The organism is Eubacterium sp. CAG:156 (assembly GCF_000434315.1).
Taxonomy (GTDB): Bacteria; Bacillota; Clostridia; order Lachnospirales; family Lachnospiraceae; genus Eubacterium_U; species Eubacterium_U album.
Genome location: NZ_FR878179.1, coordinates 63757 through 121427, shown reverse-complemented (window position 1 = coordinate 121427; position 57671 = coordinate 63757). Strand labels below are relative to the sequence as shown.

At 30.6% G+C, this 57671-nt stretch carries 59 protein-coding genes and 1 other annotated feature (1 of these 60 running past the window's edge); of the genes, 28 read left to right on the top strand and 31 right to left on the bottom strand.

Annotated elements, in window-relative coordinates; translation table 11 throughout:
• The 18 genes from ABMA45_RS09310 to ABMA45_RS09225 form a co-directional block, all read left to right on the top strand.
• Positions 1-167: part of an NAD(P)/FAD-dependent oxidoreductase coding region (locus tag ABMA45_RS09310; RefSeq protein WP_348030234.1), annotated on the top strand (this coding region is incomplete at its 5' end). The annotated region extends 1231 nt beyond the left edge of the window; the window shows 167 of its 1398 annotated nt.
• A 147-nt stretch (positions 168-314) separates the two neighbouring features.
• A complete protein-coding gene (locus ABMA45_RS09305) occupies positions 315-1502 on the top strand; it encodes a hypothetical protein (RefSeq protein ID WP_022089619.1) in 1188 nt (395 codons plus the stop codon).
• 19 nt (positions 1503-1521) lie between these two features.
• Positions 1522-1728, top strand: a complete 207-nt coding sequence (locus ABMA45_RS09300) for a DUF896 domain-containing protein (protein ID WP_022089618.1) — start codon at positions 1522-1524, stop codon at positions 1726-1728.
• Between the two features lies 1 nt (position 1729).
• Positions 1730-2263, top strand: coding sequence for a 5-formyltetrahydrofolate cyclo-ligase (locus ABMA45_RS09295; protein WP_022089617.1), 534 nt, complete (start codon positions 1730-1732; stop codon positions 2261-2263).
• Positions 2264-2273: 10 nt separating this feature from the next.
• Positions 2274-3680, top strand: a complete 1407-nt coding sequence (gene miaB / locus ABMA45_RS09290) for a tRNA (N6-isopentenyl adenosine(37)-C2)-methylthiotransferase MiaB (RefSeq protein WP_022089616.1) — start codon at positions 2274-2276, stop codon at positions 3678-3680.
• 1 nt (position 3681) lies between these two features.
• Positions 3682-6324, top strand: coding sequence for a DNA mismatch repair protein MutS (gene mutS / locus ABMA45_RS09285; RefSeq protein ID WP_022089615.1), 2643 nt, complete (start codon positions 3682-3684; stop codon positions 6322-6324).
• A complete protein-coding gene (mutL, locus tag ABMA45_RS09280; protein ID WP_022089614.1) occupies positions 6325-8415 on the top strand; it encodes a DNA mismatch repair endonuclease MutL in 2091 nt (696 codons plus the stop codon).
• An 8-nt stretch (positions 8416-8423) separates the two neighbouring features.
• Positions 8424-9371 (top strand): tRNA (adenosine(37)-N6)-dimethylallyltransferase MiaA, encoded by a 948-nt coding sequence (gene miaA, locus ABMA45_RS09275; RefSeq protein ID WP_022089613.1) that lies wholly within the window; start codon positions 8424-8426, stop codon positions 9369-9371.
• Complete coding sequence (locus ABMA45_RS09270; protein WP_022089612.1) at positions 9364-10641, top strand: methionine gamma-lyase family protein; 1278 nt, start codon at positions 9364-9366, stop codon at positions 10639-10641. Before miaA ends, ABMA45_RS09270 begins: the two co-directional genes overlap by 8 nt.
• A gap of 228 nt (positions 10642-10869) precedes the next feature.
• Positions 10870-11553 carry a RadC family protein gene (radC, locus tag ABMA45_RS09265; RefSeq protein ID WP_022089611.1) on the top strand — a complete coding sequence of 228 codons (684 nt, stop codon included), beginning with the start codon at positions 10870-10872 and terminating at the stop codon, positions 11551-11553.
• Between the two features lie 26 nt (positions 11554-11579).
• A complete protein-coding gene (locus tag ABMA45_RS09260) occupies positions 11580-12611 on the top strand; it encodes a rod shape-determining protein (protein WP_022089610.1) in 1032 nt (343 codons plus the stop codon).
• Between the two features lie 17 nt (positions 12612-12628).
• On the top strand, positions 12629-13477 hold the full coding sequence (gene mreC / locus ABMA45_RS09255; RefSeq protein WP_022089609.1) for a rod shape-determining protein MreC: 849 nt from the start codon (positions 12629-12631) through the stop codon (positions 13475-13477).
• A 12-nt stretch (positions 13478-13489) separates the two neighbouring features.
• Positions 13490-14023: a rod shape-determining protein MreD gene (gene mreD / locus ABMA45_RS09250; RefSeq protein ID WP_022089608.1), complete on the top strand. Its 534-nt coding sequence runs from the start codon at positions 13490-13492 to the stop codon at positions 14021-14023.
• Positions 14013-16838, top strand: a complete 2826-nt coding sequence (locus ABMA45_RS09245; protein WP_022089607.1) for a penicillin-binding transpeptidase domain-containing protein — start codon at positions 14013-14015, stop codon at positions 16836-16838. Before mreD ends, ABMA45_RS09245 begins: the two co-directional genes overlap by 11 nt.
• 134 nt (positions 16839-16972) lie before the next feature.
• On the top strand, positions 16973-17770 hold the full coding sequence (minD, locus tag ABMA45_RS09240) for a septum site-determining protein MinD (protein WP_022089606.1): 798 nt from the start codon (positions 16973-16975) through the stop codon (positions 17768-17770).
• Positions 17763-18017: a cell division topological specificity factor MinE gene (minE, locus tag ABMA45_RS09235; RefSeq protein ID WP_022089605.1), complete on the top strand. Its 255-nt coding sequence runs from the start codon at positions 17763-17765 to the stop codon at positions 18015-18017. Before minD ends, minE begins: the two co-directional genes overlap by 8 nt.
• Positions 18018-18070: 53 nt before the next feature.
• The gene (locus ABMA45_RS09230; RefSeq protein WP_022089604.1) at positions 18071-19231 is read left to right on the top strand and encodes an FtsW/RodA/SpoVE family cell cycle protein; all 1161 of its coding nucleotides are present in this window, start codon (positions 18071-18073) and stop codon (positions 19229-19231) included.
• Positions 19232-19244: 13 nt separating this feature from the next.
• A complete protein-coding gene (locus ABMA45_RS09225) occupies positions 19245-19643 on the top strand; it encodes a methylglyoxal synthase (RefSeq protein ID WP_022089603.1) in 399 nt (132 codons plus the stop codon).
• A 133-nt stretch (positions 19644-19776) separates the two neighbouring features.
• Here ABMA45_RS09225 and ABMA45_RS09220 read toward each other — a convergent pair whose 3' ends face one another.
• Positions 19777-19992: a DUF378 domain-containing protein gene (locus ABMA45_RS09220; protein ID WP_022089602.1), complete on the bottom strand. Its 216-nt coding sequence runs from the start codon at positions 19990-19992 to the stop codon at positions 19777-19779.
• A gap of 194 nt (positions 19993-20186) precedes the next feature.
• Between ABMA45_RS09220 and ABMA45_RS09215 the strand changes: the two genes are divergently transcribed.
• The 9 genes from ABMA45_RS09215 to ABMA45_RS09175 all read left to right on the top strand — a co-directional run bounded on the left by ABMA45_RS09215 (position 20187) and on the right by ABMA45_RS09175 (position 28610).
• Positions 20187-21575: an HlyD family efflux transporter periplasmic adaptor subunit gene (locus ABMA45_RS09215; RefSeq protein ID WP_022089601.1), complete on the top strand. Its 1389-nt coding sequence runs from the start codon at positions 20187-20189 to the stop codon at positions 21573-21575.
• A gap of 17 nt (positions 21576-21592) precedes the next feature.
• Positions 21593-22285 carry a YggS family pyridoxal phosphate-dependent enzyme gene (locus ABMA45_RS09210; protein ID WP_022089600.1) on the top strand — a complete coding sequence of 231 codons (693 nt, stop codon included), beginning with the start codon at positions 21593-21595 and terminating at the stop codon, positions 22283-22285.
• A 27-nt stretch (positions 22286-22312) separates the two neighbouring features.
• A complete protein-coding gene (locus ABMA45_RS09205) occupies positions 22313-22891 on the top strand; it encodes a cell division protein SepF (protein ID WP_022089599.1) in 579 nt (192 codons plus the stop codon).
• A gap of 29 nt (positions 22892-22920) precedes the next feature.
• Positions 22921-23676, top strand: a complete 756-nt coding sequence (locus tag ABMA45_RS09200; RefSeq protein WP_022089598.1) for a YlmH family RNA-binding protein — start codon at positions 22921-22923, stop codon at positions 23674-23676.
• Positions 23677-23842: 166 nt separating this feature from the next.
• Complete coding sequence (gene aroB / locus ABMA45_RS09195) at positions 23843-24949, top strand: 3-dehydroquinate synthase (RefSeq protein ID WP_022089597.1); 1107 nt, start codon at positions 23843-23845, stop codon at positions 24947-24949.
• A 21-nt stretch (positions 24950-24970) separates the two neighbouring features.
• Positions 24971-25534: a signal peptidase II gene (lspA, locus tag ABMA45_RS09190; protein ID WP_022089596.1), complete on the top strand. Its 564-nt coding sequence runs from the start codon at positions 24971-24973 to the stop codon at positions 25532-25534.
• A 56-nt stretch (positions 25535-25590) separates the two neighbouring features.
• Complete coding sequence (locus ABMA45_RS09185) at positions 25591-26499, top strand: RluA family pseudouridine synthase (protein ID WP_022089595.1); 909 nt, start codon at positions 25591-25593, stop codon at positions 26497-26499.
• A gap of 252 nt (positions 26500-26751) precedes the next feature.
• Positions 26752-27465, top strand: a complete 714-nt coding sequence (locus ABMA45_RS09180; RefSeq protein ID WP_022089594.1) for a tRNA 2-thiocytidine biosynthesis TtcA family protein — start codon at positions 26752-26754, stop codon at positions 27463-27465.
• An 89-nt stretch (positions 27466-27554) separates the two neighbouring features.
• Positions 27555-28610, top strand: a complete 1056-nt coding sequence (locus tag ABMA45_RS09175; RefSeq protein ID WP_022089593.1) for a tyrosine-type recombinase/integrase — start codon at positions 27555-27557, stop codon at positions 28608-28610.
• 120 nt (positions 28611-28730) lie between these two features.
• On the opposite strand, the gene ABMA45_RS09170 is transcribed toward ABMA45_RS09175, so the two are convergent.
• Complete coding sequence (locus tag ABMA45_RS09170; RefSeq protein WP_022089592.1) at positions 28731-29054, bottom strand: LysM peptidoglycan-binding domain-containing protein; 324 nt, start codon at positions 29052-29054, stop codon at positions 28731-28733.
• Positions 29055-29320: 266 nt separating this feature from the next.
• Between ABMA45_RS09170 and lexA the strand changes: the two genes are divergently transcribed.
• On the top strand, positions 29321-29938 hold the full coding sequence (gene lexA, locus ABMA45_RS09165) for a transcriptional repressor LexA (protein ID WP_022089591.1): 618 nt from the start codon (positions 29321-29323) through the stop codon (positions 29936-29938).
• A 147-nt stretch (positions 29939-30085) separates the two neighbouring features.
• Here lexA and ABMA45_RS09160 read toward each other — a convergent pair whose 3' ends face one another.
• The 29 genes from ABMA45_RS09160 to ABMA45_RS09020 all read right to left on the bottom strand — a co-directional run.
• The gene (locus ABMA45_RS09160; protein WP_022089590.1) at positions 30086-31387 is read right to left on the bottom strand and encodes a GTP-binding protein; all 1302 of its coding nucleotides are present in this window, start codon (positions 31385-31387) and stop codon (positions 30086-30088) included.
• Between the two features lie 272 nt (positions 31388-31659).
• Complete coding sequence (locus ABMA45_RS09155; protein WP_022089589.1) at positions 31660-32964, bottom strand: alpha-amylase family glycosyl hydrolase; 1305 nt, start codon at positions 32962-32964, stop codon at positions 31660-31662.
• A 14-nt stretch (positions 32965-32978) separates the two neighbouring features.
• The gene (gene rsfS / locus ABMA45_RS09150) at positions 32979-33317 is read right to left on the bottom strand and encodes a ribosome silencing factor (RefSeq protein WP_022089588.1); all 339 of its coding nucleotides are present in this window, start codon (positions 33315-33317) and stop codon (positions 32979-32981) included.
• A gap of 102 nt (positions 33318-33419) precedes the next feature.
• Complete coding sequence (nadD, locus tag ABMA45_RS09145) at positions 33420-34610, bottom strand: nicotinate-nucleotide adenylyltransferase (RefSeq protein WP_022089587.1); 1191 nt, start codon at positions 34608-34610, stop codon at positions 33420-33422.
• Positions 34611-34625: 15 nt separating this feature from the next.
• Entirely contained in the window at positions 34626-34919 is a 294-nt protein-coding gene (gene yhbY / locus ABMA45_RS09140) for a ribosome assembly RNA-binding protein YhbY (protein ID WP_022089586.1), read from the bottom strand.
• A gap of 51 nt (positions 34920-34970) precedes the next feature.
• Positions 34971-36254, bottom strand: coding sequence for a GTPase ObgE (gene obgE / locus ABMA45_RS09135; protein WP_022089585.1), 1284 nt, complete (start codon positions 36252-36254; stop codon positions 34971-34973).
• Positions 36255-36355: 101 nt separating this feature from the next.
• The gene (gene rpmA / locus ABMA45_RS09130; protein WP_117909360.1) at positions 36356-36640 is read right to left on the bottom strand and encodes a 50S ribosomal protein L27; all 285 of its coding nucleotides are present in this window, start codon (positions 36638-36640) and stop codon (positions 36356-36358) included.
• Positions 36641-36642: 2 nt separating this feature from the next.
• Positions 36643-36966 carry a ribosomal-processing cysteine protease Prp gene (locus tag ABMA45_RS09125; RefSeq protein ID WP_022089583.1) on the bottom strand — a complete coding sequence of 108 codons (324 nt, stop codon included), beginning with the start codon at positions 36964-36966 and terminating at the stop codon, positions 36643-36645.
• Between the two features lie 30 nt (positions 36967-36996).
• Positions 36997-37305 carry a 50S ribosomal protein L21 gene (gene rplU / locus ABMA45_RS09120; RefSeq protein ID WP_022089582.1) on the bottom strand — a complete coding sequence of 103 codons (309 nt, stop codon included), beginning with the start codon at positions 37303-37305 and terminating at the stop codon, positions 36997-36999.
• 307 nt (positions 37306-37612) lie between these two features.
• A complete protein-coding gene (locus ABMA45_RS09115) occupies positions 37613-38113 on the bottom strand; it encodes a cysteine hydrolase family protein (protein ID WP_022089581.1) in 501 nt (166 codons plus the stop codon).
• Positions 38114-38243: 130 nt separating this feature from the next.
• Positions 38244-39023, bottom strand: a complete 780-nt coding sequence (trpA, locus tag ABMA45_RS09110) for a tryptophan synthase subunit alpha (RefSeq protein ID WP_022089580.1) — start codon at positions 39021-39023, stop codon at positions 38244-38246.
• Positions 39016-40200, bottom strand: coding sequence for a tryptophan synthase subunit beta (gene trpB / locus ABMA45_RS09105; RefSeq protein WP_022089579.1), 1185 nt, complete (start codon positions 40198-40200; stop codon positions 39016-39018). Before trpB ends, trpA begins: the two co-directional genes overlap by 8 nt.
• A gap of 177 nt (positions 40201-40377) precedes the next feature.
• Positions 40378-40632 (bottom strand) — a binding site (T-box leader).
• A gap of 101 nt (positions 40633-40733) precedes the next feature.
• Positions 40734-41429 carry a SanA/YdcF family protein gene (locus ABMA45_RS09100; RefSeq protein WP_022089578.1) on the bottom strand — a complete coding sequence of 232 codons (696 nt, stop codon included), beginning with the start codon at positions 41427-41429 and terminating at the stop codon, positions 40734-40736.
• A gap of 10 nt (positions 41430-41439) precedes the next feature.
• Positions 41440-42885, bottom strand: coding sequence for a response regulator transcription factor (locus ABMA45_RS09095; RefSeq protein WP_022089577.1), 1446 nt, complete (start codon positions 42883-42885; stop codon positions 41440-41442).
• Between the two features lie 3 nt (positions 42886-42888).
• The gene (locus tag ABMA45_RS09090; RefSeq protein WP_022089576.1) at positions 42889-43980 is read right to left on the bottom strand and encodes a sensor histidine kinase; all 1092 of its coding nucleotides are present in this window, start codon (positions 43978-43980) and stop codon (positions 42889-42891) included.
• 17 nt (positions 43981-43997) lie between these two features.
• Entirely contained in the window at positions 43998-45179 is a 1182-nt protein-coding gene (locus ABMA45_RS09085; RefSeq protein ID WP_022089575.1) for a ribonuclease E/G, read from the bottom strand.
• Positions 45172-45849, bottom strand: a complete 678-nt coding sequence (locus ABMA45_RS09080; protein ID WP_022089574.1) for a TIGR03936 family radical SAM-associated protein — start codon at positions 45847-45849, stop codon at positions 45172-45174. The genes ABMA45_RS09085 and ABMA45_RS09080 overlap by 8 nt, the downstream gene beginning before the upstream one ends.
• Positions 45833-47701, bottom strand: a complete 1869-nt coding sequence (locus ABMA45_RS09075) for a TIGR03960 family B12-binding radical SAM protein (protein ID WP_022089573.1) — start codon at positions 47699-47701, stop codon at positions 45833-45835. Before ABMA45_RS09075 ends, ABMA45_RS09080 begins: the two co-directional genes overlap by 17 nt.
• A 9-nt stretch (positions 47702-47710) precedes the next feature.
• Positions 47711-48349 carry an HAD family hydrolase gene (locus ABMA45_RS09070; RefSeq protein WP_022089572.1) on the bottom strand — a complete coding sequence of 213 codons (639 nt, stop codon included), beginning with the start codon at positions 48347-48349 and terminating at the stop codon, positions 47711-47713.
• A 303-nt stretch (positions 48350-48652) separates the two neighbouring features.
• A complete protein-coding gene (hisIE, locus tag ABMA45_RS09065; RefSeq protein ID WP_022089571.1) occupies positions 48653-49921 on the bottom strand; it encodes a bifunctional phosphoribosyl-AMP cyclohydrolase/phosphoribosyl-ATP diphosphatase HisIE in 1269 nt (422 codons plus the stop codon).
• 3 nt (positions 49922-49924) lie between these two features.
• On the bottom strand, positions 49925-50512 hold the full coding sequence (hisB, locus tag ABMA45_RS09060) for an imidazoleglycerol-phosphate dehydratase HisB (RefSeq protein WP_022089570.1): 588 nt from the start codon (positions 50510-50512) through the stop codon (positions 49925-49927).
• Between the two features lie 15 nt (positions 50513-50527).
• Positions 50528-51835 carry a histidinol dehydrogenase gene (gene hisD / locus ABMA45_RS09055; RefSeq protein WP_022089569.1) on the bottom strand — a complete coding sequence of 436 codons (1308 nt, stop codon included), beginning with the start codon at positions 51833-51835 and terminating at the stop codon, positions 50528-50530.
• Positions 51836-51896: 61 nt separating this feature from the next.
• Entirely contained in the window at positions 51897-52535 is a 639-nt protein-coding gene (hisG, locus tag ABMA45_RS09050; protein ID WP_022089568.1) for an ATP phosphoribosyltransferase, read from the bottom strand.
• A gap of 13 nt (positions 52536-52548) precedes the next feature.
• Positions 52549-53754 (bottom strand): ATP phosphoribosyltransferase regulatory subunit, encoded by a 1206-nt coding sequence (gene hisZ / locus ABMA45_RS09045; protein WP_022089567.1) that lies wholly within the window; start codon positions 53752-53754, stop codon positions 52549-52551.
• A 90-nt stretch (positions 53755-53844) separates the two neighbouring features.
• Positions 53845-54381, bottom strand: coding sequence for a Holliday junction resolvase RecU (locus tag ABMA45_RS09040; RefSeq protein WP_022089566.1), 537 nt, complete (start codon positions 54379-54381; stop codon positions 53845-53847).
• A gap of 10 nt (positions 54382-54391) precedes the next feature.
• Complete coding sequence (locus ABMA45_RS09035; protein WP_022089565.1) at positions 54392-55378, bottom strand: RluA family pseudouridine synthase; 987 nt, start codon at positions 55376-55378, stop codon at positions 54392-54394.
• 131 nt (positions 55379-55509) lie between these two features.
• A complete protein-coding gene (locus tag ABMA45_RS09030; RefSeq protein ID WP_022089564.1) occupies positions 55510-56283 on the bottom strand; it encodes an SDR family NAD(P)-dependent oxidoreductase in 774 nt (257 codons plus the stop codon).
• On the bottom strand, positions 56280-56990 hold the full coding sequence (locus ABMA45_RS09025; RefSeq protein WP_022089563.1) for a pseudouridine synthase: 711 nt from the start codon (positions 56988-56990) through the stop codon (positions 56280-56282). The genes ABMA45_RS09030 and ABMA45_RS09025 overlap by 4 nt, the downstream gene beginning before the upstream one ends.
• A 283-nt stretch (positions 56991-57273) precedes the next feature.
• The coding region (locus tag ABMA45_RS09020) for a hypothetical protein (RefSeq protein ID WP_348030205.1) at positions 57274-57671 on the bottom strand (398 nt) is incomplete at its 5' end.

The window sequence follows — 57671 nt, the reverse complement described above, 5'->3', positions numbered from 1 at the left end:
GCAGAACGTCATCACCTGTAAGAATTATAAGAGAAGACGATTTTCAATCAGTATTTAAAGGTGTTTATCCTTGTGGTGAAGGGGCAGGTTATGCCGGAGGCATTACAAGTGCAGCTATTGATGGTATAAAGGTGTTTGAATCGATTATTTCTGAATTCAGACCATAGCATTATTATTTGAACAATTATATTTAGATTAAAGGTTTGCAATTTTGAGTTATACATATCTAAGAATGAAAATATAGACCTTTTTTCAATTTTGTAGTATGATTTAGTTTGTAAAAATTTCGTTATATAAACGCGTGAGGAGTCATAATGAACATTAGATTTTTAGCCCAATCAGAATATTTTAATGGAATTCATTTAAAAGATGATATAATTCTTGAAAAAGAATATGAAGATAGTAAGTTTAGCAATATTAAAAAAGTACACTATTTCGTGTATCATTTAGAAGATAATATAAGAAAAGAAATTCTTCCAAGAAGCGAAAAACTACAGGTTTTTAATATTACAGACTGTCAGTTTCAGTCAGATTATATTTATTTTACTGAATTCGATGATCAATATGATGGAAATTACAATTTAAATATAATTAAATATAATTATATTGATGATACATATTTAAAAATAATTACTTTAAAGGATAATTTAAATCTATATCCTGATAAAAAACAAATAAAAATATATATATTAAATGAATCTAATTTAATAATACAAAGGGCAATTCCAAGAGGAAATTATAAAGATAATTATGCCGGATTTTTTGATTTTTCATCTATTTTATTTAATTTTGTAGATAATAAGCAATATAAAATCAACGATGAAAATTTAATTAACAATGGAATTGAATTTATGATTCCATATAACGAAAATTCATGTATTATGAAAACAGGATACTCTTTATTTGATGAGAATAAGCATGATTTACTCGAAAAAGAAGAAGCAGCTGTTGAAACTTTAATGGTAATAAACATTCAGCAATTTATATCGGATTTATTACTTGAACAGACACATATGGTTATCCCGTCAATAGCCCAGGCATACTATGATACTACATTAGTATTTGCTGAGGTTCAGAATAATTATTTGTTATATTCTACATTCGATTTTAATAAGGATGAAGAAACGATTTGCTTTTATAATCTTGAAAGCAAAGAAGAATATACATGTATTAACAAAACAAAAACCGGAAGTTCAACAAGAGCAAATGCTATATTAATTAACGGAACACCATATGTTAAAATTGACAAAGATTCTAAAAGCCAATTTCTTAATTTAGAGACTAACGAGGTTGATGCAGTTTACAGTAATAAAGAAAAGATAGTTTTCATTAATAATAATCTCATTGCAAGTGTCAATGAGAAAAAGCCTTTATTTGGCAAAGAATATGAATATGTTGCAATTCAGAAATTCCCTTCGACAGAAGTATTGCTTGAAGAAAAAGGGTATTTTATTGGTGCAATCGCGGCAAATAGTGATACTACATATATATTTCTAAAATAAAATAAAAGGAAAAGAAAAAATGGACCAGAAGAAAATAAAGAGAATAAATGAATTGGCAAGAAAATCTAAAGCAGAAGGATTAACTGACAGTGAAAAGAAAGAACAGGAACAGTTGCGTACAGAATATAGAATGGCTGTTATTGGTAATTTAAAAGGTGAATTAAAAAATGTAAAAATTAAAAATCCTGATGGAACAATTGTGGATTTAAAACCTAAAGGACATTAAAATGGATTTAAACATTCTTAGAAAAGAAATAAAGCAAAAAAGATTATCTCTTGATTACCAAAAATTTGAACTTTATAATTTGGAAATCAATAATACAATAATAAATAGCAAAATTTATAATAGCAGTAAAGTTGTTTACTGCTATTGTAGTGTAAATAATGAAGTTGATATGACATTGCTTATGAGTGACTGCTTAAATAAAGGTAAAATTCTTGCACTTCCAAAAGTAATTGGAAACGACATGACATTTTATACAATTACTGATTTTAATCAGTTAAAAAAAGGCTATATGAAAATACCTGAACCTGTCACAGATAATATTGCACCTAAACCGGATATTGTTATAGTTCCGGGACTTGCATTTACTAAAGAAGGAAAGCGAATTGGATATGGCGCAGGCTTTTATGACAGATATTTAAAAAATATAGATACATATAAAATCGGTGTAGGGTTTAATTTCCAAATTGTGGATGAACTTAAGCAGCATGAAAATGATATCAATTTAGATACCATAATAACAAATGAGATAGTTTAGGAGAAATAAAGTGAATTTTGTAAATGAAACAGAAAAGCAGGCTTATTACATAGCTAAATGTAAAGAAATAATTTCTAATAGAGAAAAAGAATTAGGAAGAAAATTAAAGGCATGTGTAGCAACATTTGGATGTCAGATGAATTTCAAAGATTCAGAGAAACTTATAGGTATTCTTAATGAAATCGGATATGAAGAAACAGAAGATGAACATGCTGATTTAGTACTTTATAATACATGTACTGTACGTGAAAATGCTAATTTAAAAATATACGGAAGATTAGGATATTTATCAAAATTAAAAAAAGAAAACGGCAATATGATTATAGGTTTATGCGGATGCATGATGCAGGAAGAACATGTTGTTGAAAAAATCAAAAAGAGTTATAAATTTGTTGACTTAATCTTTGGTACACATAACATTTTTAAGTTAGCAGAATTATTATATGAAAGACTTTCAGGTCAAAAATCTGTAATCGATATATGGCAGGGCACAACAGAAATAGTAGAAGATTTACCTAGTGAAAGAAAATACAGTTTTAAATCAGGAGTTAATATAATGTATGGATGCAACAATTTTTGTAGTTACTGTATTGTACCATATGTTAGAGGAAGGGAAAGAAGCAGAAAACCTGAAGATATAATTAATGAAATCAAGAAATTAGTTAGTGAAGGTGTAGTTGAAATAATGTTGTTAGGTCAAAATGTTAATTCATATGGTAAGACATTAGAAAATCCAATGACATTTGCACAGCTTTTACAGGAAATTGAAAAAATAGACGGTCTAAAGAGAGTTAGATTTATGACGAGTCATCCAAAGGATTTGTCTGATGAATTAATTGATGTAATGGCTCATTCTAAAAAAATTTGCAAGCAGATGCATTTGCCATTACAGTCAGGAAGCGACCGTTTATTAAAAATAATGAACAGGCATTATGACAAACAGCATTATCTTGAAATCGTAGATAAATTAAGAAAAGCAATTCCTGATATTGGAATTTCAACAGATATCATTGTTGGTTTTCCCGGTGAGACAGAAGAAGATTTTAATGAAACACTAGATGTTGTTAAGAAAGTTCAATATGACAGTGCATTTACATTTATTTATTCAAAGCGTTCGGGAACACCTGCTGCAGAAATGGAAAATCAGGTTCCACAGGATGTAGTTAAAGATAGATTTGACAGACTTTTAAAAGTTGTAAATGAAATATCATCAAAGAAAACTGCCAAATATGAAGGAACAACACAATTAGTTATGGCAGAAGAAGTAAACAGCCATGACCCTGAATTAATTACAGGACGATTAAGCAACAACACGGTAGTTCATTTTAAGGGAACTAAGGATTTAATTGGTCAGGAATTAAAAGTTAAATTACTAAAAGCCAAAGGATTTTATTATTTTGGAGAAATAGAGGCATAATATGAGTATTACACCAATGATGCAACAATACTTAGAAACTAAAAAACAATATAAGGATTGCATTATTTTTTACCGTTTAGGTGACTTTTATGAAATGTTTTTTGAAGATGCTATTACAGCATCAAAAGAACTTGAAATCACTTTAACAGGAAAAAACTGCGGCTTAGAAGAAAGGGCGCCAATGTGTGGTGTCCCTTATCACGCTGTAGATTCTTATTTAAACAAACTTGTAACAAAAGGATATAAGGTTGCGATTGTTGAGCAGGTCGAGGATCCTGCAACAGCAAAAGGAATTGTAAAAAGAGAAGTTGTCCGAATTGTTACTCCCGGAACAAATCTAAACACATCTGCATTAGATGAAACTAAAAATAATTATTTAATGTCTATTGTATGTGTGGAAAATTGTTTTGGAATAGCTATTGTAGATATTACAACAGGAGATTTTTTTGTCACTGAAGTTGAAAACAACAGGGCATTACTTGATGAAATCTATAAATTCATGCCAAGTGAAATAATATGCAATGATGCATTTTTACTTACAGGAATTGATATTGACGATTTAAAAAACAGATTAAATATCACATTATTCCAGTTAGAATCATGGTATTTTGATGATGATATGTGTAAAAAAGCATTAACTGATCATTTCAAGGTTTATGATTTATCAGCATTAGGAATTGATAATTATGATGTTGGAACAAATGCTGCCGGTGCTCTAATGCAGTATTTAACAGAAACGCAAAAAAACTCACTATCTCATTTAACTCAGATAATTCCTTATTCAACGAATAAATTTATGATATTAGATACTTCTACCAGAAGAAATTTGGAGTTATGTGAAACATTACGTGAAAAACAAAAACGAGGATCTCTTTTATGGGTGCTCGATAAGACAAAAACGGCTATGGGTGCAAGAATGCTAAGAAGCTATATAGAACAGCCGTTAATTGATAAAGAATCTATTATAAAAAGACAAAAAGCAATCGAGGAATTAAATAAATCTTTAATTACAAGGGATGAATTAAGAGAATATCTTTCTCCAATATACGATTTAGAAAGACTTATAAGTAAAGTAGCATATAAATCAGCTAATCCAAGAGATTTAATAGCTTTGCTTAATTCTTTAAAAATGTTGCCACATATAAAAACGGTAATACAGGATTTTAAGAGTCCTCTTTTTAAAGAAATTACAGAAGAATTAGATGTTTTAGATGATATTACTTCATTGATAGATAATTCAATAAACGAAGATCCACCAATTAATATCAAAGAGGGGGGAATTATTAAAGAAGGATATAATGAAGAGGTTGACAGATTACGAAAAGCTAAAACAGAAGGAAAAACATGGCTTGCAGAACTTGAGACTAAAGAAAAAGAAAAGACAGGTATTAAAGGACTTAAAATAAAATACAATAAAGTATTTGGATATTATCTTGATGTTACAAATTCATATAAGGATTTAGTCCCGGATTATTATGTGAGAAAACAAACATTGACCAATTCAGAACGATACACAACTGATGAATTAAAACAATTAGAAGATGTAATATTAGGTGCAGAAGATAAATTATTTTCATTAGAATATAATATATTTAGTGAAATAAGAGATGAGATATCATCGCAGGTTGTTAGAATACAGACTACTGCAAAAGCATTAGCAAAAATTGATGTATTTGCTTCATTAGCATATGTTGCTGAACATAATAATTATGTTAAACCTAACATAAATGAAAAAGGTATTATAGATATTAAAAACGGCCGACATCCTGTCGTTGAAAAAATGATGCCTGACAGTATGTTTGTAACTAATGATACATATTTAGACATGAATAATAATCGTGTATCAATTATTACAGGCCCAAACATGGCCGGCAAATCAACATATATGAGACAGACAGCACTTATTACTCTTATGGCTCAGATTGGCTCATTTGTTCCGGCAACGAGTGCAAATATAGGCGTGTGCGACAAAATATTTACAAGAGTAGGGGCATCTGACGATTTAGCAAGCGGTCAAAGTACTTTTATGGTTGAAATGACAGAAGTTGCTAATATCCTTAGAAATGCAACACCAAAAAGCTTGTTGATTCTTGATGAAATAGGCCGAGGAACAAGTACTTTTGATGGATTAAGTATTGCATGGGCGGTAGTTGAACATATATGTGATATAAAATTACTTGGTGCAAAAACATTATTCGCAACTCATTATCATGAATTAACTGAACTTGAAGGAACTATGAAAGGTGTAAATAACTATTGCATCAGCGTAAAAGAGCAGGGCGATAATATTGTATTTTTACGTAAAATTGTTAAGGGCGGAGCAGATAAAAGTTATGGTATACAGGTTGCCAAATTAGCCGGTGTTCCTGATAGTGTTATAAATAGAGCAAAAGAACTTGTTGCTGAATTATCAAATGCAGATATAACAGCTAAAGCAAAGGAAATTGCCGCAAATATGACTCCCGGAAATTCCATAAAAGGAGTAAATGATAATGTTGAACTACATCAGATGTCTTTGTTTGATACAGTAAAAGAAGATGATATTATCACTGAAATTGAAGAACTTGATTTAGGAACTATGACACCAATAGATGCTTTAAATCATTTGTATAAAATACAGAACAAATTAAGGAATAGATGGTAAATGAGCAATATTAAATTATTAGATCAAAATACAATTAATCAAATAGCTGCCGGAGAAGTAATTGACAGGCCGGCATCGATTGTAAAAGAGCTTATGGAAAATTCAATTGATGCGGGTGCTGATAAAATTAGTGTTGAAATTAAAGATGGTGGCACTAAACTTATAAGAATTACAGACAACGGATGTGGTATTGATAGAGATGATATTAAAACTGCATTTTTGAGACATGCTACAAGTAAAATTAAATCTGTCGAAGATTTAATGGTCGTTTCTTCTCTTGGTTTTAGAGGTGAAGCCCTTTCAAGTATCGCAGCTGTATGTCAGGTAGAGTTAATTACAAAAACACAAGATTCATTTGTTGGATGTAAATATACTATAGAAGGAGGAAAGGAAAAAGGACTCGAAGAAATAGGTGCTCCTGATGGAACAACATTTCTTGTAAGAAATATTTTTTTCAATACTCCTGCAAGAAGAAAATTTTTAAAAACTCCTCAGACTGAAGCCGGATATATTTCAGAAATTGTTGAAAGGATAGCACTTTCGCATCCTGAAATAGCCATTAATTTCATAAATAATGGACAACCTAAGTTACATACTCCGGGAAACGGTAATTTGAAAGATGTAATTTATAATATATATGGTAGAGAAATAACTAATAATTTAATAGAAATAAATGAAGAATGTGAATTTGCACATCTTAAAGGTTTCATCGGAAAGCCATTAATTTCTAAAGGAAACCGAACATTTGAGAATTATTTTGTAAATGGAAGATATATTAAAAGTACTATTTTAACAAAAGCGATAGAAGAGGCGTTTGCACCTGTTATGATGCAACATAAATATCCTTTTACAGTCTTGCATTTGAAAATTAATTCAGACCTTTTAGATGTAAACGTTCATCCGTCTAAAATGGAACTTAGATTTAGAAATGGAAAAGATTTATATCCATGGATTGTGGAAGTTTTATCTGAAGCAATTATTGAGAAGCCGAAGATTCCACAGGTTAAACTTACAGAAGAAAAAGAGGATATTCCTGTTGCAATAAAGGTGCCTGAGCCATTTGAAACAAAAAGAACAGATGAGATTGAAAGAAAACATGACATTGAATCTGATGTGAATAAATCAGATAATTTTATTTCAGAGGAAGTAAATTACAACAAACAATCCGATATAAAACAATCAGATAGTAATTTTAAATCAGATATTACTAATAATAGCGATAATATAAATGATGTAAACTATAATATTGAAAATAATACTAATGTTATAGTTGAGAATAAAGATTTCCTAAAAAATAATCATAATAACAAAGAAATATCAGTAACTATTAGGAACAAAGAGTCAAATCAAATAACTAAGGAAGATATATCTTTAGATAATACATCTAATATGGAAAACGCATTAATTCCAGAAGAAAAAGCCGTAAATGTTAAAACCAGATTTGATGTTCCAAAAACTTCAAAAGATATGACAATGAATCTTTTTGAAGATAACTTTTTGACAGATACAGCAAGAAAAAAACATAAAATAATAGGGCAGGTATTTGATACATACTGGATTGTTGAGTACGAAGATAAAATGTACATCATTGACCAACATGCGGCTCATGAAAAAGTTATGTTTGAAAAAATTATGGCTGGTTTAAAAAATAAAGAAATTAACACTCAAATGGTTAATCCTCCTATAATTTTAAATCTAAGCATGCTTGAAGCACAACTTTTAGAAAAATTTATAGATAATTTCAGAGAAATAGGTTATGAAATAGAGGAATTTGGTGGTCAGGATTTTGCAGTAAGAGGTATCCCGGCTGATTTATATACATTAGATGCAAGAGAGGTATTGATGAACCTTATTGATAATTTGTCAGAACAGACAACAAAATTAAATTCTGAACTATTAACAGAAAAAATTGCGTCAATGTCATGTAAAGCAGCAGTTAAGGGAAATAACAAATTAAGTTATGCAGAAATGGATTCTTTAATTGACCAATTGTTAAAACTTGAAAATCCATTCAACTGTCCTCATGGAAGACCAACAATCATTTCATTATCAAAATACGAACTTGAAAAGAAGTTTAAACGAATAATTTAGGAGTATATATGAAACCGTTAGTTGTTATAACAGGACCTACAGCAGTAGGTAAAACAGAATTATCCATAAAAATTGCAAAAGCAATTGACGGAGAGATAATCAGTGCTGATTCCATTCAGGTTTATAAACATATGGATATTGGTTCTGCCAAAATAACAAAAGAAGAAATGCAGGGAATAAAGCATTATCTTGTTGATGAATTTGAACCGGATGAAGAATTTAACGTTCATGTATTTAAAGAAAAAACGTTAGAATACATGGACAAAATATATGAAGCAGGAAAAATTCCAATTATCGTAGGCGGTACCGGATTTTATATTCAGTCTGTATTATATGATATTCAGTTTAATGATGAAGAAATAGACAGTGCTTATAGAAAAGAACTTGAAAATATAGCAAAAGAAAAAGGAAATGATTATTTACATAATATGTTAAAAGAAGTAGATGAAGAATCTGCATTAAATATACATAAGAACAATTTAAAGCGTGTAATAAGAGCATTAGAATTTTATAAAAATACAGGTGAAAAAATTTCAACTCATAATGAAGAACAATCTCAAAATATTTCTCCTTATAATTTTGTTTATTTTGTGTTAAATGATAAAAGAGAACTTTTATATGAAAGAATAAATAAAAGAGTTGATATTATGTTTGATAAAGGCCTTGTAAATGAGGTCAAAAACCTTTTGAATATGGGATATACAAAAGATTTGGTTTCCATGAACGGTATAGGATACAAGGAAGTTGTTGATTATATTAATGGTAAATATTCTTTAGATGAAACTAAAGAAATAATAAAAAGAGAAACCAGACATTTTGCAAAACGACAGCTTACATGGTTTAGAAGGGAAAAAGATGTGACCATGGTCAACTATTTTGATTATGATAGTATCGATGATACTTTGAAATATATGATTAATACACTAAGGGAAAAGGATATAATTAAAAATGATTAAGGAAATGTATAAAAATCTGGGAATAGATGAAAATGTATATAATTTTACAAAAAATATTGAAAATGAATTAAAAGATAGATTTGCAAAAATAGATGAAGTAGCTGAATATAATCAATTAAAAGTTATGAAAGCATTTCAGAAGAATCAGGTTTCCGAAGCGCATCTTGGCGTATCTACAGGTTATGGATATAATGACATAGGCAGAGATACTTTAGAAAAAGTATATGCTGATGTATTTGGTACAGAAGATGCACTTGTCCGCCCACAGATTACATGTGGAACTCATGCATTAGGGATCGCATTATCAGCAAATTTACGACCGGGCGACAAAATACTTTATATTTCTGGTAAGCCTTATGATACACTTGAAGAAGTAATCGGAATTAGAGAATCAAAAGGATCTCTTGCAGAATATGGAATTAAATATGGACAGGTAGATTTACTTCCTAATGGTGATTTTGATTTTGATGGCATAAAAAAGGCAATAACTTCTGATGTTAAGATGGTTGGAATCCAAAGATCAAAAGGATATGAGACAAGACCTACTATTTCTGTTGAAAAAACAAGTCAGGTAATTAATTTTGTAAAAGAAATAAATAAAGATATCATTGTAATGGTAGATAATTGCTATGGTGAATTCGTAGATATAGTTGAGCCATCAAACGTAGGTGCTGACATGGTTGTAGGTTCTTTGATTAAAAATCTTGGTGGTGGATTAGCTCCTATTGGAGGATATATATGTGGAACCAAAGAATGTGTTGAAAATTGTGCATATAGACTTACAACTCCGGGACTTGGAAAAGAAGTTGGTGCAAGCCTTGATGTAATTCATACATTTTATCAGGGATTATTTATGGCACCAACAGTTGTTGCTTCTGCATTAAAGGGTGCAATTTTTGCAGCAAATGTATTTGAAAGATTAGGATTTAATGTAATTCCTAATTCGACAGAAGAACGATACGATATCATTCAGGCTGTTACATTTGGCTCTCCTGAAGGAGTAATCGCTTTTTGTAAAGGAATTCAGGCAGCTGCTCCGATTGACAGCCATGTTACACCTGAACCATGGGATATGCCGGGCTATGATTCACAGGTAATTATGGCAGCAGGTGCATTTGTATCCGGTTCATCTATTGAACTTAGTGCTGATGCTCCAATTAAGCCTCCATATGCTGTCTATTTTCAGGGTGGCCTTACATGGCAGCATGCAAAATTTGGAATATTAAAGGCATTACAGCAGTTAGTAGATGAAAATATCGTCACAATATAAAATATTTATTATAAATTTTAGAATTTAAACAATGTAAATATTCACACATTTAGTATCGTGATTTTATAATTTAAACTACTGCATCTTAAAATGTTAAAATTTGGTTAAATTTACTTAAAATATTATTTAATTGTGTACACTAAAAATTTATTGTGATAAAATCTAAAATTAGCAAGTTATTGTTTGATACCTCAATTTGTACTTGGAGAGATGAATGGAGGTATTTATATGAACAAAATTGCAGATATGCCTGTTAATGAAAGACCTTATGAAAAATGCATTGAAAAAGGACCGACCTTTTTAAGTGATGAAGAATTATTAGCTGTTATTCTAAGAACAGGAAACAGAGAATTGAATTCTATGGAACTGGCAAGAACAATAATAACAAAAGAAAATAAGACAGATATTTTATCAATTATGCATTATACATTTGAAGAATTGACAAGCTTTAAGGGAATTGGAACTGTAAAAGCAATTCAGATTATGTGTATAGGAGAACTTTCTAAAAGAATAGCATGTACGAAAGCAATTCATAAGCTTGATTTTTCAAGACCTGACACAATTGCAAGATACTATATGGAAAGCATGCGCCATAAAGAAAAAGAAGAATTAGTCGTTGCATATTTAGACACAAAATGTCAAATGATAAAAGATATGATGATAACATCAGGAACAATAAACCAGTCTCTATTTTCAATAAGGGAAATATTTGTTCAGGCATTAAGATTTAATGCGGTTAATATCGTAATTGTACATAATCATCCAAGCGGGAACAGCGAACCTAGTAAAGATGATATTATTTCTACGAAAAAAATATGTGAAGCCGGACAGTTAATTGGTATAACTGTTCTCGATCATATTATTATAGGAGACAAATCGTTTACCAGCTTAAATGCATTAGGAATTATATAAATCAAATTAATTGGAAGGACAATAAAATGAGTCAGAATGTTTATGGAATTGACATTGGAACAAGTAATTTAAAGATTTTCAATGGACAAACTAAAACTATAATAAATGAAAAAAATATAATAGCAATTCGAAATAAAAAGGACGTTTTTGCAATTGGAAATGGAGCTTTTGAAATGTATGAGAAAGCTCCTGATAATATTGTTGTAAGTTTTCCTATCAAGGATGGAGTAATTGCAGATATTAAAAACATGAAAAGTCTTATAGAAAAGATGTTTATTAAATTAAATTATCCTAAAATTGTAAGAGGTGGACGATTCTGTATTGCAGTTCCTTCTGATATAACTGAAGTTGAAAAAAGAGCTTTTTATGATGTTATTAACGACTCAAGTATTAAAGCAAAAGAAATAAAGATAGTAGAAAAACCTATTGCAGATGCAGTTGGTCTTGGTATTGATATTGACAGTGCTAAAGGGAACATGATTGTAAACATCGGTGCCGATACAACTGAAATTACAGTTACATCACTTGGTGGAATTGTAATTAGCAGAATTGTAAAAATTGGCGGAAACAAACTTGACGAAATAATTTGTAATATTGTAAAAAGAAAATATAATATTATGATTGGCATGAAAACAGCAGAGCAAATAAAAATCAATCTTGCAAATGCAATTTATGATGAAGAATCAGATGATAATTATGAAATGTGTAATGTATTTGGGAGAAACATTATTACAGGACTTCCTTGTGAAAGAACGGTTACATCTGATTTAATATATGAAGCAATAAAAGAAGTATTATCGTCTATTATTGATTCAATAAAACAGTTACTTGAACGTACACCACCTGAATTATCTTCTGATATAATTGACACCGGAATATATCTTACAGGTGGTTCAGCGCAGATTACAAATTTAAGTAAACTAATAGAAATGGAAACAGATTTAAAGGTAAATGTTGTTAGAAACCCCGGTGAATCAGTTGTAAGAGGAATTTCAAAAATTATATCTGATTCAAAATACAGAAAGTTGTTATATACACCAAGCGAAAATAAATACTAAGAGGTAGGTAAAAAGAAATGAAAAGACCTTCTAAGTTTATAAATATAAATACAAAAGTTTTAATATTTGTTCTAACTGTATTTTGCGTGTTTAGCATAATTTTGTCATCTATATTTTCAAATTATTCTAAACCTGCAAAAATAGTTTCCGGTGCAATTGTTGTTCCTCTTCAGGATGGAATGAATGGCATTGGTAAATGGTTTACTAATAAAGCAGATTACTTTAATTCAGTAAAAAAACTTACAAAGAAAAATAAAGAATTAGAAAGTCAGGTTAACGAATTAACAGAAGAAAACAGTTTGTTAGCTCAAAATAAATATGAACTTGAAAGACTTCGTGATTTATATCAGTTAGATCAGGACTATTCAAGTTACGAAAAAATTGCAGCCAATGTAATTGGAAAAGACTCAGGAAACTGGTTTGATATCTTTACAATTAATAAAGGTTCAAAAGACGGAATAAAAAAAGATATGAATGTAATAAGCGGTGGTGGACTTGTTGGAATTGTTACTGACGTCGGTAAAGATTATGCAAAAGTTAGAGCTATAATTGATGATGAAAGTAGTGTAAGTGTTTCGTTTGCCAACACAAGTGATACCGGAATTGTAAGTGGAGATTTAAAGCTTATGGATGATGGTGTTATGAATGTAACAGAAGTACTAAAAGATGCTAAGGTTACAGAAGGCGATATGGTAGTCACATCAAAAATATCAGACAAATTTGTTCCGGGAATATTAGTCGGTTATGTAACAAATATTAAATTAGATTCGAGTGAATTGACACAGTCAGGACAAATAATTCCTGTTGTAGATTTTAAACATATAGACGAAGTATTGGTAATTACTCAGTTAAAGGATGATATGTAAAGGAGAAAAAGCATGAAAGAGAAAATAAGAAATTTCATAATATTTGCGGCAGTGATTCTCGTTGCCTTTTTGCTACAAAACGCATTTTCTCTTGCATTGCCTCAGGAAGTTTCTACACCTAATCTTCTTCTGATAGTTGTATGTTTTTTTGGACTTATGTGTGGAAGCAACAAAGGAATAGCCATTGGATTTGCATGTGGTTTACTTGTTGATGTTTTCTATGGTGACGTAATAGGATTTAACGCTTTAATTTACATGTATTGCGGATTATTTAGTGGAATCTTTAGAAGATGGTTTTATAGTGAAATCATTATTATGCCATTGCTTTTAGTTTTTATAAATGATTTTATGTTTAACACAGTTTACTATGGATTCAGATTGCTTTTAAGAAATAAGTTAGACTATCCATATTATTTTGAAAAGATAATTTTACCTGAAATGATAATTACAACATTTTGTGCTTTAATTGTATATAAATTGTTTTATTTATTAAATGAAAAGGTAATTTCTAAAGAACAAAGGAGTGCATTAAGTTTTGATAAGTGATTTTTTCTACACGATTTATAACATAATAAAATCAAGAATATTTATTGTCGGTGCGGTATTAACAGTTCTTTTTGGAGTTGTTCTTTTTAGATTATTTGATTTACAGATAATTAACGAGAGTTACTATATGAATACTTATGTACAGCAGGCTGAAAAGACGGTTTACACGCCAGGTACAAGAGGTAATATTTATGATACAAATGGTGAATTATTAGCTTATAATGAATTAAGCTATGCCGTTACATTTGAAGATAAAATTGACAGCTCCGATGAAAAAAACGGAATATTAAATGAAATTGTATATAATGCAATAACAATAATTGAAAAATATGGTGATAAAGTATCTTATGATTTCCCAATTGTAATTAACAGCGATGGCAATTATGAGTTTAATTTTACATCAGATGCATCAAGAACCTTATTTATGACTAATTTATTTGGTAAAAAGATGAAAAAAGATAATGTTGACTATTCAAATGCCTCAGCTGCAGAAGTCATGGACTATTGTGTAAATTCCTTCTTTGATTTAGAGGGTGATTACGATATGGAAATGACTTTAAAAATTATTGCAATAAGATATAACATATTCCAAAATTCATACCAGAAGTATGTTGCAACAACTATTGCAACAAATATTTCAAAAGAAACAATGACAGCGATTTATGAAAATGAAGCAATTCTTACAGGTGTATCAGTTGCTGAAACAACAATCAGAAGATATGTTGATAGTGAATATTTTGCTCCACTGATAGGATATACCGGTAAAATTTCCGAAAGCGAATTACAGGAATACAATGACAATGGTGGTGATTATATTTCTAGCGACTATGTTGGTAAATCAGGTATTGAAGCCGCTATGGAAGATACATTGCAGGGTGTACGTGGAGAAAAGAAAATATTCGTAGATTCTACAGGTAAAGTGTTAAGTACAGTTTCATCAACTGATTCTTCTGTTGGAAAAGATGTAACATTAACAATTGATAAGAAATTACAGATTGCCACATATAAAATGCTTGAGAAAAAAATTGCTTCTGTCTTAATTTCTCAGATTGTTAACAGGGATGTTTCAGATAAAGAACAGGAAGATTCCGATGTACATCCTATTGCAGCAAAAACTGTATATTTTCAGTTAATAAATAATAATGTTTTAAGCATAAAAGATTTAAAAAAGAAACGAACAAATAATGAAGCAAAAGTTTATACTAAATATTCTGATGCCCTAAAGGTTGTAAAGAGTCGATTGAAGAAACAATTAGAATCTGATAAGGGTGAAGTATATAATGATTCATCAGACGAATATAAAGAGTATTATGATTATATTTTTGATGAATTAAAATCTGATAATGTATTAATTTCTTCATCTTTAGATAGTTCTGATGCAACTTATAAAAAATATATAGCTGGAGATATCAGTATTAATGAATTTATCAAATATGCTATATCCAAAAGCTGGATTAATATATCAGCATTACAAATTGATAATCAATATATTACTTCAGATGAAACATATAAAGTAATAGTAAATTATATTTTAGATTTCATAGATAATAATGCATCATTTAGTAAATTAATATTCAAATATAAAATTAATGATGGAACAATAAACGGTTGTGAAATATGTATGTTATTATACGATCAGGGCGTATTAGAAAAAGACCGTGATTGGTATAACAAATTATCAACATACACATCAACGGAATCTTATAATTTTATTATTAGTCAGATTAAAAAATTAAATATTACACCGGCACAGATTGCTTTGGATCCATGTTCAGGCTCTGTTGTTGTTACTAATCCAAATAACGGTAAAGTGTTAGCTATGGTAACTTATCCAAGTTATGATAATAATATGCTTTCCGGTTCAGTAGACGCTGATTATTGGGCTAAACTTGTAGATGATTTATCTTCACCGCTTTATAACAGAGCTACTCAGGGGTTATCAGCTCCGGGTTCAACATTTAAGATGGTAACTGCAATGACAGCATTGGAAAATAATACAATAACAAGATATAGAACTATCGTTGATAAAGGTGAGTTTGATAAAATATCGCCACATCCAAAATGTTGGATATATCCTTCAGCACATGGTAGCTTGAATGTAATGCAGGCTATTGCTCAATCATGTAATGGATTTTTCTATGAAGTAGGTTATGAATTGGGAACAACTTCATCAGGTAAATATGATAGTGCTACAGGACTTAAAAAACTTGAAGTATATGCGAAAGAATTAGGTTTAGACATGAAATCAGGTGTAGAAATAACAGAAAGCGACCCTAAATTTTCAACAGAATCAGCTGTCCATTCAGCCATTGGCCAGGGTAGTCATTCATATGCGCCTGTACAACTTGCAAGATATATATCCACATTAGCTAACGGTGGTAAAAATTACGAACTAACTTTAGTTGATAAAATAACTGATTCATCAGGAAATGCAATTAAGAAAAATAAAGCAAAATTATCAAATACTGTAAACGCATCAAGTGAAACATGGGATATTATTCATACCGGAATGCGAATGGTTATTACAGAAGGAACTATAGAAAAATCTTTCAAGGATACAGACATAGCGTTTGCCGGTAAAACAGGTACTGCTGAAGAAAATTCAAAAAGAAACGCACATTCATTGTTTGTAGCATATGCTCCATATAACAAACCTAAAGTGGCAATTTCAGCAGTTATTCCGTTTGGTAACTCTTCACATGATTCTGCTGAAGTAGCAAAGGACGTTGTAAGATATTATCTTGGAGAATTAACGGATGATGATGTAAATAAAGATGTTGAAAGTTCTTCTTCAACAAGTGCCGTTAGAGATTAATTTAGTTAGAAAGCTAATATGGCTTTACTATATATAACAAAAGACTTCTTAATATACAAAAGAGTAATATATACAAAATATTACACTTAACATATGATTACTAAAATAAATATAAGTATATTGAGGAGGATTTTATGGGAGAAGTAATAGTAATAACTTCCGGAAAAGGGGGAGTAGGCAAAACTACCGTTACTGCAAACCTGAGCGTTTCCCTTTCATTATTAGGGAAAAAAGTTATAGCTATAGACACAGATATAGGGCTTAGAAATCTGGATGTAGTAATGGGCTTAGAAAACAGCATTGTTTACAATATTGTTGATGTGATTGAAGGGAACTGTCGCTTGAAGCAGGCTATAATAAGGGATAAAAGATTTAGAAATCTTTATTTGCTTCCAAGCGCTCAGAGCAAGGATAAGTCTTGCATTAACCAATATCAGATGATTAATCTTACAAATGAATTAAAACAAAAGTTTGACTATGTATTAATTGATTGTCCAGCAGGAATTGAGCAGGGATTTAAAAATGCTATTGCAGGTGCTACAAGAGCCATTATTGTGACTACTCCGGAAGTATCAGCAATTAGGGATGCTGACAGAGTGTCCTGTCTCTTAGATAAAGCAGGACTATATCCTATCAATTTAATTGTAAATAAAATACGAAATGATTTAGTGAAAAAAGGCGATATGATGTCAACTGATGATGTCACAGAGATACTTAGTCTTGATTTAATTGGCATGATTCATGATGATACAGATATTGTTATATCGACTAACAGAGGAGAACCTCTTGCAGGGGCAAATTCATATTCATCTAAAATTTTTATGAATATTGCTAAAAGAATAGATGGTGAAGAAGTACCAATGTTGAATCATAAGAATAGAAAATTTAATTTCTTTAAAAAGTATTTAACAGGAGGTTTTCAAAATGTTTAGACTAAATTATTTTAGATTCAGGAAAAGAAAACGTTCAGGAAAAATTGCTCATGACAGACTGAAAATTCTTTTAGTTTCTGACAGGGCGGGATGTTCACCTGAAACAATGGAACTTATTAAAAATGATATTTTAAATGTTATTTCAAAATATGTTGAAATTGATAAAGAAAACTGTAAAATACAAATAGAAAAAGATAAAAAGCCTTATCTTTTTGCAAACATACCTATAAAAGAAGTTAAGGTTTAATATATTTACTTAGTTATGCTCAAAGAAAATGGGCATTAGGAGGCAAAATATCAATGGCAAGAAGAAAGAAAAAAACGCTGTCGAAATTAAAAGAATATAAATTTAGCAATATAAATTTTAGATTACTACTTTATGTAGTATGTCTAACTGTTATTGGAATACTTGCGATAGGTAGTGCTACTAGCGGTGGAACAGAACAGAAAAAACAGATTTTAGGATTTGTAATGGGAATTATTATTTTAATAATTTTAAGTTTAGTAAGTTATAAATTTGTTTTTAAATTTTACTGGCTTGCATACATATTTAACTTGGTATTGCTTGTTTATGTTAAATTAAATGGAGATGTAAATAAAGGTGCAGGACGTTGGATTGATTTAAAGTTTATGCAGTTTCAGCCTTCGGAATTATCAAAGATAATTTTAATATTATTTTTAGCTGCTTATCTTTATAAGCATAGAAATACAATAAATACCTTTAGAACAATAGCTTCTACATGTGCATTAGCAGGATTACCAATAGCTCTCATAGTAGTTCAGCCGGATTTATCAACAACAATAGTTATTTTTATTACATTTTGTGTTATAATGTTTTTATCTGGGATTAGTTACAAGATTGTAACAACTGTGTTAATTATTGCTATACCTTTAGCAAGTGTATTTGTTTACGTGGGGATAAACGATCCTAATAGCGGTATTTTACAAGGATATCAGTTAAAAAGAATTGTTGGTTTTTATAGCAAAGATTCAACTGACCCTGACATTATAGATACAAGACGACAGCAGGAGAACTCATTACTTGCAATTGGTTCCGGCGGTCTTACAGGAAAAGGCCTAAATAACAATACAGTAACCAGTGTAAAGAACGGTAACTTATTATCAGAAAGTCATACTGATTTTATATTTGCAATTATAGGTGAAGAACTGGGATTTGCAGGAAGTGCGGCAGTTGTTATCTTGTTGCTACTTATAGTTGTTGAATGTTTTCTAACGGGAGCCAGGGCGAAAGATTTAAGTGGAAAACTGTTTTGCTTTGGACTTGGCTCGTTGATTGGATTCCAATCGCTTGTTAATTTGTCAGTAGCGACATGTATGTTGCCTAATACCGGCTTAACGTTACCATTCGTTAGTTATGGATTGTCATCCCTAATCAGTATGTATATTGGTATTGGGATTGTAATAAATGTAGGATTACAGCGGAAAAAAGATTTATACTAGGAGGAGTAAATATATGAATATTGGTTTTATAGCACACGATTCAAAAAAACATTTAATGCAGAATTTCTGCATTGCGTACAGGGGTATTCTATCAAAGCATGAACTTTATGCGACAGGTACTACAGGCAGATTAATAGAGGAAGCAGCTAATTTAAATGTTCATAAATTTTTAGCTGGACATTTAGGTGGTGAACAACAGATGTGTGCCATGATTGAGCAGAATCAGATGGACTTAGTTATATTTTTAAGAGATCCATTAAATCCTAAATCTCATGAACCGGATATTCATAAAGCAATACGTTTATGTGATATGCACAATATTCCTCTAGCTTCAAATGTAGCTACTGCCGAATTACTTATAAAATCACTTGAACACGGAGATTTAGAATGGCGTGAAGCTTATAATGCATAAAAAAATACCGGAATATAGTTATACTAATTAGATTAGTTGACTATTTCCGGTATTTTTTATTAATTATTTTATTTCTAAATTAAGAATTACTAAATTGTAAATGCCATAAAAGAATACAATTCAGATAAAGTTTTTAATGGTTTTCACCAAGAGAATAAACTCTTCCATATAGACTGATTAAGTACAAACCACATAATCCGATTATTGCATAAATAATTCTTGAAAGCCAACTCATATCGCCAAATAAAAATGCAACTAAATCAAATTTAAAGAAACCTATAAGTCCCCAGTTTATTGCTCCAATTATAACTAATGTCAGCACTGTATAATCAAATCCTTTTGAATTCATATAATCACCTCCTGTGCTTTATATATGATATTTTTTACAAAAAATGAAATAATATAAATGGTAATTATTTCATTGACTAGAATTGAAAAATGATAGATAATATAAGATAGTGCCTGATAATTTGAATTAGGCAGATTTAACATTTGTTTAATAGATAATTTTAAATTATCTAATACATAATTAAGGTGAATAAGATGGCAAAAAAGCAAAAACGAGTAATAAGATATAAATCTTACACACGTATTAATCCGGGTATTATAATTTTTGGCATTATATTTATATATATAGCAATCAGCTTATTTAAATACATTACAACAGACAGAATTAATTATTATGAAGTAGTCGAGGGAACTTCATCCGATGAAACATATAAATCCTATAAAGGGATTGCACTACGTAAAGAAAGTGTTGTTAATGCTGATTCTTCCGGATATGTTGATTATTATGTTCGTGAAGGTGCACGAATATCTTTAAATACAACTTTATATAGTATGGATGCAGACGGAACAATTAATAAACTGTTATCTGAAATGTCTGAAAAAGATACTACCCTTACAGACGATGATATTACAAAATTAAAAGATAAAATATATACTTTTACAAATAACTATGATGATATGGATTTTAATGAAGTATATAATTTTAAAAATAATGTTCAGGGAACAGTTGCTGACCTGATTAACATGAATGCATTAGATTCATTGATTAAAAATAATTCAGATTCTCAATTTTCGATAAATAAGGCACGTAATACAGGAATTGTACTTTATAGATTTGATGGATATGAAAATAAAAAGGCTAAAGAACTTACAATGGATGACTTTAGAGCTAAAAACTATTCTTCACAGCTTGTTAATTCAGGCGATTATGTTGAAGCAAATGAGCCTATCTATAAATCTATTACTGATGATGAATGGAGTATCGTAGTTCCATTTACCAAAAATGAAGTAAAAAAATATAAAGATACAGTAGGTGTAAAAATTAAATTTAATAAAGATAATATAACCACTACAGCCAATATTAAAATTGTAAAGGGTGCAGATGGTAATAATTACGGAGTAATTACATTAGCAAAGTATGTTGTAAGATATGCAACAGACAGATTTGTAAATATTCAGATTATTGATAATATAACAACAGGATTAAAAATTCCAAAAATATCAATTGCTTCTAAGAATTTATACATAATTCCAAAGGATTATGCCACAAAATCTAATGACGATACAGACATTGGATTTAGAAAACAGGTTGTTAAAGATGGCAAAATTGATAGTGATGTAACATATCCTACTATTTCATATTCAGATGATGATAATTATTATGTATCTACGGATGAATTTGAAAAAGGTGATGTACTCATCAAGGATGATTCTGTTGAGACATATACTATTGGAGCTGAACAGACAAGACAAGGTGTTTACAACATAAACAACGGATACACTGTTTTTGTTCAGGTAACCATATTAGGCGAAACAGATGAATATTACATTGTTGAATCGGGCGAAAAATATGGTTTAAGTGTGTATGACCATATCGTCTTAGATAGTAGCAAAGTAAAAGAAAATCAAATTATATTTCAATAAATAAAGGAGTGATTTTAATGATACAGGAAAATATTAAACTTGTAGAAGAAAACATTAAAAAGGCTTGTGAAAAAGTAGGAAGAGACGTAAATGAAGTAACTTTAATAGCTGTCAGCAAAACTAAACCTTATACTGCAATAGAAGAGGCATTGCCAACAGGTGTTAAAGATTACGGAGAAAATAAAGTTCAGGAACTTTGTGACAAATATGAAATATTGCCAAAAGATATCAAATGGCACATGATTGGTCATTTACAAAGAAATAAAGTTAAATATCTTGTAGGAAAGGCTTCTCTTATCCATTCTGTTGATTCAATAAGATTAGCAGAACAGATTGAAAAAGAATATGCAAAAGCTGATGAAATTGCGAATATATTAATTGAAGTAAATATGGCACAGGAAGAAAGTAAATTCGGAATAACATCTGAAGAAACTGAACAATTAGTTAGAGAAATAGCTAAATTTCCACACATAAGAATTAAAGGATTAATGACAATTGCTCCATATACTGATAATCCTGAATCAAATAGAGTATATTTTAGAAATATGAAGAAATTATCGGTTGACATAGAAAATAAAAACATTGATAATGTTAGTATGAGTGTCTTGTCGATGGGGATGACAGGAGACTATCAGGTAGCCGTTGAAGAAGGTGCAACTCTAGTCAGAGTCGGTACCGGAATATTTGGTGAAAGAAATTATAATATTTAAAATATAAATCAAAGTTAGGAGATTAAAATGAGTTTTATAGATAAAGTGTCGAACATATTAAGAATGGATTATAATCAGGATGATTACGATGATTATGACGAAGATTTCGATGATGATTTCGACGAAGATGAAGAAGAGACAAGACAGCCTGAACGTGTAAGTCGTACATCTTATAGAGACAAATACGAAGATGAAGACGATGAACCTTCATATAGCAAACGTTCAAGCCACGCTAAATCTTCATCCAGAAGTTCATTTATGAGCAAATCATCTAATAAAAACGCAAGAAATGTCGTTCCGATGAGAAGTTCAGGATTAGAAGTTTGCGTAATTAAGCCATCGGGTTATGATGAAACAAAAGAAATAATAGACACATTGCTTCAGGGAAAAGCTGTAATCGTTAATTTAGAAGGCGTTAAATTAGATTTAGCTCAGCGTATTGTTGATACAGTTTATGGTGCAAGCTATTCTATAGGCGGTAAATTACAAAAAATAACAGGATACATTTACATCGTGACACCTTCAAATGTTGATCTTTCAGGTGATTTCCATGATGCAATATCAAGTTCATATAATAACATGAGATCAACTTCAATGTATAAGTAGAATTATATTCGACATTTAAGGACAGACTGATGAACAAAGAAGATAATTATGTTAAAAACCGATTATTAGATCTTGCAGATATTACTTATTCAAAAAATATCTATGCATATTCTGATTTTCTAAATTTAAATGAAATAAATATTTTTAATACAATAACAAATCAATTACCTCCAGTTAATTACTATTTGACTGGAGGCAATGTTTATGCAGAAAGAAAAATTGTAGTCTTTAAACCAATTGAAGTCTATTATGAAGAAGATGTCCCAATCACTCTTTTAAAAATCGAACCACTCAATAAAAAATACGCAGATACATTAAATCATAGAGATTATTTAGGGGCAATATTAAATTTGGGAATTGACAGAAGTAAGATTGGCGATATTTTTATAGGTGAAAATGTAGCATATATATATGTTATTACAGGAATTTCTGACTATATAATCAATAATTTTACAAAAGTAAAACATACTCTTATTTCATGTAAGATTGCTTATGATGAAATTGAAAATGTCAGGCCAAATCTTAAAGAAATAAAAGGAACTATCGGTAACATACGATTAGACAGTATAATTTCTTTAGCATTTAATAAATCAAGAAGCAGTATTGTTTCATATATTGAAGAGAAAAAAGTATTCGTAAACGGAAAAATTATTACTTCAAATGGATATTCAATTAAAGAAAATGATATTATTTCAGTCAGAGGTCTTGGCAGAGTTATTTACAACAGACAGATAAGTGTTACTAAAAAAGGAAAAAATCTAGTATCAGTTTCGATATACTGTTAAATAAACAAGCTACAATCATTATTGTAGATACTGAAAATAAAGATGCTTGTTGTTATATAGTTATTATTTCAACAAGTAATATAGCAGACAAAAAGAAAGGGCACTGTAAATTAAATTAGATTTACGCAAATTAAATAAATATTTATTTAATTATAAGGAGAAAAATATGGAAGTATCAATTAACACAAACGCAATGAAAGTAAATTATGAGCAAAAGCCTTGTTATGATATTGTATTTTCAAAAGATTTCAATTTATTAAATGATGAAATCCAGCAATTAAATATAAGTAACAAACGAATTTGTATAGTTACAGAATCAAATGTTGGTCCTTTATATGCAAATGAAGTTAAAGATATTTTTATGAGTAATTCAAAAGAAGTAATTATTTTTGAATTTACAGCAGGTGAAGCTCATAAGAATTTGGATACAATTTCTGAATTATATACTGTTTTAATTGAAAACAAATTTGACAGAAATGATATGCTTGTTGCTTTAGGTGGTGGCGTTGTAGGAGACATGACAGGATATGCTGCAGCAACTTATTTAAGAGGAATAGATTTTATTCAAATTCCAACTTCTTTATTAGCACAGGTAGATTCAAGTATTGGTGGAAAAACAGGTGTAGATTATAAGGCTTACAAAAACATGATAGGAGCCTTCTACCAGCCTAAACTTGTATATATGAATCTTAGTACATTAAACTCATTACCTGATCGCGAATATTATTCAGGAATGGGCGAAATAGTTAAACACGGATTAATAAAAGATTCTGATTATTTCTACTGGTTAAAAGAGAATTATCAAAAGATTTTAGATAGAGATTATGACACTTTGTTTACTATGATTTACAATAGTTGTAATGTAAAAAGAAAAGTAGTGGAAGAAGATCCTAAAGAAAAAGGAGATAGAGCCTTACTTAATTTTGGACATACAATTGGTCATGCAGTTGAAAAATTAAAAAATTTCACATTACTTCATGGGGAATGTGTTTCAATTGGTATTGTATCAGCTGCATACATTTCTTTGGTTAAAAATTATATAAATAACACTGAATTTAATGATATATGTGATACATTAAAATTATTTAAATTACCTGTTACTACATCAGATATTAACGCTAATGATGTTGTTGAAGCCACTTTAAATGATAAAAAAATGGATTCAGGTGTAATTAAGTTCATCGTTTTAAAAGAAATTGGTAATGCTTCAATTGATAGAACTATAGACCATGACTTATTAATTTATAGCTGTGAAAAAATAATTGAAAAGTAAGTTTTAGAAAGGATTATAAAGATGAAAACAGGACTACATAATTTAAAGCTTATTGTTTCTTTAATTGCTCTGATAATATTTGATCAATTAACTAAATTTTGGGCTGTTACACAATTAAAATCCGGAAAAGTTATTTCCATAATTCCAAATGTCTTTGAATTAAACTATTTGGATGGAGGGAACACAGGTGCAGCCTGGGGTATTTTTTCAGGAAAGATAGCTATGTTTATCATCTTTACAATAATAGTAGTAATTATACTGATTTTATGTATTTACAGAATCAGCAAACTGCTAACGTTAAACTGTTCGTTAAATACTATGCATTTAATTTCAATGCAGTATATAATTACTTTATTGATAGCAGGAGCAATTGGTAATTTGATTGACAGAATTGTAAATGGCTATGTTGTGGATTTCCTGTATTTTAAGCTTATAGATTTTCCAGTATTTAACGTTGCTGATTGTTATGTGACAATCGCATGTGCATTGCTTATAATTTTTTGCGTCTTTGTAATTAAAGACAAAGAATTTAATGCGATTTTTTCTTTGAAAAAAGATGATTCTGAAGATAAAAAAGATAAATAAATTTCAAACTATAATTTAGAAAATTATTTTACAAATATAATTTAAGCGAGAATAAAATGAGTAATATATATTATGTTGACGATGATTTCGAAGGAGTTCGAGTTGATAAGTATTTAGGCGAAATTTTGCCTGACATATCTAGATCTTATATTCAAAAACTGCTAAAAAGCCAGCATATTTTAGTAAATAAATGCGTGTGCAAAGCTAATTACAAAGTTAAAACGGACGATATAATTAATGTAGATATTCCTGAACCGTTAGAAGCAAATATTGTAGCTGAAGATATTCCTTTAGATATAATATATGAAGATGATGATATTTTAATAGTAAATAAACCTAAAGATATGGTTGTGCATCCGGCTCCAGGTCATTATACAGGAACATTGGTTAATGCATTAATGTATCATTGTCGTGATAATCTTTCTGAAATAAATGGTGTTTTAAGACCTGGAATTGTGCATAGAATTGATAAAGATACAACAGGTGCTTTAATTGTATGTAAGAATGATTACAGCCATAATTTTGTAGCCGAGCAATTAAAAGTTCATTCGATAACGCGAAAATATGTAGCAATTGTAAATGGTGTTATATCTGATGATGAAGGTACTATTGATGCACCAATTGGACGTCATGAAGTTAATCGTAAAAAAATGTCCATTAATTATAAAAATGGTAAAAATGCAGTGACTCATTATAAAGTTTTAAAGCGTTTCAAAAAATACACATACATTGAATGTCAGCTCGAGACAGGGCGTACACATCAAATAAGAGTTCACATGTCAAGTATTAATCATCCTATTTTGGGCGATGAACTCTACAATAACAATAAATGTCCGTTTAAATTACAGGGACAAACTCTTCATGCAAAAACTATTGGCTTTATTCATCCTACAACTAAAGAATATGTAGAGTTTGAAGCACCATTACCTGAATATTTTAAACATTTGCTTGAAATATTAGACTAAAGAACTTATTTTAATGCAATTTTATAAAAAATATAGTTTAAAAAGGCATAATATCAAGTATGTATGCATTAAATTATAAACGCTTATACAATATATGAATGAATTACATATAAAACATTTCGTTAAAGTTGTCTTTTGCGAACAGTTGTGTTACACTAATTATGTGGGCGCAACTGTTTTTTTATACTGTTTACTTCCACTACAATCGTATTTAATTATAAATAAATAATAGTTTTCAAGGTAGGTAAAATTATGAAATCACAGAAATTATATAGTTACGTAAGAAAGGCCGTTGATGATTTTGGAATGATTGAAGATGGTGATAAAATAGCAATCGGTATATCAGGTGGTAAAGATAGTTTAACTTTACTATATGCATTGAGCGGACTAAAAATATTTTATCCAAATAAATTCCAATTAGTTGCAATAACAGTTGATTTAGGATTTGGTATTCAGGATTTAGATAAGATTAAGGATTACTGCAAAAAATTTGATGTAGAATATGATGTAATAGAAACACAGATTGCTGATGTAGTGTTTGAACAGCGAAAAGAATCCAATCCTTGTTCTTTATGCGCAAAAATGCGAAAAGGTGCATTAAATAATAAAGCCGAGGAATTAGGCTGTAACAAAATAGCTTATGCACACCATAAGGACGATATCATTGAAACAATGTTTCTTTCGCTTATTTATGAAGGAAGATTCCACTGCTTCTCTCCTGTTACATATTTAGACAAAAAAAGATTAACAGTTATAAGACCATTAATGTATGTACCAGAAATGGATGTTATTGGTTTTGCTAAAAGATATGAACTACCTGTTGCAAAAAACAGATGCCCAGTTGATGGACATACTAAACGAGAATATGTTAAAAAACTGGTTAGACAGTTGGTAAAAGAAAATCCCGGTTGTAAAGAACGTTTCTTCACTGCTATTATGAATGGATGCTACAATATGGATAAATAATATTATTTTTGTATTTTAAAAATAATATTGTATTTCATAAATTTGTATTAAAAAAACAAGAAAGGTTATTTTAAATTTGGTATAAAATTATGGCACAGAATCATACATATCATGAACAGATTAATATTGATAACGAATTAAAATTAAGAGAGTTGCAAAAGAAATTACCTAAATTCTGTTCTACTTTTTTTAGAGGAATTGAACCTACTACTTCTTCACGTACAAGAATAGCATATGCTTATGATTTAGGTATATTCTTTAATTACATTAAAACAGAAAATCCTAAATATTCAAATATAGATATTTCAGAACTTGATTTAGATATTTTAGATAAATTGACAGCTACTGATATTGAAGAATATTTAGAATATCTAAAATATTATATTTCTGATGATGGCAAAGAACATACAAATAGCGAGCGAGGAATAATGAGAAAACTTGCAAGTGTTAGAACTTTATATAATTACTTTTATAGAAAAGAACTTATTAAAAACAATCCTGCTAGTATTGTTTCGATGCCTAAACTTCATGACAAAGAAATAATCAGACTTGATGTTGATGAAGTCGCTGAATTATTAGATGAAGTAGAAAATGGAACAAAGTTAACTAAATCCCAGCAAAACTTTCATACTAAAACTAAAGTTAGAGATATTGCAATACTAACACTTCTTCTTGGAACAGGTATTCGTGTATCTGAATGCGTTGGTATTGATATAAATGATATTGATTTTAAAAACACAGGTATAAAAATTCAACGAAAAGGTGGATATGAAACAATCATTTACTTCGGTGATGAAGTTGAGGAAGCGTTAAGGAATTATATGGAAGAGCGAAAAAGAATTGTTCCTGTTGAAGGACATGAAGATGCATTCTTTCTTTCAATTCAAAGAAAACGTATGGGTGTTCGTTCTGTAGAAAAACTTGTAAAAAAATATGCAGGTCTTGTTACTAATTTGAAGAAAATAACACCACACAAATTAAGAAGTACTTATGGCACAACTTTATATCAGGAAACCGGAGACATATACCTTGTTGCAGACGTTTTGGGACATAAAGATGTAAACACAACTAAAAAACATTATGCTGCAATTGATGATGAACGCCGCAGAAAGGCTAGAAATGCCGTGAAATTACGCAATGATTAAGCACTAGATAAAAATCATAAATAAATAAATTAAAACGCTGTATGACTTAAATTTAGTTCATACAGCGTCTTGTAATTTTATTACATTGCCTATAGTCAATTTGCATTAACTATTATTATATTATTTCTTTATTTCATCTGAATAATACATAACTGATATATATTTTCCAACGTGAATCTTATCACCACTTCCAATGTGATTATATTTACAGATTTCATCTACATACTCTGATACTGATGCATATTCCGGTGTTATGTATTTCTTAGCGATACTTGTTAATGTATCTCCGGGTTTAACCTCTACACTTGTGTAATATTTATATCTGTTAGAGTCAGCCTTCTTCTGTGCTCCAACATCTGTAAGCTTAACAGTACATACAACTGCAGTTGCAAGTAACATTGTAAAAATAACTGATGATAAAAAACTGTTTCTAAATAACTTCATGTTTAAAATCCTCCATATAATATATTTATATTATTGCTATTACGCGAACACTTGTTTGCTTTGTATAATTATATTAACACCCGAACGTTTGTTTGTCAATACTACTTTCGAATATTTGTTCGGTTTTTTGTTGCGTAATTTTTTCTTATATGATAAAATTAGCATATGAGGTGTACATTAGATGGTACAGTTAAGTATATTTTGAAATTTTTTTTTTGATTTTGAATATATTTTAAAATTTTATATATTATTTGGAGGAATTACATATGCCTGGTAAGATTACAGCTAAACAGCAACAGATTCTCGATTACATAAAAGAAGAAATATTAAGAAAAGGATATCCACCTACAGTTAGGGAAATCTGTGAGAAAGTTGGTTTGCGTTCTACTTCTTCTGTTCATTCACATTTAGCTACTTTAGAAGAAAACGGCTACATAAGAAGAGACCCTACTAAGCCTCGTGCTATCGAGATAATTGATGATGAATTTGGACTTGCACGAAGAGAAATGTCTAATATTCCGGTTGTTGGAAGAGTTGCTGCAGGTGAGCCATTACTTGCAGTTGAAAACATCGAAGATTATTTTGCATTGCCAACTGAATTTTTACCTAATAATGAAACGTTCATTTTGAAGATTCACGGTGAAAGCATGATTAACGTAGGTTTTTACGAGAATGATTATATTATTGTAGAAAGAACTTCTGCTGTAAGTAATGGAGATATTGTAGTTGCTTTAATAGACGATTCTGCTACAGTTAAAAGATTTTATAAAGAAGATGGCCATATCCGCCTTCAACCTGAAAATGACAATATGGATCCAATAATTGTCCCTGATTGTGAGATTTTAGGTAGAGTTCATTCATTATATAGACCTCATGTTGTTTAAGCTAACATAATATAAACATGTTATTTAAACTAATATAAAAAAGATATCAGTTGAAATAAACATTTTCATATCGAATAAGATAAATTTGTTCATTTCTACTGATATCTTTTTGTAATGTTATTACAATACTTTCTCGTTGGTGTGTTTTTATGCAAGGCAATCATCTAATGATTTAATTATAGCTTCTTTATCAAGATTCTGACCGATAAATACTAATTTAATCATACGATCGCCTACTTCTTCGTCCCAATCCTTAACTAATGTAGGATCATCTTTCATTGCCTGAGCACGTACTCTTCTTGGTGCTGTAGCATACCATCTGCCGGCATTTGTAATATTAATCTGTTTACCTGCCTGTTCAAACATATAAGCGTCATTATTGTTCTCAGCTGCCCAGATAATACCTTTGCTTCTGATAATACCTTTAGGCATATCATTAATCCAGTCTTCAAATTTTTCTTTAGCAAAAGGTTTTCTTCTATAATATACAAAACTTCCGATACCGTATTCTTCTGCCTCACCCTCTCCATGATGATGGTGGTGATGGTGATGATGTCCATGATGTCCGTGGTCATCATTTTCATGTTCATCATGATGATGATCGTGTCCCTCATGCTCGTGTCCTTCGTGTTCATGTTCGTCATGATGATGACCGTGTTCCTCATGCTCGTGTTCCTCATGCTCGTGTTCGTCGTGGTCATGATGTTCGTCTTCATCTGCGTCATAATTTTCAAGAGCCTGAATCCAACCTGCTGACATACTTGCTTCATCGAAATCAAATCTTTCAGTATTTAAAATTTCACTTACAGGAACTTTTCCGTAGTTAGTATCAATTGTCTTAGCATTTGGCTGAAGAGTTTTAACAATAGTTTTAACCTTGTTTAACTGTTCTTCTGAAATAGTATCAACTTTGTTGAAAATAATAGTATTACAAAATTCAATTTGCTGAATAAGTAAATTTTCGATATCTTCATCATCAATATCATCTTTAACAAGATTTTCACCACATCCAAATTCGTCTGCTAATCTTGCTACATCGACAACAGTTACAATATTATCAAGACGGCAAAGTTTTGCTCTCTTATCATAAGAACCGTCTAACATAGTAATAGACTGAGCAATTGGCAATGGCTCACAAATACCACTTGCTTCAATTAATAAATAATCAAATTTACCTGATGAAACTAAATCAATAATCTGATTAATTAAATCAACCTTTAATGTACAACAGATACATCCATTCTGAAGTGGAACAAGATTGTCATCTTTCTGTGTAACCTGTCCGCCTTTAGCTATTAAGCTTGCATCAATGTTAACCTCACCAATATCGTTAACAATAACCGCTACTTTATATCCTTCCTGATTAGAAAGGACTTCATTAAGTAATGTTGTCTTTCCTGCACCTAAATAACCTGTAAGTAATGTAACAGGTACAATCTTCTTTGCCATTTAAATCTACCTCTTTTCATAAAAATTATGTTATTGCTCAATTGTATACAAATTTAAAATTTCAATTACAAAATTAAGCAATAAAATTTAATTTAGCCATTTGTACATTTAATATAATAAAATCATTTTTTAACAAAATTATGAACAATTTCAAAATAATGAATTATTATTCATTTTATATAATACCAGGTTTAACCTAATAATCAAATTTATAAGCAAATTATAAGTGATTTTAAATTATAAATAAAATATTTTATAATTTAAGACTATTCTTAAACTAATTTCAAAATATATGAACTATAAGCTTTCATTTCAAAACCATTTTCTACTCTTAATTCTTTATTAGTCAACAAATCAATGTAATTTGCTGAAACATTAAAATTAGCATAAAAATTATTTTCATCTGCATTAATGCAAACTAATACAGTCTCTGTATCAACACATCTTTTGATTACACATTGCTTATTTGTAAGTAAAATAGTAGAAAAATCTCCGTAATTTAATGCAGTTGAATTTTTCTTAATATCAGCTAATTTAGAAATGTGCTTAAACAATTCATTTTCAATTGGCTGTTCAAATGAAGGACGCAAAGCTTGGTCTCCCTGACTTTTATCAGCTTTTTCGCCCCATTCACTTCCATAATAAACACAAGGAATTCCAGGCATTCCAAACATCAATGTATAAATCAAAGGCAAATGATTTTCATTACTTAGTATGCTTGCAACTCTTGTTACATCATGATTATCTACAAATGAAAATAGATGCTTTCCTTTGTATATAGTCCAATTTTCGGCCCCGAACTGTCTGTTTAAAGAATGACATATTTCAAACATATTCATAGAATTAAAACTTGAATATAAACCTTTATAGCACTCATAATTTGTTGCTGAATGTAACATTGAATCATTCATTCGCTGATTGTAATCTCCATGAAGCATTTCACCAACCAAAAAGAAATCATTTTTTAATCCATCACAATAATTTCTTAATCTATGCAGAAACTCAGGTGAAAGACAATAAGCTACATCAAGCCTTATTCCATCAATATCAAATTCATCAATCCAAAATTTGACTGCATTAAGTATATGCTGCACTACTTCTTCATTTCCAAGATTTAACTTAACTAAATCATAGTTACCTTCCCAGCCTTCATACCAAAGTCCATCATTATAATTGGAATTTCCTTCAAAACTGATGTGGAACCAATCTTTATATCTGGAATTTTCTCTATTCTTTAAGACATCCTGAAATTGATAAAATCCTCGTCCTACATGATTAAATACACCATCTAAAACAATTTTTATACCATTTTCATGGAGCTCTTGGCAAATATTTTTAAAATCTTCATTTGTGCCTAATCGTTTATCGAGCATGCAGTAATCCCTTGTATTATAACCATGTGTATCTGATTCGAATAAAGGAGAAAAATAAATTGCATTTGCTCCAAGTTTCTTAATATGTGGAATCCACTCTGAAACTTTATTGATTCTATGCTCTAATACACCATCATTTTCAAATGGTGCACCACAAAATCCAAGTGGATAAATCTGATAAAATACACTTTCATATGCCCACATGTATATCACCTCTTTTATAATTCAACAATTTTTCCGTCACGCCAGATTCTCTCTAAATCATAGAATAAACGATTGTCTTTATTAAATACATGGACAATAATATCTTCATAATCCATTAATACCCAGTCACCACTTCTATACCCCTCGATATGAGTGGGATTTTTGCCGATTTTATGCATTTCTTCATCAACATTATCTACCATTGCCCTTACCTGATTATCATTGTTTCCGCTGGCAATAATAAAATAATCAGCCATTGTAGAAATTTCAGATATATCAAGTACTGTAATATCTACACCTTTTTTATCATCTAACGCGTCATAGGCTATTTTAGCCATCTCTCTGATTTCCATATTGTTTCCTCCGTAATTATATTATAAATCAAGATAACTGTTTTATTTAAAAATAATATTTCTATCAAATTAATTATAATTAGTAATCCAAATATGATTAATTTATCTATTCTCTATAACATTTTTATAAAATTCATATGCCTTACATGTATTTACATCAATATTATCCGTGGAATTACCTTTTGATTTTAAATAGTTAAGTGTATCTCTCAAAATTGTATATACAGTTAAATCAATATCTGAATATGCAATTTTGCGTAAATAATCAAGATTTGGTGCCTGATTTCTTGACGGCTCAATATAATCTGCCGAGAAAATAATTTTCTCTAATAAAGTCATATTAGGCTTTCCTGTTGTATGGAATGTTATTGCTGATAAAACGTCATCATCATTTATTCCGTATTTATTTCTAGCAAGAACGGCACCCGCTTTACTATGCAAAAGAAATTGATTCTTCATTTCCATATCGGTTATTTCGATGTTGTTATCTTTACACAATTTAACTTTTTCTTCATCTGGAATACATTTAGCACAGTCATGAAGTATTCCTGCAAGATATGCCGTATTAGGATTCTCACCCAATGCTTCAGCCATCTTTTTTGCTGTATTTGCAACACCTATTGTATGTTCATAGCGGTGTGGATTAAGTTCTTTCTTTAAATCTTCTAATATTTCAGCCGGATTCATTCTTTTCACCTGATTTGTATTTTGATATAAATTATGTTCTTTAATATATTTGTATATTTGATTTGGGATTTCATTTTTATGTTCTGACAAATGCATTCTTATTTCAGACGAAGATATATCTGTCGCTTCAACAAAAATTACTTCAATATTACAGTCATACTTTTCTTTTAAAGAAGTTATTTTTGCATTTATATTTTTCATTGACCCATCATTTCTTGCTGCAACAAGTACTGTATAACAGGAAAAAATAATTTCAGGGTGATACCATGATTCAATATTCATCAATGAATCACTGCCAATAATAAAATAAAATTCATTATCAGGATAATCTTTTTTTAGAAAAGTCAATGTATCAGCCGTATATCTGTAGCCATTCTTATATTCGTAATCACAAGGTATAAACGAACAATTATCTCTCAATCCTATATTCAGCATTTCAAATCTCACCTCAAAAGAATTAACTGTTTCTGAATTCTTGTGAGGTGGATTAGGTGATAACATAAACCAAATCTGTTCCAAATCAAATTGTTTCTTAGCTTCACTGGCAATATTTATATGAGAAACATGTAATGGGTCAAATGTTCCTCCAATAATTCCAATTTTCATATAATCACCTTAATTTTACGGAAGAATTATTTTTCTATCCTTTTCTTCTTTAGCCGGTCTGTATAATACGATTTTTCTTCCTGTAACAGCTACTAAAGTTGATTTTGTACGTTCTGCAATAACCTGTCCGACTTCTCTACAATCATCAAAGCAGTTCTTTAAAACAGAAATTTTTATAAGTTCTCTCTTAGCAAGTGCTTCGTCAATTGCTTCTGTAAGCTCAGGTGTTACACTAGACTTCCCAACCTGAAAAATCGGATCCATTGTAGCAGCTAATTTTCTTAAATATGCTCTCTGCTTACTTGTCATATCTATCTCACCTATTCCATTACTATGGAATTTCCTTTCTTTCGAAAATTATTATTTATAATAATCAAATTCATGTCCATATATCTTAACTGTATCTCCATCAGTTATACCTAATGCTTCAAGTTCATCTAAGATACCATTTTCCTTCATAAAATTCTGGAAGAATACAAAACCTTTTTCTGATTCAAGATTTGTATATCCTAACATTCTTTCAATACGAGGACCTTCTATAGAATATAAACCATCTTTAATTTTTTCAACTGTATAAGGATCTTCTACGTTGTCAAAGAACTGTTTTGGATCATATTCCTGTTCAAATACAGTTGGGGCATCATCGAATTCATCAAGCATTTCTCTAACATGATATAACAATTCCTTGAGTCCTTTACCACTTACGGCTGAAATTGGATAAACCTTAATTTCCGGTTCAAATTCTTTCTTGATGTCATCAATAATAGTATTGCTTTCTCCATAAATTGCATCTATTTTGTTTGCTGCAATTACCTGTGGTCTGTTAAGCAAATCAGGATTATATGCTTCTAATTCAGCATTAATTGCCTTAATATCTGCAATTGGGTCTCTTCCTTCAACAGAAGCGGCGTCAACCATATGAATAATTACCTTTGTACGCTCAATGTGTCTTAAAAATTCATGTCCTAAACCTACACCTTCGGATGCTCCTTCAATAAGTCCCGGTATGTCTGCAATTACAAATCCTTTTCCCCCAGGCAAATCGACAACACCCAAGTTAGGATTTAATGTTGTAAAATGATAATTAGCAATTTTAGGTTGCGCATTTGTTACTCGTGATAAAAGTGTTGATTTTCCAACATTTGGGAAACCTACTAAGCCAACATCTGCAATAACCTTTAACTCTAAAATTACGTTAAGTTCCATTGCCTGCTGTCCCGGTTGTGCGTATTTAGGGGCCTGCATAGTAGGTGTAGCATAATGCTGATTGCCTTTTCCTCCACGACCACCATTTAAAACTGTTACGCGCTGATTATCTCCGCTCATGTCAGCCACAACTTTACCTGTTTCGACTTCACGAATAACTGTTCCTTCAGGAACTTTTATAATAAGGTCTTCACCATTTTTTCCATGTTTATTCTTCTTACCGCCATCTTCACCCGGCTGAGCCTTGTAATTGCGGTTATGTCTAAATTCGTATAAAGTATTTAATCCTTTATCTACTTCAAAAATAATATCGCCACCACGGCCACCGTCTCCACCATCCGGTCCGCCATTTGGCACATATAATTCTCTTCTAAAGGAAACGTGTCCGTCTCCTCCTTTTCCTGATTTAATATAAATCTGTGCACGATCTGCAAACATTATTTATACCTCCATCTCAAACTAAATTAATAGAGTTACAAAAATTATATATAAAAGAAAAGCTTCAAACCACGAATGATTTGAAGCTTTGAAATCATTAATTATTCTGCTACAGGATAAACAGAAACCTGTTTCTTGTCTCTTCCTTTTCTTTCAAATCTTACGATACCATCTGATGTAGCAAATAATGTATCATCACCACCACGGCCAACGTTAACACCTGGGTGAATCTTTGTACCACGCTGTCTGTAAAGGATGTTTCCAGCTTTTACAAACTGTCCGTCTGCTCTCTTAGCGCCGAGTCTCTTTGATTCTGAATCTCTACCGTTCTTTGTAGAACCAACACCTTTTTTATGAGCGAAGAACTGAAGGTTCATCTTCATCATAGCTATACCTCCTTAAAATCTAATGTTATATACTCTTTGTTTTCGTTTTCAATCTCCCTTAACCCAAGGGCAAGAGAATCAATCAGCAATTCTGATTTACTGCCAGGTTTATATGAAAAAATTAATCGAATTAACCCTGCTTCTTCATCTGTATCCAATAAAAATTCATCATTAGTAAATGTTTCTATTGAATTAATGCAATTAATGGTTAAAGCTGAAATAGCCGCACAGACAATATCTTCACCTGCATCAGCATATCCTGAATGACCACTAACCTCAAAGCCTTTATATAAACCCTGTTGTTTAAAAATTGTTACCTTAGTCATAAGATAATCCCTTCTAAACTCTAACTAAAATTAAGCATTGATCTTGTCAATTTTAACTTCTGTGTACTGCTGTCTGTGACCATTTTTCTTATGATAACCAGTTTTTCTCTTGTATTTGTAAACGATAACCTTTTTAGCCTTACCGTCGCCAACAACTGTTGCTTCTACTGTAGCTCCAGCTACTGTAGGTTCACCAACTTTAACTTCGTCTCCGCTTACGAGAAGAACCTGGTCAAATGTATATGTGCTTCCAGCTTCAGCACCGAGCTTTTCAACTCTGATTGTTTCACCTTCAGAAACCTTATACTGTTTTCCACCTGTTGCTATAACTGCGTACATACGGCACCTCCTATTTAACATTACTCGCCAGTTTCGGTGATTGCAAAAAGCAATACTTATAACCACACTGAGCGGCATACTCATATATATTATCATATAGATATATGGATGTCAAACACATTATAAAAATTTATTCTTATTTTCTGTAAGTATTTTTTCATCCAATAATAAAGCATTAGTCCATGATAAATTATAAAAAAGTATTATGTCATTAAAAATTTATTTACCATTATATTATGATGCCAGGCAAAAAACAACTTTAATGTCTTCGGATTGTTACGTGCTACGTATTTCAACAACCACGGCATCATATTATATTAATCTGACAAGACTTTGCTGTTGCAATAGCTGCTGCTTTCGATTCAGGTGTTACTCCTGCTGTTGCATCTTCGACAATATTTATTTTTATTTCAGGATAAAATGCTTTAATAATAAGTGCATTGGATATAACACAAATATCTGTGCAAAGGCCTACTAAAACAACTTCGTCAAAATTATCTAACTTACCTTTCCAACCATTAAATCCAAATGATTCTTTATCAATTATTTCTGCACCATCCGTATTTAATATATCGTGTATCTGCCATCCGTGTGTATTTTTTATACAATGTTTTACAGGTAAATTTTTTCCTTCCTGAGTATCAAGATAATTTTCGTAATGAGTATCTCTTGTAAAAAATAAATTATCATAATCTTTTTTATCTATTAAATCATTTACATTTGGCAATATATTTTGTGCTTCATTTGTCCCTAAAGAACCGTCTATAAAATCATATTGCATATCTATTACTATAAGCGCTTTTCTCATAATTAATATCTCCTTGTAATATAGAGTGTAAATATCTTTATTAATATTAACATTTTTCTAATACAATGCCAATGATTAGTTAATGTAAAAAAGGAACCAACGTCATCCGTCGGCTCCTTTAAACGCAACATTAATTAGCTTTCATTACAGCTTCTTTCATGCTTTTTACATATTCATTTATATATGGAAGACAATCTTTTCCATATTTAGCTACAATTTTTACAATGGCACTTCCAGCAATTGCACCATCGGAATATTTAGCTACGTATTCTGCCTGCTCAGGCGTTGCTATACCAAATCCAAAAGCACATGGAACATCAGTTGTTTCACGAACTAATTTTATCATTCCTCCTAAATCAGTATTAATATCACTTCTTACACCTGTTACTCCTAACGATGAAACACAGTATATAAATCCTGTTGCTTCCTTTGCTATCATTTTAATTCTGTCATGAGATGCCGGTGCAATTAATGAAATTATATCTACATCATGATTTTTACATTCATCTGCTATTTCATCTTTTTCTTCGTATGGCAAATCAGGAATAATTAATCCCTGTATTCCACATTCATTACATCTGTCCAAAAATTTGTCGACGTCATATGCGTAAATTGGATTAATGTAAGTTAAAAATACTAATGGTACCGAGACTTCATCTTTTATATCTTTTAATGCGTCAAACAATTTATCGGTTGTACATCCATTTGCCAACGCTCTCTCATTTGCCTCCTGAATAATAGGGCCTTCTGCAATTGGATCGGAAAATGGTATTCCGATTTCAATTAAATCTGCCCCTGCTTTTTCCATTTCTTTAATGATTTTCTTAGTTGTATCTAAATCAGGATCTCCGCCTGTTACAAATGCAATAAATGCTTTTCCATTTTCAAATGCTTCATGTATCTTACTCATAAATCTCTACTCCTCTATATCTTGCTATTGCTGCTACGTCCTTATCTCCACGTCCGGAAACATTAACTACAATTATTTTGTCTTTATCTAAAGTTGGTGCATACTTCATTGCATATGCAATTGCATGTGAACTTTCAATTGCCGGAATTATGCCTTCTGTTCTTGATAAATATTCAAATGCATTAACTGCTTCATCGTCAGTTATTGAAACATACTGTGCACGACCTGTTTCATTTAGCATTGCATGTTCCGGTCCGATTCCGGGGTAATCAAGTCCTGCAGAAATTGAATAAACAGGTGCAATCTGACCATATTTATCCTGGCAGAACAATGATTTCATTCCATGGAAAATTCCCATTGCTCCATTTGCAACAGATGCTGCGTTTTTAGGAGTATCAACACCAAGCCCTGCAGCTTCACAGCCAATTAATTTAACAGATTTATCTTCTATAAAATTATAAAAAGCTCCCATTGCATTTGAACCTCCACCTACGCAGGCAATTACTGCATCAGGAAGTTTTCCATCTTTTTCCATTAACTGTTCTTTTATTTCTTTGCTGATTACACTCTGGAAATCACGTACAATTGTTGGAAATGGATGCGGTCCCATTACTGAACCTAAAACATACAATGTGTCATCAACACGTCTTGTCCATTCTCTCATTGCTTCATTTACTGCGTCTTTTAATGTCATTGTTCCCGATACTACAGGATGTACCTTAGCACCTAAAAGTTCCATTCTAAAACAGTTTAAAGCCTGACGCTCTGTGTCTACTTTTCCCATATAGATTTCACATTCCATTCCCATAAGTGCAGCAGCTGTAGCTGTTGCAACGCCATGCTGACCTGCTCCTGTTTCAGCAATAACTCTTGTTTTACCCATTTTCTTAGCTAAAAGAACCTGACCTAAAACATTGTTTATCTTATGAGAACCTGTATGATTCAAATCTTCTCTCTTTAAATAGATTTTTGCCCCACCTAAATCCTTTGTCATTTTTTCTGCATAGTATAACAAAGATGGTCTTCCCGCATAATTTTTCATTAAGCCATCAAGTTCCTTTACAAATTCAGGATCATTTTTGTAATGCTCATATGCTTCTTCAACTTCTTTAACTGCATTCATTAATGTTTCAGGAACATACTGTCCTCCAAATTCTCCAAATCTTCCTTTTTTCATAGTGTCTCCTTTCCAATTGACTGCCTGAAAGAATTAGCCATCTTTCATACAGAATCGGTACGTTTCAAGTAAAAATGTACATCCATTAAAGATTCCCTCTTTTATCGAGTCACATTATTCTTTTTAGCGATACATTATTTCATAAAAGAAATTTAAAATCAAAAAAGCTTCTGTCCCAAAAGGGACAAAAGCTATAAATTCATAAACTTCTGCGGTACCACCCAAATTAATGTGTATCACATTCACTCATTCACATACCAACATATGCTACTTCCTATAACGGTGAAGATCCGTCAGCACTACTTCCATAATATCCGGTTTCGAACTGCCCTCACAAGTCCATTCATTACCTTAGATTTATTGTCTCACACCAAACGACAACTCTCTGAAAAATCGTCCCGATAACTACTTACCCTTGCTCATCGGTTTATTAATTTGTGTTAATTTTATGCATTGTTTATGCATTTGTCAAGTTACACTTATTTATATTTTAAAATATTGTAAATTTTCACGAAATTATTTGTGCAAATATGCTATTTATCATTTGTAATATCTCCGCTATCTTCAAGAGAAATCTTATCGCCTAAATAAGTTGGTTCGGGTTTATATATCAATTTAAAGAAATCTTTTGCTCTGGCAATCCACTCTCTAAATACACGATATTTTTGCTTAGCCAGATAATCTCTTTTATCTGCAGACACGCCATATGCTTCAATCCCTAATTTTTTCGCTATATATAACGCTCTGGTCAAATGATATTTTTGACTTACAATAACGATTTTTTTTACGCCAAATATTTCTTTAGCTCTATACATAGAATCATATGTTGAAAATCCGGCATGATCCATGAAGATGTCATCTGATGGAATTCCATCATTTATAGCATAATCTTTCATTGTATTAACTTCATCATACGAAACTCTTCCATGGTCTCCTGACATAATTATTTTGGGCGAAGCATTAACATTATACAGTTCTTCAGACGTCAAAATTCTATCTTCAAGCATCCAAGTAGGTTTTCCACTTGGTGCAACACCTGCTCCAAGTACTAAAATACAGTCTGCATCCATATCTTTGCATTCGTCTACACTAAGAATTTTTGATGATGTTACTGATTTCATATATATGTTAATTACTGCAATAACTATTACTATAAATGCAATTATTATAAACATCACAATAATTAATCTTAAAATTATTTTTCTTAATAGTATTTTCTTATTTCCCATAACTGTCCCTTTAGCCTAAATTATTTCGATACTGTGACGGTGTAAGTCCTGTGATAGCCTTAAATGTTTTCATGAAATGTTTCTCATGTTCATAACCGACAGCCTGAGATATTTCATTTATTTTCATATCTGTATCAGTTAATAACTTTTTAGCTTCTCCAATTCTGATATCCTTTAAATAGTTTACAAAATTTGTTCCTGTATACTGTTTAAATGTAAAAGAAAATAAAGAATAGTTCATGGAAACATAATTTGACACTACTGCCATATTTAAATCAGTTGCGTAATTTTCCTGAATATATTTAATTGCATTTTTTATTTTGATATTTGCCTTATGCTCATCAATATCTGTACTTACAAGTTCATCAAAGCCTCTAATCCAGCGTTTGACAACTTCCATATATTCATCTATTGTCTGAAAACTATAAATATCTGATAATTCCATAATATCATCTTCTCCAACTTTAAGAGTGTTCTGATACACTTTAATAGTTGTATTAAGAATTATTTCCATTTGTTCTTTAAATTCATTTATGTAATATTTTCTGGCTTTAACACCATCAACAAATGATTCTAACTGTTCAATAGCTTCATCTAATTTATTTGAACAGATAAGATTAGCTGTCTGCATCATAAATTTAACACCATATTCATATTCTTCATCAGGTTTACTAAACTCAGCTGCATCCACACGTTTAATCATAGTTTCAAATGCGGTTTTTCTCATTGTTGCTGCTTCATGATATGCCTGTCGCAAATCTAAAAGATTATAATATACATTGCTTATTCCGATGTAATAATTATCAAATGATTTTAGAACTTCATCTTTATACTCTGAATCTACGATTAAAATGTTAAGAGAATCCTTACCTTCAAGATAATAATATTTTCCATCCATTTCATCATCAATTTCACTTTCAGGGCAGCTAAAGCAACAAACCACAAAGTTTTTTACCTGAAAATACGCTCTTGCCATTTCAGTTATACTTTGCATTTCCTTATGAGTAACATTATCGTATATCATCATATACTGCATCTGCTGATATACTACCTGCCTCTGCTTTTCATAAGATTCTTTTTCCTCAGTAATTATGTCATCAAATTTTTTCAAAACCTTTGCCAGCTTGTCTCTGTCAACAGGCTTCAATATGTATTCGTTTACACCATTTCTCATCATTTCAACTGCATAGTCAAATTCATCAAATCCACTTATAGCTGCAATCAATGGCTTTTTTGTCATTTTCTGGATTTCTTTTACTAATGAAATTCCGTCCATTTTTGGCATCCTAATATCCGTAAACATAACATCTACATTTTGTTTTTCTAATATTTCCAGAGCAGCTAATCCATTATTACATTCAATTATTTCTTCTACATCAACACCCGAACGTAAAACCATGGACTTAATACCCTGTCTTATCAGTTTTTCATCTTCAACAATCATTAATGTCTTCATATGCTACTGCTTCCTCTCTAACGGTAATTGAATAACCACTTTAGTAAATAACCCTTTCTTTGAGAAAATATCTATTCCGTACTCTTTTCCAAAGAACATCTGAATTCGTTCATTTACGTTCCTTAGCGCACGACCATGCTCCTTTGAATCATCTTCATGGGGCAAATATAGATTAACTTTAATCTCTTTCAATTTTTCCTCGTCCATACCTTTACCGGCATCAGAAACTTCTATTGCCAGAATATTTTTTTCTACAATATCATATACCTTTATATAAATTGAAGTATCTTCAGCCATATCCTCTATACCGTGGTATACTGAATTCTCAACTATTGGCTGCAAAGTCATTTTTGGAATTTCAATATCCATATATTGTTCCGGAATATTTAGCGAAAGATATATTTCATAATCAAATCTTAAATTTAAAAGATTTAAATATGTCTGGACATATTCTAATTCTTCCCTTAATGTAACTAAACCCGAAGTCCATTTCATACTATATCTGAACATCTGACCAAGTGATGTTATTGCATCAGATATTTCATAATCACCTTTTATCTCCGCCATCATCTTTATGCTTTCCAAGACATTATACATAAAATGAGCATTAATCTGATTTTGTAGTGATTTAATCTCAACATTCTTCATTAACAGCTGCTTTTTAACATTTTCTTTATTAAGCTGCTCTATATGATCTACCATATCGTTAATCTGATGCCCTAGCATAGCAATCTCGTCATCTCCATCTTCAGGCACATGCATATTATTTGTAGATGAAATTTCATTGAAATTAGCAGAAAGTTTTCTAAATCTCTGAAAAATTTTAAAAATAAGCATTGAAACTGAAATAAACAGCGCTGAAGACATTATAAAGATTATGGCTATATATCCACATTCTTTTGAGTTCAAATCATTGTCCATAAGTAACATAATCATGACCACACATATACATATGTATATTATCAAAATCCACCAAAACGTTTTCATGAACATTGATTTATATTTTTTTTCTTTTTTATTATTTAGATAACTTTCTATATCATTTATATCTTCTAAATCATCTAAATCTATGTTTTCATGCTTTTCTTCTTTCATATTTTCCTCATAACATATTATTTCTGAATTATTTCGTATAAAGATTTTTTTCCTTTTTTTCTTGTAATTTCCATCAATCCTAACTTTGTAATATCAACTGCAATGCATCTTGAATAATCATATTTAAAAATTTCATTCATCTTGTTAAGTAATATCTGTTCATTTTCCTTATTTCGCATTGAAATAAAATCAACAATAATAATTCCCGAAATATTTCTGATTTTCAACTGTCTGGCAACTTCATGCGCAGCCTCAATATTTATCTTATAAAATGTTTCTTCTTTATTTGATTTCAGTTCAGCTTTTCCCGTGTTTACATCAATTACAGTCAATGCTTCTGTCGGCTCTATGATCAGATATGCTCCTGAATTTAACCATACTTTTTTATTTATTCCGGACATAAGATGCTTTTCCAATGAATAGCATTTGAATAAAGGCAAATCTCTATTATAAAATTTACAGTTAATTTTGTTTTTTGAAAGTTCATCGAAAATCTGTTTCTTATCAGTAATAACAATTCCATTTTCTTTATCGATAAATTCCTGACATTCTTTTGTTAAGATTGACTCATTTTCTTTAACTATAGATTTTCCTTTTAAATGCATAGCTTTGTTTTTTATTTCTTCAAGCTGATTTATCAGATCTATGATTTCGCCTTCAATCATTTGTTCTTTTGCATCTTTTGCTGATGTTCTGGCAATAAAACCATATTCATCGTTTTTATACTTATCAAGTATTCTTGTTAGCTGATTTCTTGTTGTCTTGTCCTGAATTTTTTTAGAAATACTTATATTAGTATTTCCAACTGTAAGTACACAGTATTTTCCCGTCAGATTGATATTTGATGTTAGTGAATAATCTTTAGTTTTAATTTTATCTCCAGACACCTGAACTAAAATTTTGTCACCCTGGCATACTTTATTGTTATTTTTTACATTTAAGAAAAATGGGAAATTATCATTCAAAGAATAATATCCCTTCAAGTCATTTCCAAATTCAATAAATGCTGCATTTATATTTTTTACTACGTCTTTTACATATCCAATATAAATATTACCAACAACAGACTCGCTATCCATATAAGTTATTCTTTGTAACTTTTCTTTATAAAAATAAAATCCCAATAATTTGTCATTATAAAAATCAGATAAAATCAATTTTGATTCTGACTCATTTGTTAAACCATCAGTACTACTCAATTGTCTCTCCTATTTCATCTAAAGGAACTAATTTATCATCCACCATACAATACATTTCCTCTCTTTGGTATGTAATTAATGACGGAATATCTTTTTGCAAATAATTAAACAATGATGAAATAACTAAATCCGGTTTTAGGTTAGAAGCACTACCTTGAGCAACTTTCATAAACAACCCTTCATCCGTTAGTTTTAGTCCATATATCCACGGTTTAATATCAATTTCTTTCTCACTTTTTTTCGTTTTCTTTAAAACAACTATTTCCGGCTGACTTAAATATACTACCAAATCATCTTTAGTTAATAATTTGTTAAGTCCTAATGCCGTATAATCTGCTCCAGCAATGATTGCCATACAATTCTTTGCGTTATCATCAAGTAACTTATATTTTAAAACTTCAATTCCTTCTACATTAGCCTCGTTAATACGTTTTATCATTTCATTAGAGCTATCTGTAGAGTTAACTTCAATATCAAAATATTCACCATTGCTTACTATACCAACTCCAAGCGGTGCTGCAAAAGACATTTTCTGATGCGGTGAAAATCCTTCCGAATAACAAATATCAACATTTGCTCTACGCATAACTTTTTGAAAATATCTCATCGTGTCAAGATGTCCAATAAATTTCATGTGTCCCTGTTTAGAGAATTTAATTCTTATTTTCATAACATATTCCTCCTCCAAATGAGTTTGCACCACATCCCGAACATCTTGTCATGCAGTTTGGTGTAACCTTTTGTGCCTGTGAATTATGGTATTCACGAAGCAAAAATTCTTTTGTAATTCCCGCATCTATAAAATCCCACGGGAATATTTCATCCTCACTTCTTTGTCTGCTTATATAGAAGTCCAAATCCACATTCGTTTCTTCAATAGCCTCTTTCCATTTTTCAAAATCAAAACTTTCAGACCATGAATCATATAGACAGCCTTTTTTATATGCTGATAATAATGTCTTTGATAATTTTCTGTCTCCTCTTGCAAAAAGACCTTCTAATACACTTACATCAGCTTCATGCCAATTATATTTAAGGCTTTTTCTGTTGAGCATAGATTTCATCTTGTCATTAACAATTTTAGCTTTATCTAAGAATTCAGGAATAGTGTTCATTGGAGACCATTGAAAAGCTGTAAATGGTTTTGGCACAAAAAATGATGTGCTTGCCGTAATCTGGCATTTTCCAATACGTTCTTCTTTTGGAACAGTAGCATAATATTCTTCTGCAATCTCTTCGCAAAGTTCCATTATTCCTTCTATATCATCTGTTGTTTCACCGGGAAGTCCTAACATAAAATATAATTTTACTTTATTCCATCCTGCTTTAAATGCAAGTCTTGAACCATTAAGTATATCTTCTTTTGTAAGTCCTTTATTTATTACATTTCTCATTCTCTGAGTTCCTGCTTCAGGTGCAAATGTAAGCGAACTTTTCTTTACATCCTGAACTTTACTCATTATGTCGAGCACGAATGAATCAATTCTAAGTGAAGGTAATGAAATATTTATATTTTTTTCTTTAAATTCATCAATTAGGAAATTAACTATTCCCTTTAACTGTGAATAGTCACTTGTACTCAATGAGCTTAATGAAATTTCCTCATGACCTGTTGATTCAATCATCTTTCGTGCAGTATCTTTTAATTTTTCAAGACTTTTCTCTCTTACAGGTCTGTAAACCTGACCCGCCTGACAAAATCTACACCCTCTTGAGCAGCCTCTCATAACTTCAAGTACAACTCTATCCTGTGTTGCTTTAATAAAAGGAACTAAAGGCTTAGTCGGATAATATACTTCATTCATATCAAGAACTATATCTTTTCTAACCTTATCCCTTGCATTCTCATTATTTTTTATCATTTCTTTAATTGTTCCATCTTCGTTGTATGTAACATCATAAAACTGTGGAACATATATACATGATAAACGGGCTGCTTTTTCTAAAAATTCTTTTCTCGAACCACCATTTTTTTTATTTTCTTTATAAATGTCTAATAACTCATCATATTGAGTTTCGCCCTCACCAATGTAGAACATATCAAAGAAGTTTGCAATTGGTTCCGGATTGTATGAGCATGGGCCTCCTCCAATAACAATAGGGTCGTCCTCTCCACGCTCTGTAGCAATTAAAGGAATTTTAGATAAATCTAAAATCTGTAAAATATTTGTATAACACATTTCATATTGTAATGTTATACCTAAAAAATCGAAATTTTTTATAGGTTCCTGACTTTCAATTGCAAATAACGGAATATCTTTTTCCCTCATTATTTTATCCAAATCAAGCCATGGAGAATAAACTCTCTCGCAATAAGTATCTTCACGTCTATTAAACATGTCGTAAAGAATCTGTATTCCTAAATGTGACATTCCAATCTCATATACATCAGGAAAACACATTGCCAATCGTATATCCACTTTTTTGGGATCCTTTACAATCATATTAACTTCATTTCCAATATATCTTGCCGGCTTATCTACCTGCAATAAAATCTCATCTGATAATGCTAATTTTTTCAAAAATCTATCCTACTTTTCTACTAATTTGTCTATTAAATCAGGCAATTCATTTAATCCCTGAATTTCTTCTTCATCACCATCTATATTTCCGAATCCATACGCTGCAAATATAAACGGAATTCCAGCTGCCATTGTTGCATCATAATCGCCTTGTGTATCTCCAACATAAAATGCCTTATCAAGATTATTTCTTTCAATTACTAATCTGATGTTGTCAGCTTTCGGCTTTCCCGTTCTACCCGGATTTTCAAAATCTGTTACATATTTTCCTAAATCTGTAACCTTTAAAAATGCCTCTATATATCCTGCCTGACAGTTGCTGACAATATAAACGCTATATTTTTCATTTAATTTCTTAAATATATCTTTAATGTCAGGGTACAACACACCTGAATGTGTAAGTAAATAATCATTTTCGTAATCGCAACATTCCTGCAAAATCTTGTAGCGACGTTCTACAGGTATATTTGGTAAAAGATCATCAGCAATTGTTTCCATAAGTTTACCCATCTGCTGTTCTAACTCTTTAGTTGTTAGTCTTAAATCAATGTCATCATATCTCTCAAAGACAACATTCCATGATTCTGCTATCTGCTTTGTAGCATTCCATAAAGTGCCATCTAAATCAAATATAATTCCTGTCTTCATTTTTTTACTCCATTTCTTATACTATTATGAATAACTGACCCCAAAACATTAGATTAATTTTTATTGTAGCATTAGAAAAACATTTATATTTCTTTAGTAATTTAATACAATAAAATCATTTTTACTTATATTAATATAATACTATATCACCAAAAATTTTACAACTATAGTTATCCTAATGGGTCGAATTCTGTTAAACATAAGTTGATTATTTAAACTATCTATTATCATAATTATTATAAAAACAAAAGAACCACCCTTAAGCAGTTCTTTTTGTAAATAAATATATAAATATTATATCCATTATCTTCGTGATAATTCCTTAGTGATTTCTTTCCATGTAACTCCCTTTTCAGCCATTAATACCATTACATGATATAAAAAGTCAGATATTTCATATTTAACTTCCTGTGGATCCGGATTTTTTGCTGCAATTACAATTTCAGTTGCTTCTTCTCCGACTTTCTTTAATATCTTATCAATTCCCTTATCAAATAAGTAATTAGTATATGAACCTTCTTTAGGATTTACTTTTCTGTCTAAAATTGTCTTATATACATCTTCAAATACATGAATTGGATTTGATTCATCAAACTCTTTCTTAACAAGTTCATTAAAGAAGCATGTGTCTGCTCCTGTATGACACGGAACTCCAACCTGATGTACTTTAGCTAACATTGTATCTAAATCACAATCCATAGACAATTCCTTTACATACTGAAAATGACCGGATGTTAATCCTTTTACCCATATTTCATTACGGCTTCTGCTAAAATATGTCATTTTTCCCGTCTTAATTGTAAGATTAAATGCCTCTTCATTCATATATGCAAGCATTAATACCTTATCAGTCTTATAGTCCTGAACAATTACAGGAATCATTCCATCACTATTAGTCTTAAATTTGTCAAATGTAATCTTTGATTCTAAAACATCAACTTTTACATCTTCATCCTTTAACTGAGCCTTGAAATTCATATAATCAAATGCCTCATCTAATCCTGCATGTGAAACACCATACACTTTTTCTTCTTTTGCAAATGAAATAATATCCTCAAAACTATACATACAGTCATAAGCTAAAACCCTTATGCCATATCCTAAAGCTTCTCTTGCACAATTATTTGCAATAATAAGAGATGCTCCATCATATTTTAATGTTTTTATTTTGTTCATATCAAAAGTACTGTCTATCATTACAGCAATCTTGTCACTTCCAAATCTTTCAGAAGCCTCAGATACTAATTCAAGATTACTTTCTTTATTTCCGTCTAAAATCGCTTTCTTAGCACCTGTATATATGTATTTCTTTACATCTTCAAGTCTTTTAATATTTCCGCCAACTAATATCGGAATATCCACCGCATCAGCAATAGAAACCATTGTTCCAATATTGTTATCATGTTGAGAATCTGTTTCTGATATATCAAAAATAATTAATTCATCAGCTCCTCTGTTATTATACAAAGTTGCAAGTGCTACTGCATCTCCGTCACCAACAATTTCCATTGTATTTTTATTTACGACCTTTCCATCTTTTAAATAAATGGAAGGAATAATTCTAAAACTCATTTATTATAAACTTCCTTTCGTAGATAGTACATCTTCAATTCTTTCATCAATCATTGTTGCATTGTCCAGTGATTTTGAAAATGCTTTAAAAATCCCTTCAATCATATGGTGATTATTACCGGATTCAAGTATTTTTATATGTAAATTCATTCCTACAGCATATGCTATGGCATGGAAAAATTCTTTAACCATTTCTGTATCAAATTCGCCAACTTTATCTACTGTAAATTCAGCATCAAAATTTAAATAAGGTCTTCCTGACAAATCAAGCGAACATAGCACCAAAGATTCATCCATCGGTAAAATTACAGAGCCATATCTTTTGATTGATTTTTTATCTCCAAGTGCCTGTTTTATGGCAATACCAAGAGCAATTCCCGTATCCTCAATTGTGTGATGGCAATCAACAAATAAGTCTCCCTTAACTTTTACATCTAAATCAAATAAACCATGTCTTGCAAAATTATTAAGCATATGGTCAAAAAAGCCAATTCCTGTATCAATATTAGCCTTTCCCTTTCCATCTATATTAAATGTAATATCAATCTGGGTTTCATTTGTCTTTCTGCTGTAAGTACCTACTCTGTTCATATACCGCTACCTTCCTTATATTTCATCATTTTCATCGAATCTTACACGAATAGAATTTGCATGAGCTGTTAATCCTTCAGCCTTTGCAAACTTCTGAATATCTTCGCTTATAGGTTCTAATGCCTGTCTTGAATATGAAATAATACTTGATTTCTTAATAAAATCATCAACACTAAGTGGCGAGAAGAATTTTGCTGTTCCATTAGTCGGTAAAACATGGTTTGGTCCTGCAAAATAATCTCCAAGTGGTTCTGAGCTATATTCTCCAAGGAAAATAGCCCCTGCATTTCTAATTTTTGTCATTACATCAAACGGATTTTTAGTAACAATTTCTAAATGTTCACTTGCAATATCATTTGCAACAGAAATTGCTTCATCTAATGTATCAACAACTAAAATATATCCAAAATTATCTAATGATTTTTCGAGTATTGCTTTTCTTGATAATTTAGAAATAAACATATCTGTATATTCTGATACTTTTTTTGCCAAATCCATACTTGTTGTCACTAAAATTGCTGACGCTAATTCATCATGTTCTGCCTGTGAGAGCAAATCTGCAGCAACATATCTTGGATTTGATGTTTCGTCTGCTAACACAAGGATTTCACTTGGCCCTGCAACGCTGTCAATACTTACATAACCAAATACTGCCTTTTTAGCAAGAGCAACATAAATATTTCCAGGTCCTACAATTTTATCAACCTTAGGAATGCTTTCAGTTCCAAATGCCAAAGCAGCAATCGCCTGTGCTCCACCTACTTTATAAATTACATCTACACCTGCTTCATTTGCAGCTACGAGTGTTCCGGGATTAACTTTTCCATCTTTTCCCGGAGGTGTTACCATACATATTCTGTCAACACCGGCAACCTTTGCAGGAATAATGTTCATTAATACAGATGATGGATATGCTGCCTTTCCACCAGGTACATATACACCTACTTTTTCAAGTGCAGTAACTTTCTGACCTAAAATTGTTCCATCAGACTTGCTGTCAAACCAACTGTATTGACGCTGTTTTTCATGATATTCCCTTATATTTTTAATCGCTTTTCTAATAACATCTACTAATTCAGAATTTTCAAGAGAATTATACGCTTCCTCAATTTCTTCCTTTGTTACCACGATATTATCCGCATTAATATCTGCCTTGTCAAATTTTGCTGTATATTCAAAAACAGCCTTGTCTCCATTTTCTTTAACATTATTAAGTATTTCATTTACACTGTCATTATAACTTCCGTAATTATTAGGACTTCTTTTAAGTAAATCAGTCAAAATATTTTTCTTAGAAGCTTCATCTAACTTTACAATACGCATAATTTCTTCTCCTTTTACCACATACTACTATACATCAAATTTACAATAATTTATATAGGAATTATTTAATATTAGCCCTCAAATCCTTTATGATTTTTCTAATTCTTTCATCTTCCATCTTCATGCTTACTTGGTTAACAACCATTCTTGCTGATAAAGGACAAACTTTTTCTAATACAGTAAGTCCATTTTCTTTTAATGTTGTACCTGTTTCTACAATATCAACTATTACTTCTGATAAACCAACAATAGGCGCAAGTTCTACTGAACCATTAAGTTTAATAATTTCAACTGTCTGATGTTTTTTATTATAGAAATAATCTTTTGCAATATTTGGATATTTTGAAGCAACTCTTATCATTCCATGATTTTTTAATAAATCTCTCGCAGATTCAGGACCACATACACACATGTTGCATTTTCCAAATCCTAAATCTAATACTTCGTACAATTTTCTCCCTTCTTCAAGAATTGTATCTGCTCCTACAATTCCTATATCAGCAGCTCCATATTCAACGTATGTAGGTACATCACTCGCCTTGCTTAAGAAGAATTTTAATTTTAATTCTTCATTTACAAAAATAAGCTTACGTGTTTTTTCGTCTTTCATTTCTTCACATTCAATACCTATATCTTCAAACATTTTCATTGCTGTTTTAGCTAATCTTCCCTTTGCAAGGGCAAATGTTAAATATCTCATTTTATTTAAACTCCTATAATTCCTTTACACCATCTTTAGATACATCTGTTACATTTATAGCTCCGTCTTCTTTTTTGAATTCAACATATTCATCAATCGAAATATTTTCTTTCTTAGGAATAAGCTCTGTCTTAATACCTTTTTCCCTAAGACCTGTTGCAAGCTGCAATGCCGTCTTTCTAAGTTCTGTATCATATATTAACACTTCATATGCATAATCTGTATCACCTTCCATTTTCTGGCTGCTCATAGCCATAAGGAGCTGATCCATATATACTGCAAATCCTATAGCTGCGCTATCTTTCCCAAACTGACTTAATAGTTTATCATAGCGGCCACCTGCAACAATTGCATCTCCTGTTCCATATGTGTATGCCTTAAAAATAATTCCTGTATAATAATTAAAATTGCTAAGCATTCCTAAATCAAATGAAATATAATCAGCAACTCCATAATCAACTAAAATAGAATATACTTCCTCTAATTTCTCAATTGCCTTTAATGATTTTTCGTTCGTTGCAAGTTCTTTTGCTTTATCAAGTACATCTGAACTTCCAAATAAAGAAGGCAATTTAAGAAATGTATCTTTTACGTTTGAAGGGATATCTTTAGAATCAAGTAATTCTTCAACACCGAAGAAATTCTTATTTTCAATTCTAACTCTAAGTTCTTCCTCAACATCATCTTCAAATCCACATTCTTCTAAAAGTCCCTTATAGAAGTCAACCTGACCAATTTCAACAAGAAATTTATCAAAGCCTGCACTCTTTAATGAATTTACAACAAGGGCAACCATTTCTGCATCAGCTTCAACTGAATCATCCCCGATTAGTTCACAACCAAGTTGTGTTATTTCCTTTAGTTTTCCCTGTAATTCTGAATTATTAATATATGTATTTGCGTTATAGCAAAGCTTAATAGGTACATTGACATCCATATAATTCTTTGCTGCAATTCTTGCTATTGATGGAGTAAGGTCAGGTCTTAATACCAAAGTATTTCCTTCCCTATCAAAAAACTTATATAAATTCTTTGATGGTACTGAACCTCTTTCCTTATTAAAAATATCAAAGAATTCAAATGTTGGTGTTTGAACATTATGGAATCCATATAAATTAAATATATTATTAATTTTATTTTCTATAGTTAACTTTCTTGCACACTCTTTTCCGTATACGTCTCTTACACCCTCTGGTGTGTGTAATAATTCTTTACTCATTTTTATCTTTCCTTTACACTTTAGTATGCTAATGTGTTACCACGGTAGCACAGCAAATATAATACAATATATTTTTTTTCGTGTCAATGCCTATTCTTCTCTAGATTCGAGGTCAATATTAATCGTTTCTAAATAATGAACCAGTATACCCGGTGCAGATTTTATTTTATATTTCTTATCTATTTCATCAAATCTGAAACTTTTTCTTCCTCCATTTATACTTCTTTCATAAAATTTTTCTATATCACAGAAAGGAATATAGTACATTTCATTTTTATGACTATAAAATAATATAATAAAAGATACTCCACCCTGTTTTTCAAAATCCTTCATGAATTTAACCTGATGTTCGTGTATGTTCATCATCGGAAATGTATCTGTTGCACATTCTTTGGCATCAAAGCACACTGGTATTCCCTGCACAGCACCTATATAATCTACTGTACTTTGCTGATCAAAATATGCTAATGTTATATGTCTTGTCTGTTGATCAATTCTTACCGGGGTAATTGGTGTTGGAATTTTTTGAATTAACGCCAATCCTTTTTCCCTATAACTTTCATTCGACATATTAATCATATCTTCTAAAGTAGAGCCTCTAAGCCCACGTGAATTCCATGTTCCCATTTTCTTTCCTTTATAAATTTAATCCAATCTCACTAAATACATTTTCAAATAATTGGGGAATTTTAGCTTCGAATGTTTTTTGTTTAAGTTTTTTTAATTCATCCGGCATTTCATCAAATTTAAGTTGCCAGGCGTGTAATAGTTGATATTTTACACCACATTTTTTTCTGAAAATTTCATTAATATCTGCTCTTCCATATTTGGTATCTCCTATTATAGGATGTCTAACGGATGCAAGATGCGCTCTTATCTGATGCGGTTTTCCCGTAATAAGTTTAACTTTCAAAATAGTATATTTGCCATTTGTTTTTAAACATTCATATTCTGTTTCTATATATGAACTTTCTTTCAATGGTTTATCGTATATTTTCACCTTGTTAGATTTAGAATCTTTTGTCAAATATCCTTTAATCTTTGTTTTTCCATTAATTTCTCCCGAAACGACTGTAATATAGTATTTGCCAAATGTTCTATCTTTTAACATATCCGACATCACCTGTAGTCCTAATAAACTTTTTCCTGCAATTAACAGACCGCTTGTATTTCTGTCTAGTCTGTTGCAAATGCCCGGCTTAAAAGTTTCTAATTCATTTTCACTAAGCTGTTTTGTATCTAGTAAATATTCGATTATATATTCATTCATTGAAATATCATTCTTCTTTGCTTTTTGGCTTAAAACGCCTGCCGGTTTATTTACTATAATTACATTTTCATCTTCGTAAACTACATCTAATGAAATTTTATGCGTTGCCTTGCCAGATGCTTCAATATTTTTTGAACTTCTAAACTTATCTATAGTTTCATCTGTCATAAATATTTTCACACAGTCTCCAACTGCAAGTTTGTCTTTTCCGTCAGATTTTTTATTGTTTAATGTAATATTCTTTTTTCTAAGCATCTTATACACAAAGCTGGCAGGTGCAGCGTTAAAATACTTAAAAAGTAACTTGTCAAAACGTTGCCCTGCCTCATTTTTATTTATAATTATTTCTCTCATTTTATCTCCTAATGCTGATAATCAGTCACGTTTTCTGTTATAGCATTTTGATTAATATAAATTTTAACTATTATAAATTCTTTGCATTTTAATTTATCAATTATTCTTGTAACAATGTCAAATTTAAATATTTATTTTTTCAATTTATGCATTAAATTCAATAATTCGATTATAAAACGATGTGGAACAACTTTGGCTAAAACTCTATAAGCTCTCATTGTCCTTCCATAAACTGAAATTTCTTTACATCTTATACTATCGTCTATTGCCTTACTTACAACTGCTTTCTGGTCAGCCATAAACAATTTCTTAAATGCATAAACAGTTCCATATCTTTCTGCTTTATTAAAAAATGGAGTATTAACAGGTCCCGGACATACTGCAGTAACATATATTCCTAAATCTTTTAATTCTCCTCTTAAAGCTCTTGAAAAACTCAATACATATGATTTAGTAGCACAATAAACTGCAAATCCCGGCTGTGGATTAAATGCCCCTGCCGAAGCTATATTAATAATTCTTGAATTAACTGCCATAAACGGAATGCAATCATGCGTCAAAGAAGTTAAAGCTCTGCAGTTGACATCAATCATGCTTAAATTATCATTATATGAAATTCTGTCAAAATCTCCAACCATTCCAAATCCGGCACAATTTACAAGCATCTTTACCTCCGGCTGTATATTGTTTATTTCCTGTACAAGTGGAAACAATGCCTTTCTGGAATTAAAATCAGCAATAAAATTTCTTGTTTTTGTATGCATTTTCTTTTTTGTTTTTGCTAATTCCTCTTCATTTCTTCCGACAAGCCAATATTCGTCAATTGAATGTAATTTTTTGTCTAATTGTAATGCAAATTCTCTTCCCATTCCGGAAGATGCTCCTGTAATAATCACTATTCTCATACATTGCCTCCAATCTGCGCAATTTCCTGCGCTGTAAGTTCTCTATAATCGCCTAACATAAGTGTATCATCAAGTTTTAGTTTTCCCATTGATATACGTTTTAAATATATAACTTCCATACCTATGGCTTTAAACATTCTCTTAACCTGATGAAATTTACCCTCTGTTATTGTTAGCTCAATTTCTGAAATATCATCTGATTTTAAAATGCTTAATACCGCAGGCTTAGTTAATTTCTTTTCACCTATATCCAGTCCTTCTTTAAAAAGTTCAATATGCTCATTTTTCACTCTGCCATTAATCTTTGCATAATATGTTTTATCAATATGTTTTGTTGGTGAAGTAAGAATATGTGCTAGCTCACCATCATTCATGATAAGCAAAAGCCCTTCCGTATCCTTATCTAATCTACCAACAGGAAACAAACCTTTTGATATAGATGCGTCAAATAAATCCATTACTGTTCTATCTCTTGAATCTTTAACGGCAGTTACGACACCTGCCGGTTTATTAAGCATATAATATATATTTTTCTTATAAGCAATTGTTTTACCATTAACGGAAATTATATCCTTTGTTTCATCTATGTGCAGTTCCGGTTTTTTTATAATATCTCCGTTAACATCAACGCATCCTTTTCTGATATATTGTTTAACCTGACTGCGGCTGCCAATATTCATATCACACAAATATTTGTCTAGTCTCAATGCCCTACTCCCTTTTTAAATATATTTACTATTCTACCACTATTAAAGAAATCATGCTATTATGATTTTTTATTTTTATACAAAATGTAATGTTTTTATGTAATCTATGATTATGTATATATATATCTTTTATTAATTTTTAAGTCGTTTTTACGTATGCATCAAAGTTGAGGAATTTTGACTTCGACATTTTTTATAAATAAGCAAAAAACTGCTCCATATCGCTGACAGGAACAGTTTTTGCGTATAAATCAATATTTAATTTTTATTACATATAACAAAACTACTTATTTAATTTATAATAAATTTTCCTAACCTGTTCAATCTGTTCAGGTGTCATCTTTAATGTTGGAGAATTTATATTATCATCTGTATTAGAATTCTCTATAATGAGAACAGTACTTCCTTTCTCAGGTGTATGTGTGTGGAACGTTCCTCTCTTTACATTATATATTTTAAGTGGTTCCATCTTTATACCGTCTATTTCTGATATGACATCACCATTTCCACCTGTAAATAAAGTACATTCGCCTGCTAAAAGCACAAAAACCTCATCCGTTTCATCATGCTTTTGCATTTTATCTAAATTCTTAACTTCTAATTCTTCGCAATAACGAAGTTCTGCAACCCTCCATGACTGATATGTAATTAAAGGTAAATATCCTTCACCATCATAAGAGC

What these genes read in the sequence shown, in the direction of transcription:
- ABMA45_RS09305 (WP_022089619.1), top strand. Translation starts at nt 315, where the DNA reads ATGAACATTAGATTTTTAGCCCAATCAGAATATTTTAATGGAATTCAT.
- ABMA45_RS09300 (WP_022089618.1), top strand. Translation starts at nt 1,522, where the DNA reads ATGGACCAGAAGAAAATAAAGAGAATAAATGAATTGGCAAGAAAATCT.
- ABMA45_RS09295 (WP_022089617.1), top strand. Translation starts at nt 1,730, where the DNA reads ATGGATTTAAACATTCTTAGAAAAGAAATAAAGCAAAAAAGATTATCT.
- mutS (WP_022089615.1), top strand. Translation starts at nt 3,682, where the DNA reads ATGAGTATTACACCAATGATGCAACAATACTTAGAAACTAAAAAACAA.
- mutL (WP_022089614.1), top strand. Translation starts at nt 6,325, where the DNA reads ATGAGCAATATTAAATTATTAGATCAAAATACAATTAATCAAATAGCT.
- miaA (WP_022089613.1), top strand. Translation starts at nt 8,424, where the DNA reads ATGAAACCGTTAGTTGTTATAACAGGACCTACAGCAGTAGGTAAAACA.
- ABMA45_RS09270 (WP_022089612.1), top strand. Translation starts at nt 9,364, where the DNA reads ATGATTAAGGAAATGTATAAAAATCTGGGAATAGATGAAAATGTATAT.
- radC (WP_022089611.1), top strand. Translation starts at nt 10,870, where the DNA reads ATGAACAAAATTGCAGATATGCCTGTTAATGAAAGACCTTATGAAAAA.
- ABMA45_RS09260 (WP_022089610.1), top strand. Translation starts at nt 11,580, where the DNA reads ATGAGTCAGAATGTTTATGGAATTGACATTGGAACAAGTAATTTAAAG.
- mreC (WP_022089609.1), top strand. Translation starts at nt 12,629, where the DNA reads ATGAAAAGACCTTCTAAGTTTATAAATATAAATACAAAAGTTTTAATA.
- mreD (WP_022089608.1), top strand. Translation starts at nt 13,490, where the DNA reads ATGAAAGAGAAAATAAGAAATTTCATAATATTTGCGGCAGTGATTCTC.
- minD (WP_022089606.1), top strand. Translation starts at nt 16,973, where the DNA reads ATGGGAGAAGTAATAGTAATAACTTCCGGAAAAGGGGGAGTAGGCAAA.
- minE (WP_022089605.1), top strand. Translation starts at nt 17,763, where the DNA reads ATGTTTAGACTAAATTATTTTAGATTCAGGAAAAGAAAACGTTCAGGA.
- ABMA45_RS09230 (WP_022089604.1), top strand. Translation starts at nt 18,071, where the DNA reads ATGGCAAGAAGAAAGAAAAAAACGCTGTCGAAATTAAAAGAATATAAA.
- ABMA45_RS09225 (WP_022089603.1), top strand. Translation starts at nt 19,245, where the DNA reads ATGAATATTGGTTTTATAGCACACGATTCAAAAAAACATTTAATGCAG.
- ABMA45_RS09220 (WP_022089602.1), bottom strand. Translation starts at nt 19,992, where the DNA reads ATGAATTCAAAAGGATTTGATTATACAGTGCTGACATTAGTTATAATT.
- ABMA45_RS09215 (WP_022089601.1), top strand. Translation starts at nt 20,187, where the DNA reads ATGGCAAAAAAGCAAAAACGAGTAATAAGATATAAATCTTACACACGT.
- ABMA45_RS09210 (WP_022089600.1), top strand. Translation starts at nt 21,593, where the DNA reads ATGATACAGGAAAATATTAAACTTGTAGAAGAAAACATTAAAAAGGCT.
- ABMA45_RS09205 (WP_022089599.1), top strand. Translation starts at nt 22,313, where the DNA reads ATGAGTTTTATAGATAAAGTGTCGAACATATTAAGAATGGATTATAAT.
- ABMA45_RS09200 (WP_022089598.1), top strand. Translation starts at nt 22,921, where the DNA reads ATGAACAAAGAAGATAATTATGTTAAAAACCGATTATTAGATCTTGCA.
- aroB (WP_022089597.1), top strand. Translation starts at nt 23,843, where the DNA reads ATGGAAGTATCAATTAACACAAACGCAATGAAAGTAAATTATGAGCAA.
- lspA (WP_022089596.1), top strand. Translation starts at nt 24,971, where the DNA reads ATGAAAACAGGACTACATAATTTAAAGCTTATTGTTTCTTTAATTGCT.
- ABMA45_RS09185 (WP_022089595.1), top strand. Translation starts at nt 25,591, where the DNA reads ATGAGTAATATATATTATGTTGACGATGATTTCGAAGGAGTTCGAGTT.
- ABMA45_RS09180 (WP_022089594.1), top strand. Translation starts at nt 26,752, where the DNA reads ATGAAATCACAGAAATTATATAGTTACGTAAGAAAGGCCGTTGATGAT.
- ABMA45_RS09175 (WP_022089593.1), top strand. Translation starts at nt 27,555, where the DNA reads ATGGCACAGAATCATACATATCATGAACAGATTAATATTGATAACGAA.
- ABMA45_RS09170 (WP_022089592.1), bottom strand. Translation starts at nt 29,054, where the DNA reads ATGAAGTTATTTAGAAACAGTTTTTTATCATCAGTTATTTTTACAATG.
- lexA (WP_022089591.1), top strand. Translation starts at nt 29,321, where the DNA reads ATGCCTGGTAAGATTACAGCTAAACAGCAACAGATTCTCGATTACATA.
- ABMA45_RS09160 (WP_022089590.1), bottom strand. Translation starts at nt 31,387, where the DNA reads ATGGCAAAGAAGATTGTACCTGTTACATTACTTACAGGTTATTTAGGT.
- ABMA45_RS09155 (WP_022089589.1), bottom strand. Translation starts at nt 32,964, where the DNA reads ATGTGGGCATATGAAAGTGTATTTTATCAGATTTATCCACTTGGATTT.
- rsfS (WP_022089588.1), bottom strand. Translation starts at nt 33,317, where the DNA reads ATGGAAATCAGAGAGATGGCTAAAATAGCCTATGACGCGTTAGATGAT.
- nadD (WP_022089587.1), bottom strand. Translation starts at nt 34,610, where the DNA reads ATGAAAATTGGAATTATTGGAGGAACATTTGACCCATTACATGTTTCT.
- yhbY (WP_022089586.1), bottom strand. Translation starts at nt 34,919, where the DNA reads ATGACAAGTAAGCAGAGAGCATATTTAAGAAAATTAGCTGCTACAATG.
- obgE (WP_022089585.1), bottom strand. Translation starts at nt 36,254, where the DNA reads ATGTTTGCAGATCGTGCACAGATTTATATTAAATCAGGAAAAGGAGGA.
- rpmA (WP_117909360.1), bottom strand. Translation starts at nt 36,640, where the DNA reads ATGATGAAGATGAACCTTCAGTTCTTCGCTCATAAAAAAGGTGTTGGT.
- ABMA45_RS09125 (WP_022089583.1), bottom strand. Translation starts at nt 36,966, where the DNA reads ATGACTAAGGTAACAATTTTTAAACAACAGGGTTTATATAAAGGCTTT.
- rplU (WP_022089582.1), bottom strand. Translation starts at nt 37,305, where the DNA reads ATGTACGCAGTTATAGCAACAGGTGGAAAACAGTATAAGGTTTCTGAA.
- ABMA45_RS09115 (WP_022089581.1), bottom strand. Translation starts at nt 38,113, where the DNA reads ATGAGAAAAGCGCTTATAGTAATAGATATGCAATATGATTTTATAGAC.
- trpA (WP_022089580.1), bottom strand. Translation starts at nt 39,023, where the DNA reads ATGAGTAAGATACATGAAGCATTTGAAAATGGAAAAGCATTTATTGCA.
- trpB (WP_022089579.1), bottom strand. Translation starts at nt 40,200, where the DNA reads ATGAAAAAAGGAAGATTTGGAGAATTTGGAGGACAGTATGTTCCTGAA.
- ABMA45_RS09100 (WP_022089578.1), bottom strand. Translation starts at nt 41,429, where the DNA reads ATGGGAAATAAGAAAATACTATTAAGAAAAATAATTTTAAGATTAATT.
- ABMA45_RS09095 (WP_022089577.1), bottom strand. Translation starts at nt 42,885, where the DNA reads ATGAAGACATTAATGATTGTTGAAGATGAAAAACTGATAAGACAGGGT.
- ABMA45_RS09090 (WP_022089576.1), bottom strand. Translation starts at nt 43,980, where the DNA reads ATGAAAGAAGAAAAGCATGAAAACATAGATTTAGATGATTTAGAAGAT.
- ABMA45_RS09080 (WP_022089574.1), bottom strand. Translation starts at nt 45,849, where the DNA reads ATGAAAATAAGAATTAAATTCTCTAAACAGGGACACATGAAATTTATT.
- ABMA45_RS09070 (WP_022089572.1), bottom strand. Translation starts at nt 48,349, where the DNA reads ATGAAGACAGGAATTATATTTGATTTAGATGGCACTTTATGGAATGCT.
- hisIE (WP_022089571.1), bottom strand. Translation starts at nt 49,921, where the DNA reads ATGAGTTTTAGAATTATTCCTTCCATTTATTTAAAAGATGGAAAGGTC.
- hisB (WP_022089570.1), bottom strand. Translation starts at nt 50,512, where the DNA reads ATGAACAGAGTAGGTACTTACAGCAGAAAGACAAATGAAACCCAGATT.
- hisD (WP_022089569.1), bottom strand. Translation starts at nt 51,835, where the DNA reads ATGCGTATTGTAAAGTTAGATGAAGCTTCTAAGAAAAATATTTTGACT.
- hisG (WP_022089568.1), bottom strand. Translation starts at nt 52,535, where the DNA reads ATGAGATATTTAACATTTGCCCTTGCAAAGGGAAGATTAGCTAAAACA.
- hisZ (WP_022089567.1), bottom strand. Translation starts at nt 53,754, where the DNA reads ATGAGTAAAGAATTATTACACACACCAGAGGGTGTAAGAGACGTATAC.
- ABMA45_RS09040 (WP_022089566.1), bottom strand. Translation starts at nt 54,381, where the DNA reads ATGGGAACATGGAATTCACGTGGGCTTAGAGGCTCTACTTTAGAAGAT.
- ABMA45_RS09035 (WP_022089565.1), bottom strand. Translation starts at nt 55,378, where the DNA reads ATGAGAGAAATAATTATAAATAAAAATGAGGCAGGGCAACGTTTTGAC.
- ABMA45_RS09030 (WP_022089564.1), bottom strand. Translation starts at nt 56,283, where the DNA reads ATGAGAATAGTGATTATTACAGGAGCATCTTCCGGAATGGGAAGAGAA.